General features: G+C 42.2%; 41 protein-coding genes and 2 pseudogenes (1 of these 43 cut by a window edge). 25 read left to right on the forward strand and 18 right to left on the reverse strand.

Annotation, left to right across the window (positions count from 1 at the left end):
- From mfd to OKC24_RS02635, 3 genes are all read left to right on the forward strand, one after another.
- Positions 1-3,126: the 3' portion of a transcription-repair coupling factor gene (gene mfd / locus OKC24_RS02625; protein ID WP_130144777.1), read on the forward strand. The gene continues 333 nt to the left of window position 1, outside the view; only the last 3,126 of its 3,459 coding nucleotides appear in the window; its start codon lies beyond the left edge, outside the window; the stop codon is at positions 3,124-3,126.
- A 230-nt stretch (positions 3,127-3,356) separates the two neighbouring features.
- The gene (locus OKC24_RS02630) at positions 3,357-3,791 is read left to right on the forward strand and encodes an HIT domain-containing protein (protein WP_018572632.1); all 435 of its coding nucleotides are present in this window, start codon (positions 3,357-3,359) and stop codon (positions 3,789-3,791) included.
- A gap of 55 nt (positions 3,792-3,846) precedes the next feature.
- Entirely contained in the window at positions 3,847-5,304 is a 1,458-nt protein-coding gene (locus OKC24_RS02635) for an adenylate/guanylate cyclase domain-containing protein (RefSeq protein ID WP_130144779.1), read from the forward strand.
- 154 nt (positions 5,305-5,458) lie between these two features.
- On the opposite strand, the gene fdx is transcribed toward OKC24_RS02635, so the two are convergent.
- The 8 genes from fdx to OKC24_RS02675 form a co-directional block, all read right to left on the reverse strand.
- Positions 5,459-5,797 (reverse strand): ISC system 2Fe-2S type ferredoxin, encoded by a 339-nt coding sequence (gene fdx, locus OKC24_RS02640; RefSeq protein WP_130144781.1) that lies wholly within the window; start codon positions 5,795-5,797, stop codon positions 5,459-5,461.
- A gap of 16 nt (positions 5,798-5,813) precedes the next feature.
- The gene (gene hscA, locus OKC24_RS02645; RefSeq protein WP_130144783.1) at positions 5,814-7,673 is read right to left on the reverse strand and encodes a Fe-S protein assembly chaperone HscA; all 1,860 of its coding nucleotides are present in this window, start codon (positions 7,671-7,673) and stop codon (positions 5,814-5,816) included.
- A 42-nt stretch (positions 7,674-7,715) separates the two neighbouring features.
- Entirely contained in the window at positions 7,716-8,231 is a 516-nt protein-coding gene (gene hscB, locus OKC24_RS02650) for a Fe-S protein assembly co-chaperone HscB (protein WP_130144785.1), read from the reverse strand.
- 100 nt (positions 8,232-8,331) lie between these two features.
- Entirely contained in the window at positions 8,332-8,652 is a 321-nt protein-coding gene (iscA, locus tag OKC24_RS02655; RefSeq protein WP_130144787.1) for an iron-sulfur cluster assembly protein IscA, read from the reverse strand.
- Between the two features lie 38 nt (positions 8,653-8,690).
- Positions 8,691-9,077 carry a Fe-S cluster assembly scaffold IscU gene (gene iscU / locus OKC24_RS02660; protein WP_130144789.1) on the reverse strand — a complete coding sequence of 129 codons (387 nt, stop codon included), beginning with the start codon at positions 9,075-9,077 and terminating at the stop codon, positions 8,691-8,693.
- Positions 9,078-9,181: 104 nt separating this feature from the next.
- The gene (locus tag OKC24_RS02665; RefSeq protein ID WP_130144791.1) at positions 9,182-10,399 is read right to left on the reverse strand and encodes an IscS subfamily cysteine desulfurase; all 1,218 of its coding nucleotides are present in this window, start codon (positions 10,397-10,399) and stop codon (positions 9,182-9,184) included.
- A gap of 1 nt (position 10,400) precedes the next feature.
- A complete protein-coding gene (locus OKC24_RS02670) occupies positions 10,401-10,874 on the reverse strand; it encodes an Rrf2 family transcriptional regulator (protein ID WP_005010231.1) in 474 nt (157 codons plus the stop codon).
- A gap of 113 nt (positions 10,875-10,987) precedes the next feature.
- Positions 10,988-11,635, reverse strand: a complete 648-nt coding sequence (locus tag OKC24_RS02675) for a hypothetical protein (RefSeq protein WP_131275852.1) — start codon at positions 11,633-11,635, stop codon at positions 10,988-10,990.
- A gap of 200 nt (positions 11,636-11,835) precedes the next feature.
- Between OKC24_RS02675 and OKC24_RS02680 the strand changes: the two genes are divergently transcribed.
- The 5 genes and pseudogenes from OKC24_RS02680 to OKC24_RS02700 all read left to right on the forward strand — a co-directional run bounded on the left by OKC24_RS02680 (position 11,836) and on the right by OKC24_RS02700 (position 17,880).
- Positions 11,836-12,309, forward strand: coding sequence for a phasin family protein (locus OKC24_RS02680; protein WP_130144795.1), 474 nt, complete (start codon positions 11,836-11,838; stop codon positions 12,307-12,309).
- Between the two features lie 168 nt (positions 12,310-12,477).
- Positions 12,478-12,750 carry a non-specific DNA-binding protein Hbs gene (gene hbs / locus OKC24_RS02685; RefSeq protein ID WP_130144797.1) on the forward strand — a complete coding sequence of 91 codons (273 nt, stop codon included), beginning with the start codon at positions 12,478-12,480 and terminating at the stop codon, positions 12,748-12,750.
- Between the two features lie 129 nt (positions 12,751-12,879).
- A complete protein-coding gene (locus tag OKC24_RS02690) occupies positions 12,880-14,745 on the forward strand; it encodes a SurA N-terminal domain-containing protein (RefSeq protein WP_130144799.1) in 1,866 nt (621 codons plus the stop codon).
- Between the two features lie 222 nt (positions 14,746-14,967).
- Complete coding sequence (locus tag OKC24_RS02695; RefSeq protein WP_130144801.1) at positions 14,968-16,773, forward strand: Ig-like domain-containing protein; 1,806 nt, start codon at positions 14,968-14,970, stop codon at positions 16,771-16,773.
- A 139-nt stretch (positions 16,774-16,912) separates the two neighbouring features.
- Positions 16,913-17,880: pseudogene (locus OKC24_RS02700) on the forward strand (alpha/beta fold hydrolase).
- A gap of 76 nt (positions 17,881-17,956) precedes the next feature.
- Here OKC24_RS02700 and OKC24_RS02705 read toward each other — a convergent pair.
- Positions 17,957-18,829 (reverse strand): DUF2797 domain-containing protein, encoded by an 873-nt coding sequence (locus tag OKC24_RS02705; protein ID WP_130144805.1) that lies wholly within the window; start codon positions 18,827-18,829, stop codon positions 17,957-17,959.
- A gap of 32 nt (positions 18,830-18,861) precedes the next feature.
- Here OKC24_RS02705 and OKC24_RS02710 point away from each other — a divergent pair, with 32 nt between their 5' ends.
- Positions 18,862-19,332, forward strand: a complete 471-nt coding sequence (locus tag OKC24_RS02710; protein ID WP_130144807.1) for a DUF6231 family protein — start codon at positions 18,862-18,864, stop codon at positions 19,330-19,332.
- 74 nt (positions 19,333-19,406) lie between these two features.
- Positions 19,407-19,750 (forward strand): annotated as a pseudogene (locus tag OKC24_RS02715) (YidB family protein); the annotation flags it as partial.
- A gap of 101 nt (positions 19,751-19,851) precedes the next feature.
- Here the strand turns inward: OKC24_RS02715 and OKC24_RS02720 are convergent.
- From OKC24_RS02720 to OKC24_RS02730, 3 genes are read right to left on the reverse strand one after another with little or no spacing between them, the layout of a single operon-like run.
- Complete coding sequence (locus OKC24_RS02720; RefSeq protein ID WP_005010213.1) at positions 19,852-20,469, reverse strand: OB-fold-containig protein; 618 nt, start codon at positions 20,467-20,469, stop codon at positions 19,852-19,854.
- A gap of 18 nt (positions 20,470-20,487) precedes the next feature.
- Positions 20,488-20,799 (reverse strand): Rieske (2Fe-2S) protein, encoded by a 312-nt coding sequence (locus OKC24_RS02725; RefSeq protein ID WP_171457715.1) that lies wholly within the window; start codon positions 20,797-20,799, stop codon positions 20,488-20,490.
- Positions 20,800-20,813: 14 nt separating this feature from the next.
- Entirely contained in the window at positions 20,814-21,818 is a 1,005-nt protein-coding gene (locus OKC24_RS02730; protein ID WP_130144811.1) for an adenosine kinase, read from the reverse strand.
- Positions 21,819-22,099: 281 nt separating this feature from the next.
- Here OKC24_RS02730 and OKC24_RS02735 point away from each other — a divergent pair, with 281 nt between their 5' ends.
- The 4 genes from OKC24_RS02735 to OKC24_RS02750 all read left to right on the forward strand — a co-directional run bounded on the left by OKC24_RS02735 (position 22,100) and on the right by OKC24_RS02750 (position 27,920).
- Positions 22,100-22,552: a GNAT family N-acetyltransferase gene (locus tag OKC24_RS02735; protein ID WP_265464726.1), complete on the forward strand. Its 453-nt coding sequence runs from the start codon at positions 22,100-22,102 to the stop codon at positions 22,550-22,552.
- A gap of 174 nt (positions 22,553-22,726) precedes the next feature.
- On the forward strand, positions 22,727-23,512 hold the full coding sequence (locus OKC24_RS02740) for a COG4705 family protein (RefSeq protein ID WP_130144815.1): 786 nt from the start codon (positions 22,727-22,729) through the stop codon (positions 23,510-23,512).
- A gap of 265 nt (positions 23,513-23,777) precedes the next feature.
- The gene (locus OKC24_RS02745) at positions 23,778-26,717 is read left to right on the forward strand and encodes an insulinase family protein (protein WP_265464727.1); all 2,940 of its coding nucleotides are present in this window, start codon (positions 23,778-23,780) and stop codon (positions 26,715-26,717) included.
- A 48-nt stretch (positions 26,718-26,765) separates the two neighbouring features.
- Positions 26,766-27,920: a phospholipase A gene (locus OKC24_RS02750; RefSeq protein ID WP_130144819.1), complete on the forward strand. Its 1,155-nt coding sequence runs from the start codon at positions 26,766-26,768 to the stop codon at positions 27,918-27,920.
- Positions 27,921-28,010: 90 nt separating this feature from the next.
- On the opposite strand, the gene OKC24_RS02755 is transcribed toward OKC24_RS02750, so the two are convergent.
- Positions 28,011-29,351, reverse strand: coding sequence for a TrkH family potassium uptake protein (locus OKC24_RS02755; RefSeq protein ID WP_131275848.1), 1,341 nt, complete (start codon positions 29,349-29,351; stop codon positions 28,011-28,013).
- Entirely contained in the window at positions 29,348-30,004 is a 657-nt protein-coding gene (locus tag OKC24_RS02760) for a potassium channel family protein (RefSeq protein ID WP_130144823.1), read from the reverse strand. Before OKC24_RS02760 ends, OKC24_RS02755 begins: the two co-directional genes overlap by 4 nt.
- Before the next feature lie 184 nt (positions 30,005-30,188).
- Between OKC24_RS02760 and OKC24_RS02765 the strand changes: the two genes are divergently transcribed.
- The 3 genes from OKC24_RS02765 to OKC24_RS02775 all read left to right on the forward strand — a co-directional run bounded on the left by OKC24_RS02765 (position 30,189) and on the right by OKC24_RS02775 (position 31,404).
- On the forward strand, positions 30,189-30,377 hold the full coding sequence (locus tag OKC24_RS02765; protein ID WP_265464729.1) for a hypothetical protein: 189 nt from the start codon (positions 30,189-30,191) through the stop codon (positions 30,375-30,377).
- A 45-nt stretch (positions 30,378-30,422) separates the two neighbouring features.
- Positions 30,423-30,689 (forward strand): hypothetical protein, encoded by a 267-nt coding sequence (locus tag OKC24_RS02770; RefSeq protein WP_265464731.1) that lies wholly within the window; start codon positions 30,423-30,425, stop codon positions 30,687-30,689.
- Positions 30,690-30,858: 169 nt separating this feature from the next.
- Complete coding sequence (locus tag OKC24_RS02775) at positions 30,859-31,404, forward strand: hypothetical protein (RefSeq protein ID WP_131275846.1); 546 nt, start codon at positions 30,859-30,861, stop codon at positions 31,402-31,404.
- A 571-nt stretch (positions 31,405-31,975) separates the two neighbouring features.
- Here OKC24_RS02775 and ilvA read toward each other — a convergent pair.
- Complete coding sequence (ilvA, locus tag OKC24_RS02780) at positions 31,976-33,514, reverse strand: threonine ammonia-lyase, biosynthetic (protein ID WP_005010180.1); 1,539 nt, start codon at positions 33,512-33,514, stop codon at positions 31,976-31,978.
- Positions 33,515-33,621: 107 nt separating this feature from the next.
- On the opposite strand from ilvA, the gene rpiA reads away from it, so the two are divergent.
- The 8 genes from rpiA (at position 33,622) to OKC24_RS02820 (ending at position 41,227) form a co-directional block, all read left to right on the forward strand.
- Positions 33,622-34,293, forward strand: coding sequence for a ribose-5-phosphate isomerase RpiA (rpiA, locus tag OKC24_RS02785; RefSeq protein WP_130144829.1), 672 nt, complete (start codon positions 33,622-33,624; stop codon positions 34,291-34,293).
- A 131-nt stretch (positions 34,294-34,424) separates the two neighbouring features.
- Positions 34,425-35,099, forward strand: coding sequence for a YgjP family zinc-dependent metalloprotease (locus OKC24_RS02790; RefSeq protein WP_131275845.1), 675 nt, complete (start codon positions 34,425-34,427; stop codon positions 35,097-35,099).
- 155 nt (positions 35,100-35,254) lie between these two features.
- Positions 35,255-35,980 (forward strand): PDZ domain-containing protein, encoded by a 726-nt coding sequence (locus OKC24_RS02795; RefSeq protein WP_130144833.1) that lies wholly within the window; start codon positions 35,255-35,257, stop codon positions 35,978-35,980.
- 186 nt (positions 35,981-36,166) lie between these two features.
- A complete protein-coding gene (gene argC, locus OKC24_RS02800; protein WP_165499117.1) occupies positions 36,167-37,219 on the forward strand; it encodes an N-acetyl-gamma-glutamyl-phosphate reductase in 1,053 nt (350 codons plus the stop codon).
- Positions 37,220-37,297: 78 nt separating this feature from the next.
- A complete protein-coding gene (locus OKC24_RS02805; RefSeq protein WP_130144835.1) occupies positions 37,298-38,050 on the forward strand; it encodes a hypothetical protein in 753 nt (250 codons plus the stop codon).
- 19 nt (positions 38,051-38,069) lie between these two features.
- A complete protein-coding gene (gene clpS / locus OKC24_RS02810; RefSeq protein ID WP_130144837.1) occupies positions 38,070-38,483 on the forward strand; it encodes an ATP-dependent Clp protease adapter ClpS in 414 nt (137 codons plus the stop codon).
- Between the two features lie 9 nt (positions 38,484-38,492).
- Entirely contained in the window at positions 38,493-40,769 is a 2,277-nt protein-coding gene (clpA, locus tag OKC24_RS02815) for an ATP-dependent Clp protease ATP-binding subunit ClpA (protein WP_130144839.1), read from the forward strand.
- Between the two features lie 104 nt (positions 40,770-40,873).
- Positions 40,874-41,227: a YnfA family protein gene (locus tag OKC24_RS02820; protein ID WP_130144841.1), complete on the forward strand. Its 354-nt coding sequence runs from the start codon at positions 40,874-40,876 to the stop codon at positions 41,225-41,227.
- A 93-nt stretch (positions 41,228-41,320) separates the two neighbouring features.
- Here the strand turns inward: OKC24_RS02820 and OKC24_RS02825 are convergent, their stop codons facing one another.
- The 3 genes from OKC24_RS02825 to OKC24_RS02835 form a co-directional block, all read right to left on the reverse strand.
- Entirely contained in the window at positions 41,321-41,794 is a 474-nt protein-coding gene (locus tag OKC24_RS02825) for a hypothetical protein (RefSeq protein ID WP_130144843.1), read from the reverse strand.
- Between the two features lie 89 nt (positions 41,795-41,883).
- Positions 41,884-42,804, reverse strand: a complete 921-nt coding sequence (gene argF / locus OKC24_RS02830; protein WP_005010159.1) for an ornithine carbamoyltransferase — start codon at positions 42,802-42,804, stop codon at positions 41,884-41,886.
- A gap of 114 nt (positions 42,805-42,918) precedes the next feature.
- A complete protein-coding gene (locus OKC24_RS02835; protein ID WP_130144859.1) occupies positions 42,919-43,569 on the reverse strand; it encodes a TetR/AcrR family transcriptional regulator in 651 nt (216 codons plus the stop codon).
- Between the last annotated feature and the right edge of the window lie 269 nt (positions 43,570-43,838).

Consider the following 43,838-nt stretch of genomic DNA (forward strand, 5'->3'; position numbering starts at 1 on the left):
ACTTTAGCGCAGCGCATTGCGCCGGTTTCATGGGTGCTCGGTGAGCATTTTGATATTAAAGTTGGACAGAAATTTGATTTAGAACAGCAAAAACTCAAACTGATTCAAGCGGGCTACCATCTGGTTGATACGGTGTATGATCATGGAGAATTTGCGGTACGCGGCAGCATCATGGATATTTATGCTTCAGGTCAATCTGCGCCTATACGCATAGACTTGTTTGATGATGAAATTGAAACCCTGAAATTTTTTGATCCTGAAACGCAGCGCACTTCAGAAACACTGCAAAATTTTACTGTGCTCCCAGCTAAAGAATTTCCATTAAAGGAAGGCAGAGCTGTATTTCGCGACCGCTATGCGGATATGTTTCCAGCAGCCAATCCAAAGAAAAATCCAATCTATCAGGATGTTTTAGAAGGCATCGCATCTCCTGGGCTGGAGTTTTATCTGCCTTTATTTTTCAGTGCTGAAGCAATGCAAAGCCAAAGTACGCTGATGGCGTACTTGCCAAAGAATGGCATTGTCATTACAGATAAAGACGTTGATGATGGCTTGACCCAGTTTTGGAAAGAAGCAGTACGCCGTCATGAAGAGCGCCGGCATAATGTTGATCATCCTATTTTAGCGCCAGAACATCTGTTTATGCAGCCGAGTCAAGTGCTGGAGCAGTTGAATCTTTTTGGCCGGGTGATTGCATCAAGTGAATGCTTTGAAGAAAAACTGGGTGTGCTGAATATTGAGTCGGAATTGCCGCCTAGGCTGCCTGTGGATCCAAAGCGGGAAAAGCCATTTGCCGAAGTTAAAAATTATATAGACCGCAGCGGCCACCCAGTGCTGCTGGTTGCAGAAAGCGCCGGCCGGCGTGAAACATTGAAAGATGCTTTGCGTCCGTCTTTAGGTGATATTCCGTACGTCTCAAATTTTAATGATTTTATCGAATCACTGCATGCCGTTGCCATTACCAATGCGCCTTTAGAGCGCGGTTTATTGCTGCCCGGCAAGATTACCGTCATTTCAGAAAATCAGCTGTATGAACACCGTGTAGTGCAGCGCCGCCGCAAACGTCAGCAGGATGTTTCCGAAGAGTTTTTAATCCGCAGTTTAACCGAGCTGAGTCTAGGTGCTCCGGTAGTGCATATCGATTATGGTGTAGGCCGTTATGCAGGGTTAGTCACCTTAAGTATTGATGATCAGGATCATGAGTTTTTACAGCTGGATTATGCAGATGCTGCCAAGGTTTATGTGCCTGTAACCAACTTGCATCTGATCAGCCGTTACAGCGGCGGTGATCCTGATTTAGCGCCTTTGCATAAGCTGGGTACAGATGCCTGGAATAAAGCAAAACGTAAGGCCTTAGAGCAGATCCATGATGTGGCTGCAGAGCTTTTGCATATTCAGGCGCGCCGCCAGTCTAAACCGGGCTTTGGGTTTGAGCTGGATCAGAGCCTATATATGCAGTTTTCCAGCGGTTTTGCATATGAAGAAACATTGGATCAGGCCAATGCGATTGAAGCCACGCTGCATGACATGCAGTTAGCCAAACCGATGGACCGTTTAGTATGCGGTGATGTCGGTTTCGGCAAAACTGAAGTGGCGATGCGGGCGGCCTTTGTTGCAGTGCAAAATAACAAGCAGGTTGCCGTTCTGGTGCCAACAACGTTATTGGCGCAGCAGCATTACGAATCATTTAAAGACCGTTTTGCCGATTGGCCGGTACGGATCGAGGTGTTATCGCGTTTTGGCACATCAAAGTCACATACTAAAACGATTGAAGATTTAGCTGAAGGCAAAGTGGATATTGTGATTGGCACACATAAGATCCTGCAGGAAAATGTGCAGTTCAAAAATCTGGGACTGATGATTGTTGATGAAGAGCACCGCTTTGGCGTGCGTGACAAAGAGCGGATCAAAGCCCTGCGCGCAGATGTGGATATGCTGACTTTGACCGCAACACCAATTCCGAGAACGCTGAATATGGCTTTCAGCGGTATGCGGGATTTATCGATTATTGCGACGCCGCCCGCCCGCCGTTTAGCCGTAAAAACTTTTGTGCAGGAACATACAGCTGAATCTATTAAAGAGGCGATTCTTCGTGAATTGCTCCGCGGCGGTCAGGTGTATTTCCTGCACAATGAAGTGGATACCATTGAGCGCACAGCCGAGAATATTCGAGACTTAGTGCCGGAAGCACGTGTAGCCGTAGCGCATGGCCAGATGCGCGAGCGTGAGCTGGAGCAGGTCATGCAGCAGTTTTACCACAAAGAATACAATGTGCTGGTGTGTTCAACCATCATTGAGACAGGCATTGATGTACCAAATGCCAATACCATATTGATTGAACGGGCGGATAAACTGGGTTTGGCGCAGCTGCATCAATTGCGCGGACGGGTTGGCCGGTCTCATCATCAAGCCTATGCCTACTTGCTTGTACCGTCGATCAAAGGCTTAAAAGGCGATGCGGAGAAACGCCTTGACGCGATCAGCCGTGCATCAAACCTAGGTGCGGGCTTCATGCTGGCGACAGAAGATTTGGAAATCCGCGGCGCAGGTGAGCTGCTGGGTGAACAGCAAAGCGGCTCGATGCAGGCCATCGGATACAGCCTGTATATGGAGATGCTTGAAAAAGCCACAAAGGCCATTCAAAAGGGCAAAGCCCCAAATTTCGATGCGCCATTGTCATTGACTGCAGAAATTACTTTGCATATGCCCGCTTTAATTCCAGATGAATATTTGGGTGATGTGCATCAGCGCCTGCTGTTCTATAAACGTATCAGCAATACAGACAGCACAGACAAATTGGATAATATCCGGATGGAGCTGATCGACCGTTTTGGTGTGCCGCCGCAGCCGGTCAAGCAGCTGTTCGCTGTGCATCAAATCCGCCTCAAAGCAGAACAGCTGGGCATTACTAAAATTGATATCAGCAGTCATGGCGGGCACTTAGAATTCTCACCGGATACTCCTGTGCAGGCTATAAGCATTATTCAAATGATGCAGAAACATCCGACCTTTTTTAGAATGGAAGGCGGGCAGCGCTTAAAAGTCATGGTGATGCTGGAAGATTATGAAAAGCGCATACAGTTTTTGAATGATCTGCTGGATAATTTAATGAAAGAATTGCATTGAATGTAAAGTTTTTTTACTGAATGGCGGTATGTGCAGCAGCATTTCTGCACGTATTTTATTCTTTTTAAGAAATCTTTGATTTTTTTCATAAATTTATTAAAGTTTTATGTGTGATTTAATTCAGCTAAATGCAATGATATTTATACTGAAAACATAAAGCTGAGAATATTCACGTCCATAAGGATGTGATAGTATTGGCTATCATTCTAATTTGCATCATTTATAAAGATATGTTTAGTTTACATCCACAACTTGCTCAAGATACGTTTTATGTAGGCGATTTTCCACTGTCAACATGTCGTTTAATGAATGATATGCAATTTCCGTGGCTCATTTTGATCCCTCGCGTACCAGGCGTTACAGAACTTTATGAACTGAGCCAGGCTGATCAGGAGCAATTCCTGCGTGAATCGAGCTGGCTGTCAAGCCAATTGGCCCGTGTATTCCGTGCCGACAAAATGAATGTTGCTGCTCTGGGCAACATGGTGCCGCAGCTGCATTTTCATCATGTCGTACGCTATCAAAACGATGTGGCTTGGCCAAAACCAGTATGGGGCACGCCAGCAGTTCCATACAGCAACGATGTACTGGCGCATATGCGTCAAACTTTAATGCTTGCACTTCGCGGTCAAGGCGACATGCCATTTGACTGGCGCATGGATTGATCAGAAAGCGGTCTATAACGGGGTATGACTGTGATTGTCTGTTAGGAGTGAGTGTGTGCCATTAGACGATTGGATCAATAAAGAACCAAAACAGTTTGAATATTTTCATCGATTGATGGGGTATATCATGCTGTCTTTGGTTGTAGTCGTTTATTACTACACTCAGCCAGATACAGAATATCAAGTCTATATCCCAATTTTTTTGCTGCTCATCTTGCTGATCACGCCAAAACTCTCGCATTGGCTGATCTATCGATACAATAATAAAGTTAAACGCACAGTATTGTTTTTTATTGATATTGTTGTGATCTCGGTCATGCTGTCGGCAGTGCATCTGAATTTGGTGCTGACTTTTCTTGGCCTGTTTGCGCTGCTGTATACAATCATCAGCAATAAGATATCCTTTTTGATGGCGTCATTAGCCAGTCTCACCGGAATAGTCGTTTTTTATTTCTGCACGATTTTTATTTTCGGCTTTCATGAATATTTTGAACCGACCAATAGTGAATTAACCATTTTAGGCTTTATCTGTTTAATTTCTTATTTTGGTGTAGGAAGTTTTTATCAGAGTGGCCAAACTTACTATCTCGCAAAGAAAAAAGATCATTACTTTGATCAAATGAACCGCTATATGGAATTTGCCAATCAGCTGAGCCGCTATGCGCCAGTGCAGTTGTGGCAATCCATTATGAAAGGTGAATCAGAAGCAAAAATTGAATATAAGCGTAAAAAGCTCACAGTTTTCTTTTCTGATATTCAAGGTTTTACTGAGCTTTCTGAAACATTGATTCCGGATGACTTGGCCTTCCTGCTGAATGATTATCTTAGCCACATGACCGAGATCGCCAAGCAGTATGAAGCAACTGTCGATAAATTCATGGGTGATGCGATTCTGATTTTCTTTGGCGATCCGCATAGCCAAGGTGTCGAGCAGGATGCTAAAGTCTGTCTGGAAATGGCGATGGTCATGCGCCAGCAAATGAAGCTGCTGCGTGAGCGCTGGGTTAAAATGGGCTATCCGCCCTTGCATATCCGCATGGGGATTTCAACGGGCTATTGTCACGTTGGGAACTATGGCGCGGCGCACCGCATGGCTTATACCATTGTGGGCCGAGATGCCAACTTGGCTGCACGCCTGCAAAGCGCGGCTGAAGTAGATGAAATTTTAATTTCTGATGATACGCATCAGCTGGTGAAAAACGATTACCTTTGTGCGCCGAAAGCGCCAATTTATTTGAAAGGCATTAAAGGGCCTGTCCGGACTTGGCAAGTCATGGAAAAATATTCTTCGAAGAAGACAGATTATCAGCGCTGGTTTGATTACGAGTACAAAGGTTTTCATTTGTTGCTGAACTTGGATGAAGTTCAGAACTTTGAATATCCGGAATTGATTCTGGTGCTGGAAAAGATGATTAAACGCTTGCAGACCCAGCAAAGAATGACCAACTCAGAAGGTATTGTGAAGCTGAATCTGGAAGATGAAGTGATTGTGGAAGAAACACATCATCATTAATGATTTGGACAGCCAAACAAGGCTAAGCATTATCAATCAGGTTTTTAAAAAGTTGGTGTTTGATCCAGTATTTATTTCTTGAATATTTAATGAATTTTCTACATTTTGAGATATAAAAAAAACCGCTGATTTCAGCGGTTTTTTATTTTAACAATTAGTGATTTTCAGAAGCATGATTGATGGTGTATTTAGGAATTTCAACTTCTAAATCATCATTTTCAATTTTAACTTGGCAAGACAAACGAGAATCAGGCTCTAAGCCCCAAGCGCGGTCTAGAAGGTCGGCTTCAACATCATCCATTTCGTCTAAGCCATCGAAACCTTTGCGTACAATTACGTGGCAAGTGGTGCATGCTTTAGACATGTCACAAGCATGTTCAATTTTAATGCCGTTATCAAGCAGGCTTTGGCAAAGATTGGTGTTTTGCTCAACTTCAAACTCAGCGCCATTTGGGCAAATTGTTGCGTGAGGCAATACTTTAATACGTGGCATAGTGTTTACCTATAAATTAGTTTGAGTTTGACCAGTCGTCGAGCTTAGTGCCTTTCAGCGCAGCATCAATATGCTGATTCATACGTGCAGCGGCAAAAGCATCACTATGAATTTTAAGCTGTTCTACAGTATCTTCAATGGCTTTAATATCATCGTTTGCAAGTGTAGCTTCAAGCTGTGTTTTTGCATTATTTAAAGCTGATAATTCTGATGCAGATAAGAGCTGCGCATCGGCTTTTAAAGCCTGCTCTAAAGCTTCAAGCTCGCGTTTTGCTTCAACTTTAGTTTCTTGAAGATGGCGCAGGGCCTTATCTTCTTCTGCAAACTTGAAGCCATCAAGCAATAAGCGTTCTGTATCAGAGTCTGATAAGCCATAAGATGGTTTAATATCAATATGCGCCTGTACGCCTGAGGTTGTTTCTTTTGCGGATACTGTAAGCAAGCCATCAGCATCAACCTGATAAGTCACTTCGATACGTGCTTGACCGGCAGTCATTGGCGGAATGCCACGCAATACAAAACGGCCAAGGCTGCGACAATGTTCTACTAAATCGCGTTCGCCTTGTATCACATGAATCAGCATCGCTGTCTGACCATCTTGATAAGTCGTAAACTCTTGACGGCGCGCTACAGGAATAGCTGTATTGCGTGAAATTAACCGTTCAACCAGTCCGCCCATAGTCTCAATGCCTAAAGACAGCGGCGTTACGTCTAATAACAACGAACCATCTGTAGAGTTGCCGATCAGCTGATTTGCAGTAATAGATGCGCCAATAGCAACGACTTCATCTGGGTTGATGGTGCATAGCGGTTCTTGATTAAATACTTCGCGTACCGCTTTCTGTACGGCATAAGAGCGGGTAGAGCCGCCAACCAAAACAACATTTTGAATATCAGATAGCTCAAGTTTTGCATCGCGCATTACACGTTTGCAAACACTGATTGTTTTATCTAGCGCAATTTTAATAATTTCTTCAAATGTTGGGCGGTCTAGCGTTAAAGCATAGTCTAAAACTTTAATATCAGCAGTTTCAGCGTCGGACAGTGCTTCTTTGGCTTTGCGCGCAGCAACAATAAAGTGAGCATATTCTGCATCATCTAGAGTTTCAATGTTGAGCTGCTTTTTCGCCCATTTTACAATGAGACGGTCAAGGTCATCACCGCCAAGTGCTGTATGGCCGCCAGTTGCTAGTACTTCAAACACGCCTTGCGAAAAACGCAAAATTGAAACGTCAAAAGTACCGCCGCCTAAATCATAAATGACATAGTTGTGGTCTTGAGCGAGATTGCTGTCTTGATCTAAACCATACGCTACTGCAGCTGCAGTAGGTTCGTTAAGCAAACGCAGTACATTTAAGCCGGCCAATTGAGCAGCATCACGTGTTGCTTGGCGCTGCGCTTCATCAAAATAAGCAGGAACAGTAATAACTGCACCATTGATAGGATTTTTTAAGCTATCTTCTGCGCGGTCTTTTAATTGCTTTAAAATTTCAGCAGAAATTTCAACAGGAGTTTTACGGCCTTGCGCAGTTTCAAAAGCAGGCATTTGATTGTCTTCACCAGACAATTCATAGGGATGCTGAAACTTGATGTCGGCCTTAGAACGACCCATAAAGCGCTTTACTGAGACAATCGTATTTTTAGGATCTGCTGTAATAAATGTTTTTGCATCATCGCCATACACTGTCTTATCTGCAGCATAATGTACGATTGATGGAAGTAACACACGGCCTTGCTGGTCATTAAGCACTTTGGCTTTACCTGAAAGAACAGTGGCAACCAAAGAGTGGGTGGTGCCTAAATCAATACCAATCGCGATGCGATGTTCATGCGGTGCACTTGATTGACCTGGTTCTGCAATCTGCAAGAGAGCCATTATGTTACATCCTTAGAACTTAAATGTTTGTATACGGGTAAATTAAAAATCATCATCTAGATCAAAGCTATCGTCATCCAAGAAACGATCTTCTGCTTTGTCGATGTCAGCCATGACTTTTACAAAGAAACGTAATTTGCGCACAGTGTCACGCGCTTCAGCCCAATCTTCATCTGCGTAATCAATTTTAAATTCACGAACGAGACCATCAATCCATTGCTGTACTTCAACTTTTAGTGATTGAAGATCTTCAGCAGCACTGGCTTCGTCAAGCTGTTCGCGAATTTCGAGCGCATCTTGAAGAAACTCAAAATCACTGATGGATTGATCAAGATGATAATCTTGCTTTTTCAAGCTGAGCAAATAGGCAGCGCGGCTATCCACATTAGATAGAGCCTTATAAGCTTGATTGATCTCGCTGGATTTAATCAGCGCTTGATCTTTATCTTCGGCTTTATCTGGGTGATATTGCTGCTGCAGCTTAAGAAATGCGTCTTTTAGCGCTGCTAAATCAATATCGAGTGCTTCAGGGAGGTTGAATAGCTCAAAATGATTCATGGGAGAAGTGGTCCGCGGTTAATATGCAAAATGTATGCTTTAAATACAATTAAAACAGTGCAATGTACACTGTTTTAATGGATTTCTAGGGAATATGGCATTATACAGTGAAAGATTCACCGCAGCCGCATTCACCCTTTTTATTTGGGTTGTTGAATTCGAAGCCTTCATTTAAGCCGTTTTTAACGTAGTCCATCTCCATACCTTCAAGATAAACCAAGCTTTTAGGGTCTACGAATACCTTAACGCCAAACTGTTCAAAAGTTTGATCATGTGTATCGATTTCATCTACGAACTCAAGCACATAAGCCAAACCCGAACAGCCTGAAGTTTTCACGCCAACGCGAATACCTTCACCCTTACCGCGATTTTTTAAATAATTGCTGATATGAGCTGCAGCATTTTCAGTTAAGTGGATCATGAAAACTCCGTAATACTTACTACAAAAACTTGAAACAATTAAGCTTTAGTTTTTTTGCTGCGATAATCTTCTACAGCAGCTTTAATGGCATCTTCTGCAAGTACTGAACAATGTACTTTTACAGGAGGAAGGGCAAGTTCAGTTGCAATATCAATGTTCTTGATTGATTGAGCTTCATCAAGTGTTTTGCCTTTTAGCCATTCTGTTACCAATGAGCTAGAAGCAATTGCTGAACCGCAGCCATAAGTTTTAAAGCGCGCTTCTTCAATTACGCCGTTGTCATCCACTTGGATTTGAAGGCGCATTACATCGCCACAAGCTGGTGCACCGACCATACCTGTACCAACATTTTCTGCATTTTTGTCTAAAACGCCAACATTACGAGGGTTTTCGTAATGGTCGATTACTTTTTCGCTATAAGCCATGATGCTTCTCCAAACCTCGGGGTCAGCCTAATATTAAATATGGGGGTGAAATTACAGTTTTCAATGAGATAGCACTATTTTTAATGCTATCTCAGCGGGATGAATTAGTGTTCAGCCCATTCAACAGTAGAAAGGTCGATACCTTCTTTGTACATGTCCCAAAGCGGAGAAAGGTCACGCAATTTCTCAACAGCAGCTTTAGTAATCTCAAGAACGTGGTCGATATCTTCTTCAGTCGTGTATTTGCCAAAACTGAAGCGGATAGAGCTGTGCGCAAGCTCATCAGTCAAGCCAAGCGCGCGGAGCACATAAGATGGCTCAAGTGTTGCAGATGTACATGCTGAACCGGAAGATACCGCAGCATCTTTCAAGGCCATCATCAATGATTCGCCTTCAACAAAGTTGAAGCTTACATTTAAATAGTTTGCAACATTGAGTGTTGGATGGCCATTTAGGAAAACTTGTTCGAGGCCTTGCAGGCCATTCCAAAGCTTGTCACGCAATACACGAATGCGGGCCTGTTCAGATGCTAGGTTTTTACCTGCAAGTTCAAAAGCTTCACCCATACCCACAATTTGGTGAGTTGCAAGTGTGCCTGAACGCATGCCGCGCTCATGACCGCCGCCATGCATTTGCGCTTTAACGCGAACACGCGGTGAGCGGCGGACAAATAGAGCGCCAATGCCTTTAGGGCCATAAATTTTGTGTGCAGAGAAGCTCATCAAATCAACTTTCATTGTAGAAAGGTCAATCTCAACTTTACCTGCAGCTTGTGCCGCATCAACATGGAAGAAGATTTTTTTAGCGCGGGTAATTTCACCAATGGCAGCAACATCAGTGACGCTGCCGATTTCATTGTTCACCATCATCAGGGAAACAAGAATGGTGTCTGGGCGGATTGCCGCTTCAACCATTTCAGCTGTAATTAAGCCGGTTTTTTCTTCCGGCTCAATATAAGTAATTTCAAAGCCTTCTTCTTCTAATTCACGGCAAGTATCTAAAATTGCTTTATGTTCAATTTTAGACGTAATGATATGCTTGCCTTTTGATGCGTAAAACTGAGCTACACCTTTTAGTGCAAGGTTGTCAGATTCAGTTGCACCCGAAGTCCATACGATTTCACGCGGATCAGCTTTAATTAAGTTTGCGACTTGTTCACGTGCATATTCTACTTTTTCTTCTGCCTGCCAGCCATAAGCGTGCGAACGCGATGCGGCATTGCCAAAAGTACCGTCAAACGTTAGGCACTCCATCATACGTTCTGCAACTTGAGGATCTACAGGAGTAGTTGCTGCATAATCAAGATAAATAGGACGCTTCATGTCAAATACCTGTAACCGATAGAAGGGCTGAATCAAATGCTGAAGAGTTTTGGCGGATGGCAACGGTTTGTACATTGTCACGCGCTACTAAGTCAGCAAGTGTGATTTTAGCGAGATAATCGGCAATATGATGGGAGAGTTCTTGCCATAAATCATGAGTTAAGCACATCGCGCCATTTTGGCAATTGCCTTTATGGTCACAGCGGGTGGCGTCAACTGTTTCATTTACAGCTTCAATAATTTCTAAAACAGTGATCTCTTCAGCGCTTCGTGCTAAATGGTAGCCGCCGTTTGCACCACGGATACTGGAAACTAAGCCGTGGCGTTTTAATTTCGCAAATAGCTGCTCTAGATAGGCTACTGAAATTGTTTGACGAGTCGCAATTTCTGCAAGAGTAATCGTTTGTTCAGTAGGCTGCAAAGCTAGATCAAGTAGAGCAGTCACTGCGTAACGACCGCGAGTTGTTAAGCGCATGATTCAATACACATGATTAGACTAGATGTGCTGATTTTAAGAATCCTGACTAAAATAGTCAAGTTTTTTTGAGGTTGATTATTAAATTTGCATTTTTTATAAAAAATTTATATTTATCTAAGCCATAAATTATACACTAATAACGCGATTAAAAGCACTGTAATAATTGTAAATATAACGTTTATCCGCTTTTGGCGGCGTTCAATACGCTTAATGCGGTTTTTGTATTGGATGACTTCAACTTGCAGTGTATTTATTCTAGAGCGCTGCTGATCAATTTTTTCCAATAGCGGCGCAATGCGCTTTTTGGATGCAATCACATCCTGGTCATCTGCCGGTTCTGTCAGCCACTGTTTCCAGTCAGCGAGTACTTTAGGCAGGCTGAACAGTGACAGCAAATCACGGAATTCATCCTTTAAAATGGTATTGCCGTCAATGCGCATGCCTTTGATGCTGCGGCGGTTGCCGAAAATAAAGATTTTGATTAAATCCATTAATGTGGTGCGTACATCTAAATCGACCGCTTTTTCAGGCGCTTTATCATCAAATAGAATGCCATTTTCAGTGAATTGCACATAGAAGTCGAAATAAGGGATATAGCTGTTTATTTTGATGGCTATTTTTTCATCTACGAATTTTTTTGCCTGCAGCGCGACAACACGGTCATGTTTCAAGATAAACGTGAAAATTGTTTCTAAAACAATTAAGGTCATTGTGAGCAACAAATGCGGCTGATTTTGTCTTTGTTGCGTGTCGCTCATAAAAATCCAATCCTTTCCTGAAATAAAAAAACAAGCATCCTGCCTGTGGGTGATTTCAGGTTAAAACTAAAAACACTTGAATTAAATTGCTTTGTAGAACAGTTTTGCAAATCTATCAAGCCTTAAGTTTGCTATTATAGTGTTAATTTGCAGATTGACATATAAATTTGCACATGAAATCACTAGGAGCGGTGCTTTGTATGGATAAAACAAATACAACTGAGTCAGACACACCTGAGCAGAATCTTTCAGAAAAGCATAATAAGGCGAAGTCCCGGCATCCGCATGACCGCAAATCCGTATTGGATTTTCGTAAATATACTAAACAAATTTGGCTTGCTGGATTAGGTGCCTTCTCACGTGCTGAAGAAGAAGGAAATAAGCTTTTTGATTCACTGGTGAAAGTGGGTGAAGAGCTGGAATCGAAGAGCACAGATATCGCAGATCAAACTGTAGAGAAAGTGTCTGAAAAAGCCAAAGAATCCGTTATTGATACCAAAGATAAAGTTGAAAAAATTTTAGATAGCAGTGTAAACCACTCTTTAAACCGCTTGGGTTTGGTGGCAGCCAAAGATTTGCAGCATCTTGAGAAAATGATTTTGCAGCTTCACGCTAAAATTGACCGTTTGGCGGAAGAGCAGCGCAAAATTCAAGAGAAATTGGCTAAAAAATAGAGTTTTGTGAACAATTATTCATTTTTCAAGGTTTTTTTCGTCAAAATTTTGCAAAAAAAGAGGTTGAGGAGTATTGCGTTTCCCCCTAAAGCATTGCTATAAAGGCGCTAGGGCAAATTAAACAACTTCTGAACCTTAAATAAACGATATTAAGAGGACGTAATTTTCATGAATAAATCAGAATTAATTGATGCTATTGCAGAGAAAGGGGGATTATCTAAGGCTGACGCAGGTAAAGCTTTGGATGCAACGATTGCTGCTGTCACTGACGCGCTTAAAGCGGGTGATACAGTAACTTTAGTTGGCTTCGGTACCTTCAGCGTTAAAGAACGTGCTGCTCGTACTGGCCGCAATCCTCAAACTGGTGCAACTTTAGAAATCAAAGCAAGCAAAGTTCCAAGCTTTAAAGCTGGTAAAGGCTTGAAAGATTCTGTAGCTTAATATTATTGAGCTTCGAAACGCGCCATCATGGCGCGTTTTTTATTGATAAATATGATTTAGCGCTTTAACGCATTCATTCATTGCTGGTTTTCAGTTAAAATCCTTCGCAAATAAAATATTGGATTACTTATGGAATCTTTTCGTAAAGTCATTAAGGGCTGGCTGGGCAAGGCTTTGCTCATTTTGTTTTTAACCCCTTTAGCGCTTGTCGGTATAGAAGGATATTTTAGCAGTGGGTCAAAAGATACCGTAAAGTCAGTCAATGGTACTGAAATCTCTAAAAAGGATTTAGAACAGCTGACGAACTCGCTAAAAGAACAATATTTGACATATGCGAAGGGCGATGAAACTTTACTGAATCAGAATTTCATTAGTAATAAAGCATTAGAAACTTTAATTGCGCGCCAGCTTTTACTTCAGCAAGCTGACAAGCTTGGCATTAGCTTAAGCGACTCGCAATTGGTGCATATGATTCAGCAGCAGCCAAGCTTCCAAAAAGATGGTCAATTTTCAGAAGAATTATTTGCAAACTATTTAAAGTCGATTGGCATGACCAATGTGGCATTTATCCAAAGTTTGCGTAAAGACCATGCGTTGAAAATGTTGACATCTACTTTTATGGATTACGCTTTGGTGAGCAAGCTTGACATCATGCAGATTGCAAACTTGCAGACAGAGCAGCGTACGCTTGAATTGGCTAGTGTTAAATTAGACGACTATAAAAAAGCCGTTAAAGTCACTGATGCTGAATTGAACGCATATTTTAAAAAGCATGAATCTTCATTTAAACAGCCAACGAGCGTGGATGTAGATTATGTCGTTATTTCGCCATCTAATGTGAAAGGTGCTTCTACGGAAGTAACGGATGCTGAATTGTTGCAGGCTTACAATGCATTTGCAGAAAAGCAAAAGCAATCTGCTGAGCCATCTGTTAAACACATTCTGATTACTGCTGATGGCCGTACAGATGCTGAAGCGAAAAAGCTGGCAGATGAAGTAGCTGCCAAAATTAAAGCAGGTACAGCTTTTGCTGCCGCTGCTGCGCAGTACTCAGAAGATCCGTCTTCAAAAGCCAATGGCGGCACGATTGCAGTTTACCAAAAAGGTATTTTTGGTGATGCATTTGACCAAACTGTTGCTTCTTTAAAAGCAGGCCAAGTTTCTGCACCAGTGAAAACTGATTATGGTTATCACCTGATTGAAACTGCTGCGCCAGCTGTTCAAGTGCCTTCGTTTGAAGCTGAAAAAGAGCGTTTGCGTGCTGAGGTGTTAAAAACCAAAAATGCGAACGTATTCTCTGACACTGTAAATAGCCTGAATGATGCAGTTGTAAGCAATGATGCTTTGGATGTGGTTACACAGGAAATTAAAGGCACTCAGGTTCAATCTGTAAAAGGATTCATGCTTTCTTCTTCACATCCGATATTAAGTGATGCCAACGTTAAAGTTAAATTATTTAATGATGATGTGAAAAATGGCGACCGTAACGTTTCAAGCAGCATTCAATTGGCAAATGGCGATGCAGTTTGGGTTAAAGTCCGCAATTATCGTGCCGCTGGCGTTCAGACTTTTGCTGAAGCGAAAGAACAAGTCAAAGCGAAGTTGATTGAGCAGAAAGCTTATGAAGCTGCTAAAGCTAAAATTCAAGCTGCTTTAACCGAGTTTAAGACTAAACCTGCAGCTGAGGTCAATAAGGCTGACATTAACTTTGTGAGCGCCGGAACATTTACACGTGCAGACGGTATGCTTAAGCGTGATATTCAACGTGCTGCATTTAGCTTGCCTGCACCAAAAGCTGGTTTCTGGTCAGTATCTACTGCGAAATTGCCGAATGAGTTGGTTGTTGTTGCTGTGACGAACGTGAATAAAACTTCATCGAATGCTTTGACTGATGAGCAATTGGGTGAGTTAACTCAGCTTTATCAGCAATTGCGCGGCCAACAAGAGTTAGATGATTACACTCGCTATTTGAAAGAGCATGCGAAAATTAAATAAACTCCATTTTACTTAACAGTAAAATGAAAAATAGAAACCAGCCTTAGGGCTGGTTTTTTTATGATTATTTTTTTATGTGAATATACATTTAATGGCAGAGTTGTGATGTAACGCAATTTTATGATGAAAATAATATTGGCTGGGAGTGCTTAAATCGTTTAAATTTTAATTTTAGTGCTTTTTAATTATTTAAAATCATATAAATAACAAAATTGAGGCGTTATGAAACAGCATAATAGTATTGGGTTTGTTAAACCCTTTTTAGGGCCAAATCATCAGCATCAGAGCTATAGACATGATCATCAAGCGGTGCCATCAGTTCCTAGTGTGACTGAATTTTCTACAGTATTGGCTGGCACAGCCGATGCACGAAGCTGGGTGGTTATTAGCACTGCTGATGAGAGTATTCGAGTGAAAGTAGATGCCCAAGGTCATTGGAGTATAGATAATCCAATTCAAGCCGGTGGGGTTGCGACGATCTATTCGATTAATTCGCATGGTGTTCGTTCTGAAGATATTCAAATTGATAAAGTGGTTTTAGCTCCTAATACGCCAGAAATTATAGAGCAGAATGAGTACTTGTCTGGAACAGCGGATCCTGGCAATACGGTGATTGCAACATATAATGGCCAAGAATATACGGCGATTGTGGATGAGAACGGTTATTGGAGTATGTTAAATCCATTAATTTCAACGGGTTCTATGGCAATTGTTGCAGTGAATGAGGCTGGTATGCGTTCGGATGAGCTTGTGATTGCTAAAATTGTTATGCTGCAAGCACCTGTTATTCAAGAAAATGATGAAGTATTGTCGGGTACTGCAGACCCGCACTCTATCATAGTCATCAAAGCCAATGATCTTGAATATCGCGTAATTGCAGATGAAACTGGACATTGGAGTATAGATAATCCAATCGCTAATGGTGGTACAGCTGAACTATATGCAATGGATCAATATGGCAGTAAATCAGGCACCATCGGAATTGCTAAGTTGGTGGAACAGCCTATCCTGCCAAGTGTGCCAGAGATTACTGAAAGCGATGCGGTATTAGCTGGCACAGCCGATCCGCATTCCATCATAGTCATTAAAGCCAATAATCTTGAATATCGCGTAATTGCAGATGAGACTGGACATTGGAGTATAGATAATCCAATCGCCAATGGTGGTACAGCTGAACTATATGCGTTGAATCAGCAAGGAAGCACATCAGAAACGATTGCAATCGCTAAATTAGTGGAATTGCCTCTGCCAAGCACGCCGATAGTTACAGAAAGTGGCGTACTATTGGTGGGCACAGCAGAACCGTATTCCATTATTATTATTAAAGCCAATGATCTTGAATATCGGGTGATTGCGGATGAAACTGGGCATTGGAGTATAGATAATCCAATCGCCAATGGTGGCGTACTTTCAATTGTTGCTCAAAACCAAACGGGCCAGCAATCGCTTGAAATTATGCTGGCTATTCCACTTGCTCCAGTAGAGCCTGAGGCGCCAGAATATGCGATTTCTCCACCTACTATTCTAGTGAATGATGAAATGCTTGAAGGGCAGTCATCGCCTAATTTAAAGATTGTGATTAAGGCGAATGATCAGGTGTATGAGACAATCTCAAATGCAGATGGTCATTGGCAAATAGACAATCCGATTAAAAATGGTGGTTTTGCTGTGATTTATGCAGAAAATAGCGCTGGTAAACAGACTGAAGAAATTTCTATTGCTAAAATTGCAGTCATGCCGCTTGCAACAGACAATGATCTATCTGATGTTTTGACTGCTTATGCAGATGTGCAAACTATGCCAGAACATCAAAATCAGGCGGGAGATGCTCAGTTACCGATAGATGTTGATTCATTGCTCAGCGCTGATTCATTGAATAATGCACAAAATGTATGGCTTGATCCAAATGTAGCTCAGGAAGCAAATGCATTGTTGTTTCAGCAGCCGACGCAGGATTTATCCATGAGCTTTAATTATCATATGATTGAGTTGGATGCAGTTCAGTCAGCTACTCAATGGCTTGCATAAAAAGCAGAACTGACAGTATGTCATGATGAACTAGCCTTCGGGCTGGTTTTTTTAATGGCTGTATTTTGTCGAACTGGCATATTTAGGCGAATGTATTTTATAGAACACTGCGCTAAAAATAATGAAAACAAAAAATGGAATGCATATCAGGATGAATGCGCGGAGATTTAGAAATATTAGGTCCTTTATATTGTGTATTTTTTTGCTCATACCAGTATGGGTAAATGCTGCTGAAATTAATTTTCAAAGTGTATTCCAGCAGGAACGGGCATGGGCGGGGCTAAATACCAAGACAATAAAGTCCGAAGATATTGAGTGGGTCTATAGCGAAGGCGGTAATCCTCAAAATCCGACGATTATGCTGCTGCATGGCTTGTCAGGCACACGCGACAATTGGAACCGTGTAGCGCGGTATTTAACGCCAAATTATCATGTGATTATTCCAGACTTGCCTGCTCATGGTGAAACTAAAGTTCCCGCTGGATTCGATTTATCAATAGCCAATTTAGCTGAGAAACTTAGACGCTTTGCGGATGCTGCTAAAATTGATCCAAATCTGCATATTGCAGGACATTCAATGGGCGGTGCTATTGCAATGCTGTACAGCGCTCATATCCATTAGAAGTTCAATCTGTGCTTCTGGTCGATCCTGCTGGGGTATTTAAAAGCGCAAATACGGTGTATTTGAAAGATCCTGAGCAATTAAAGCGGCTGATTGTTGCAAAACAAGGGGATTTTGATCAGTTAATGAAGATTGCTATGCAATCGCCGCCGTTTATTCCGCAGGAACTGAAGGCTTCGCAGGAAAAGCTGATGATTGCGCAATCTAAAAACACTGAGCAAATGGTATTTAAATTAGTGGAAATGTCTAAGCTTTATACACCTGATTCTTTTGCTTTGATGGCCAGATCAATTGATGCGCCTGCGCTGATTATATGGGGGAAGCAAGATCAAATTATTAATGTTGAAGCGGCGCAAGAGTTGAAAGGATTGCTGAAAAATGCTGATCAGCCGGTAATTTTAGATGGTGTAGGGCATATGCCTATTTTAGAGGCGGAGCAGTTAACAATGCAGCCATATTTGAATTTTTTTAAAGAAAATCCGTAAATAATCATTATTTTAAAATGGATAATTATGGGGTAAAAAAAGCTAGCGGGAGCTGAGTTCCGCTAGCTTTACTTAATTATTCGGTACGGATTTTAATTTCGTAGCCTGTATATTTACGGATGTTGATAACGCCTGTATCTAAAATAAGATATTGACCTTTAATCCCTTGCAACTTCCCGCGGATCACTGGGGTTTTATCTAGATTGTGCGATTTAATCTTTTCAGGATACTGGTCGACAGGGTAGACAAATTCACGCGGCAATTCATCTTCAAGCAATTCTACTGTTTCGTTGAATTCTAAATTTTGACTGAACTCATCACGAATGCTTTGAATTTTGGGTGCAAATTCTTGAATCAGCTGTTCACGCGTTTCAAGCAAGTTGAGAGGTTCAGCTTCACCTTTTAAAAGCTTGCGCCAGTCGGTTTTATCAGCTACTTGGGCGCCAAACATAATTTCAAGCTGACCAGAGAGGCGGCGTGAACCCACTTTCATAATTGGCAGGGCTTGTGTTGCACCTTGATCTAGCCAGCGGGTCGGCATTTGGCCGATGCGGGTAATGCCGACTTTCAATGCGCTGGAATTGGCCAAATAAACAATATGTGGCTGAAAGCAAACTTCATGTGCAAAATCATCTTCACGGCAAGTACCGAGATGATAATGGCAGGTTTCGGGCTTCATGATGCACATGTCGCAAGCTGCTTTGGTTTTAAAGCATTTAAAACAATGACCTTGAGAATACGACTTTGGCGTCTTACTGCCGCACGACACGCAAGTGATCTTGCCAGTCCATTCGATTTCAATTTCTTGACCCAAGCTGAACGGAAGATCAATTTCTGAACGGTCTAGAATGAATTTATATTCAACATTTGCCTTGTGAGTCTGTTGATCAGTTAAACTAAGGTCAGTAAGACCTGCATGCATTTTATGGCAAATGCCCTGTAGTTCCATGAAATACTCTCTTCAATAATAAGGATGCAGTTATGGCTGGGCAAAATGTCATCACTTCAATGCTAGACGATTTATCAAATGAACAGCCAATTTCAACTGCATTATGTATTGGACAAAACCTTGAACAATACGGCAATAATCAATCAATTCAATGGCAATATTTTAACGTATCTGCGTTTTTAAATCTGCCTTTTAGTCAGCGCTATGATTTGGGGTTTGTATTGTTTGATACGCCTGAAATGGCGGATATTTCCAAACAGGATAAATCTCGGCTGCTGGTGAAACTGCGTGATTTGATGGCGAAGCGCATTGTTGTCGTAAGCAAATTGCAAGATGAGCAGCTGTTGCGGGCGCTGGGCTTTACGCAACTGATTGATAAAACTGCACATGACAGCGATTTTGCATTGTGGCAGTTTAATATTTTAACCTATAAGCACGTACCGGATTGGTTTAACTCGAAATTTTGGGCAAACCCAGAGAACTGGAATAAATTCCGTTGGTAATCAGATTTATTGAGGTAATAGCAGATGCAAAATTTAACAATCTGATTGTGGCGAGATTAAATTTTCTAAATATGCTGGTTCTTGCCTGGCTTCAAAAGCGGGGCGGTTTGCAAGGGGCTTGGGATAGGCTGCGCGGACAGGGTTTCAGCAGTCAGGTGGATGATTGGGTGTCAACCGCTCCCGGCGATAATGCCGAGGTGCAGCCTTAACAGGTACAGAGCCTATTTGATGATGCTGAAATTGCAAAAATAGCGCAGGAAACATAGGCGCCTAAGCAGGATATTTAAATGCGATTTCATCGGTATTGCCGCAAATCATTGATTCCTTAACGCCGCAAAGCGAACAAACTGGTAAAACAGAAGCCAATGCGGACATTCATCAAGTGATGTCGCTGGTTTTCAGGTTCCTGAAGCGTTAATTTATCTAGAGATGGTCAATTAAGAAGCTTGGTGACTGGCATTTGAGAATTAGTACAGATGGAATTCAGCCTGAATTTGTGATGTTTTGTGGCTATAAAGCTTATGTACCTAAATCTAGATTGAATAAACGGTTGGAAGGGCAAATCCGTTTAGCGATGTAATGCGATTTTTTTGGGCGGATAAGGATAACCTGAGACTGGAATTCCAATTCGCCAAATTCAGGCTCGACTTGAACATAATGCAGCTGTCCGTATTCATCACGCACCCGTGCTTGAGCTGAAAAACCGGGACGCGCATTGCCGCTGGATATTGTGGCTAAACGCCCAAGCAAATTCACCTGCTGCTTAATGCGTTTGGTTGGAATCACTTGATCTAAGCAATGAATCATGAATACGGTGAAGAAAATTGCAATGATGAGTGCAGGAAGCATTAAATAATAGGCAGGAAAAAAAGTCATTTCGCGCGCATAAATGCAAAATTGCAAAAAATAGCCCGCGAAGCTGAAATTCATCAATAGAAAAAAGATAATCAGTGTTTTTGAAAATTTGACGTTCAGCAGGGGTAAATCATCCAAATGCTTGGGTGAAAGTTTTTTGAACAGTGTTGTTGGGCGCAGATTTATATAGTAGCCGATAGTTTCTGCCATGCCGAGCAATACAACAGCAATTAGACTTAAATGAAAAGGCATTAAGTTGTAGTTTGTAAGAAACTCAGGCATAGCAGTATCCTGCAAATTTTATTCGTCTAAAAGATAGATTCCGCCATCAGAATGCACGTTAATCTCTACTTTTTCAAGTGATTGCCCTTGGCATGGGCCAGAAATGCATTCACCGGTTTCAACCAAAAATAATGCGCCATGCGTAGAGCACTCAATGTATTCCTGATCGCGGTCTAAAAATTGGTTTTCTAAAAATTCTAGTTCAATTTGCAAATGCGGGCACAAATTCTGATAGGCAAAAAAAGAACCGTCACGCTGAGTCACAAAAATGGTATCGCCATTTGGCGTCTCATAAGAGCGCGCTTCGCGCTCAGGCACATCTTCAGTCATGCAAATTTTATGCATTATGCACATTCCTTTAGAAAATTTTGCAGTAAAAGCGCGTATTCATGATTAGCTAAACGCGGGCCAAACTTTGACACCACTTCACTTGAAATTAAAATAGCAAGCTCCGCTGCAGTTTTATAGCCTAAACCTGCATTCAGCGCATATAAAAATGCGCCTGCAAAAGCATCGCCAGCGCCATTGGCATCAACAGCGGTAACTTTGCGGCCCGGCACCATAAATGTCTGCTCATTATTGTGAATCAAAGCACCTTTCGCGCTTTGTGTAATGACAATATGTTTGCTCAGTAATTTCAATTTTGCTAAAGCGGCTTCAACTGTATCCGTTTCTGTATACATCATGGCTTCATGTTCATTGCAGAACAGTAAATCTACACCATCGTCGAGAAGTTCATCTAAGCCTTGGCGCGCGTATTGAACCATTGCAGGATCTGACAGTGTTAAAGCAACTTGCACGCCATTGGCTTTCGCGATGTTCCGCGCTTCTTTAACTGCAGCCCGAGCAGAATCACTCGTTGACAGGTAGCCTTCGATATAAAGCCATTTTGCCGAATTGAGCGGGCCGAAATCAATCTGGCTGTCAGAAAGTTCTGCCGTGATGCCTAAAAAGGTATGCATGGTGCGTTCAGAATCCTGACTGACCAAAACCATGCACGTTCCAGTAACGCCGTCACTGATAGACTGAGCTGCGGTTTGGATGCCGGCATCATTTAAGCCATCGAGATAGATTTTGCCTAAGTCATCATTGCCGACACGGCATGCATAGAATGCTGAACCGCCTAATGCGCTGAATGCAACTGTAGTGTTGGCTGCTGAACCGCCAGAAGCTTGACCTTTATACACTTGGCTGGCTTGCAGGCTGCTGTAAAGCGCGGCTTGAGTTTCACCGTCAGTCAGCTGCATTGTGCCTTTCTGCAAATTTTGCTGAGTAAGAAAATCATCAGAAACTTTAAATTCCTGGTCAATTAATGCATTGCCAATTGCAAAAAGATCAACGGTCGCCATGTCTTTCAGTCACATCAAAAATGAAAGCACCAAGTTTACACGAATGCTCAGGATTGCTGTAGTTTGTTGAATAAAATTCATGATCTGCTGCGGGCGCCGTTTATTTAGACAGATCTGGTGAATTTAGGTTTTTTTTGGCATTATTCGTACATTTGTATCTCTTTGCTATTGAACATCGGCCATTTTTTTATTTACATAGGCCACTACAGTTCTTTTGCAGTTTCGTTTTTGAAACTGCTGAAAAAAGATAAATTGAGTATTAGATTAAAAAGCGTGGGTATATGGAAATAAGTATTCGTCAGGCCGAGCAATTGCCAAAGCAGATCGATAATTTAGCTGCATTGGCAAATCAAGAAGGCTATGCATTTATTCAGCGTTTAATCGAAGAATTTCAAAGCGGTAAAAATCGTTTTGATCAAAAAGGCGAGAGTTTGCTTCTCGCATTTGATGGTGACACATTGGTGGGATGCGGCGGTTTAAATCAGCAATGGGGCGATGCGGGAGTTGAAGAACGGATTGGGCGTGTCCGCCGTTTTTATGTGCATCCGCAATACCGTCAGCATGGTGTGGGGAAAAAACTGCTTCTAGAATTGGAAAAATCAGCAAAGCCTTATTATTCTGCGCTTTGCTTAAATACAGATCAAAAGGGTGCGGCGCATTTCTATCAAAAGCATAATTATGTCTTTGTTGAAAGCCATCCAAATTATAATTATTTTAAATATCTGATCAGTTGAGTGGGCTGCGGCAATCACCCATCTATAAGAAGCGCTGCAGGCACTATTGTAGCGCTTCAATTTTTAAAACAATAAATTCTGTATTGCGCATTGTGCAAATTTTCTTATTTTTTAATCTGTATTTAAGCTGGTATGCAAACAATAGAGTGAAGTTTCCTTGTTTGGGGGTCACACATGATAACTGCAGCTGCGCCTGATGATAGTTCACGCCAAATGCTGGCCAAAGTGCCGCAAATTACAGCACTTTTCTGGGTCACGAAGATTTTTGCAACGACCTTTGGTGAAACCGCAGGCGATGCATTATCGATGTCGCTGAATTTGGGATATTTGCTCAGCACCTTTATTTTTGCCGGCATTTTTGTTTTAGCTGTCTATTTTCAAATTAAGTCTAAGGTCTTTCATCCATTTTTGTATTGGTTTGCCATTATTGCAAGCACAACAGTCGGGACAACACTTGCAGACTATGTCGACCGTTCGCTCGGAATAGGCTATGTCGGCGGCAGTACAATTCTATTGTCTCTGGTGTGTTTGTCATTATGGTTTTGGCATAAAGTTGAAGGCACAATTACTCCGCATGTTGTTCATCAGCCGCGGACTGAACTGTTTTACTGGCTGACAATTACCTTTTCGCAAACTTTAGGTACGGCGCTGGGAGACTGGTCAGCCGATACCGCCGGTTTAGGCTATACAGGCGGTATATTGCTGTTTAGTGGATTGATTATACTTATTTTTTTACTTTTTAAATTCACCTCTGTCTCGCGTGTGCTGCTGTTTTGGGCCGCCTTTGTGCTGACCCGTCCATTAGGGGCTGTGGTTGGAGATTTTCTGGATAAGCCGATCGGTTCCGGCGGTTTGGATTTAAGCCGTTTTGCCGCGTCTGCTGTGCTTTTGGCTGCAATTTCACTCTGTGTTTATTGGTCACAGCGCATGGATGCAAAAGGCGGCAGGCCTCTTTTTTAGATGCGCTTTGATTTCTGCTGATTGAATAAGGATAGAGCCGGCGTCTTGAGTGAAGTGCGATGCTGAATGATCAATGCTTTGGTTCTGTCAAGAAAAAATGGAGCAGGTTCGGGCAGCCGCTTCATTATTTCTTTTGAAGCAGACTGATGAAATGTAGAGTTTTAAAGGTGACTAAATAACTCGGAAAATTGTCTTTGATTGAATCCTCATCAGGTTTTTAAGGTATACTCAAACGTCTTAAAAATGCATTAGATTAGGAGATCACATGACTGTAGATGTCACTGAAACCATTTCACAAACTGTTCATCCCGCGTTTCAGTTGGTACGTCAACACCATGTTGAAGCCTTAGACATTGCCGTGTCTGAATATAAGCATAAAGTCACAGGCGCGGTGCATTACCACTTGGCGTCAAAGCATGATGAAAATGTATTTTTGGTGGCTTTCCGCACGCAGCCGATGGACTCCAAAGGTGAAGCGCATATTTTAGAACACACAGCTTTATGCGGCTCTGAAAAGTTCCCTGTGCGCGACCCGTTTTTCCTGATGATCCGCCGTTCATTGAATACGTTCATGAACGCGTTTACAGCAGCGGATTGGACAGCGTATCCATTTGCGACACAGAATAAAAAAGATTTCCAAAACTTGCTTGAAGTGTATATGGATGCCGCTTTTTCCGCGAACCTAAATCCGCTGGATTTTGCGCAGGAAGGCATCCGCATTGAACTTGAAAATGGCGAGCCGGTGTATAAGGGCGTAGTTTTCAATGAAATGAAAGGCGCGATGAGCTCGCCATCCGATCAGCTGTATCATCAATTGGCGCATCATTTATTTCCGGAAACCACCTACCATTATAATTCCGGCGGTGATCCCAAAGACATTCCTGACTTGACTTACGAAGAGCTTGTAAATTTCTATAAGTCACATTATCACCCAAGCAATGCCGTGTTTATGACTTTTGGCAATGAGCCCGCTTATAAGCTGCAAGAGCAGTTTGAAACTTTGGCACTGTCTAAGTTCAAGCAGGGTGAAACGCTGTATTCAAAACCTGAGCGCCGCTTGACGCAGCCGGTTGCGGTTACAGAAACGTATGCGGTTGATGCGGAAGATCTGAAAGATAAAACGTATCACATTATTTCTTGGCTTTTGCCTGAGTCCAGCGATATCAAGCTCCGTTTAGGCATGCGTTTGGTAGAAGGCGTACTGCTGGAAGATTCGGCATCGCCATTGCGCCATTACTTAGAAACTTGCGGTTATGCGCAATCTACAGGCCCGATTATGGGTGTAGATGATTCTAATTTTGAAATGACTTTCTTCTGCGGCGTGCAAGGTTCTAACCCTGAACATGCAGAAGAATTTAAAAATGGCGTGTTTAAAACTTTAGAAGATGTTTCATCCAAGCCGGTAGACAGCGTTTTAGTGGACGCAATTCTGCATCAAATTGAATTGCATCAGCGCGAAATCAACGGTGACGGCATGCCTTACGGTTTAAGCCTGATTTTAAATGGTTTAGGTAGTGCGATTCATCATTCAGATCCTATACATGTCTGGGATGTGGATAGCGCGATGGAGCAGGTAAAAGAAGAATTAAAAGACCCGATGTGGCTGTCTAATTTAATCAAAGCGCATTTGATTGATAATCCGCACCGCGTACAAATGACTTTAATTCCAGATGCGCAAAAGTCTGCAAAAGAAGCCGAAGCTGAAAAAGCCCGCCTTGCTGAAATTGGCGCAAAACTGACAGAGCAAGAAAAAGCGGAAATCATTGCGCAGACCGAAGCGCTGAATATCCGCCAAGATACGCCAGATGATTTAAACCTGCTGCCTAAAGTCGGTTTGGAAGATGTGCCTGCGGAAATGCAAATTGTACAAGGCCAGCTGCGTGAAATTATTTCCAATAATATGGATATGCCGCTGAATCTGTACCATGCAGGCACCAACGGCATTTACTATCAGCAGGTGCTGATTCAAATTCCAAATGACATTGTGAAATCTCCGTATTTTAACTTGCTGTCGATTTTGCTGGGTGAAGTCGGGGCTGGACAGTATGGCTACCTTGAGCTGCAGCAGTTGCAGACCGCTGTCAGCGGCGGTTTAGGCATGGGCGCATCACTGCGTTCAAAAGTTGATGATAAAAACCAGATCAGCGCTTGGATGACCTTAACCACTAAATCTTTAGTGAATAGTTTAGAAGCGGTTAAACTGCTGAAGCTGGCCTTTGAACAGCTGCGCTTTGACGAAAAAGACCGCATTATCGAACTGCTGCAGCAGAGAAAGACTCGCTGGCAGTCACGTGTTTCAGGTGCAGGCCATAGCTATGCGATGCAAATTGCCAGCCGCAACCACAGCGCTTTAGCATTGCGTGATTATGACAATACAGGGCTTGGCGCTTTAAATTGGTTAAGTGATTTAACCGTTAAAATCGAAAATGACGAAGCGGCTTACAATGCGTTGATTGATGAACTGAAACTGATTCATAATCGCTTGCTGAAAGCGCCGAAACAATTCTTGGTGGTATGTGAAGAGCATCAGTCTGAGCGCTTAGTCGAAGAAGTTCAAACGGTCTGGGATAAGGTTTCAATTGATCATATAGACCATGAATTAACCCAAGTTCAGCCTGAACATAGCGAAAAAGATGAAGCGTGGCTGATTCAAGCCAATGTTCAATTCTGCGCTTTGGCTTATCCTGCTGTGGAAGTGTCTCATCCTGATGCAGCGCCATTAATGGTTTTGGCTGCGTATTTGCGCAACGGCTTTTTGCATAGCGCGATCCGTGAAAAAGGCGGCGCATATGGCGGCGGTGCAAGCTATGACGGCAATGCCTGTTCATTCCGCTTTTACAGTTACCGTGATCCGCGTTTAGCAGAAACATTTAAAGATTTTGAAGCGAGTGTGCAGTGGCTGTTTAATGCAGAGCAGCTGGATCATCAGCTTGAAGAGGCGGTTTTAGGCTTAATTGCCGGCATGGACAAACCGGGTTCACCGGCAGGCGAAGCGATTACGGCATGTTATTCTTTGCTGCATAAGCGTACGCCGTCTTTTCGTAAAGTGCTGCGTGAGCGCCTGCTGAAAGTAAGTCTGGATGATTTAAAGCGCGTTGCTCAGATTTATCTTCAGAATCAAAAACCAGTGAAAGCCGTCGTTGCTCCAGTGGCTAAGCGAGAAGCTTTAATTGAATTAGGCTTTGATATTAAACAAGTTAATTAATAGGCATTGATTTCACAATAAGCAATTTTCAAAGAATAAGGGGTGAATATGGCGTTCAATTCATTTGAGCGTACACCATTGCAGCTGGGCATTCTGCTCAGCACAATGGTGTCGGCAGGGGCGTATGCGCAAAATGCAGAAGTGGCTGCGAAACCTGCAACACCGGCGGCTTGTGTTGCGCTGTTATCAAATGCTGAGCGTTTGGCTTGCTATGATGCGCTGTTTAAAATTCCTGACAGCGTTAAACCTGTATTGGTTTCAGAGCGTCAAGCCGCGCAAGATCTTGAACCAGCGCCTACTGAAAAACTAACACTGAAAGAAAAAGTCAGCCACGCATTTTCAGACCGTCTATTTGCAGTGGAAGCGCCGCAGCTGAATCCAAACTTATCTTTATTGGACAGCCGCTGGGAGCTTTCGCAAGACAGTAAATTGGGAACATGGAATATCCGCGGCTATCAGCCGGTGTATTTGATGCCGGGTTACTGGACGTCTGATAAAAATGAACGTCCCTCTAGCCCAAACCCGAACAATACGGTAACTGCTGATCAAGAGCAGAATCTGAAATCGATGGAAGCAAAATTCCAGCTGTCGCTGAAAACCAAAGCAGTTGAGAACTTGTTTGGCGATAATGGAGATGTTTGGTTAGGCTATACGCAGTCTTCGCGCTGGCAGGTGTATAACGCCGACGAATCCCGCCCATTTCGTGAAACCAATTATGAGCCCGAAGCCAGTTTGGTTTTTAGGACGAATTATGAATTGCTGGGCATTAACTGGCGGATGTTAGGCTTGACGCTGAATCATCAATCGAACGGCCGCTCTGATCCATTGTCGCGCAGCTGGAACCGTGTGATCTTGAATTTGGGTTTTGAAAAAGATAATTTTGCTTTAATGCTGCGCCCTTGGTACCGCATTGAAGAAAATGCCAAAGATGATAATAACCCTGATATCAAAGACTATATGGGGCGCGGCGATTTAACGGCATTTTACCGCTATAAAGAGCATGACTTCAGCTTAATGCTGCGCCATTCATTAAAAGGCGGAGATGATTCGCATGGCGCCGTACAGTTTGATTGGACTTTCCCAATTAGCGGTAAGCTGCGAGGCCAGTTCCAATTATTTGATGGCTATGGTGAAAGCTTAATTGATTATAACCATCGCGCAACATATGTCGGTGTTGGTGTTTCACTCATGAATTGGTTCTAGTCTGCTATAGGATAAACTAGAATAATAAAAAACCGTGCATCAGCACGGTTTTTTATTATTCAATACGCTGTAAACGGTTCAGCTGGATTTCTATCCAATTTGAATTTCCGTCGGCGGATGTTTTAAACGGCTCTTTTTCGGCGTGGCAATTAAGTAAGCCAGTGTTAATGGGCCTAAACGCCCGGCATACATCAGCATCATTAATATGACCAAGCTCGCAGGCTGCAGCTCTTCTGTAATACCGCGTGACAAGCCGACAGTGCAGGCTGCTGAAACCGCTTCAAACAATAAGTCTTGAAAACGCTGATTCGGCTCCATCAGCAACAGGCTGAAAAAGCCCATAAATATCAGTGTAAACGTGATAAAAATAACAGCAAGGGCTTTAAATGTGGTTTTTTCAGGCACGGAATGATTAAAAACACGCACTTCATCTTCACGGCGCAAAAAGCTGATGACGCTGAGCACAACGATAATAAATGTTCCCACTTTAATGCCGCCGGCTGTGCTGAGCGAACCGCCGCCAATAATCATCAGCATCATTGTAATTAAAGAAGATGCATCTGTAAGCTGATCCATTGGCAGGCTGTTAAAGCCTGAAGACCGGGGAACAGTCGCATGGAACCAGGCATTGACGGCCTGATCACCTAAGTTCATCGGCGCCAGAGTCAGCGGATTGCTGGCTTCTAAACACCAGATGGCAATGAATGCAAAAATGTTCAGGCCTGCAATGGCGGATAAGATTAATTTGCTGTTTGGGCTCAGTTTTTTCCAGCTTTTATGCTGCTTAATGTCCATCAGCACTAAAAAGCCAATGCCGCCGATGATATAGAGCATGCTGATGGTGAAGGTGATGATATATTGATCTGAAAAGCTCATCAGGCTGTTCGGGAACAGTGAAAATCCGCCATTATTGAACGCGGAAATGCTGTAAAAAGCGGCATAGAAAAAAGCTTTTGAAAAATCATAATCTTGCAGCCATGCAATGGTGAGGATGACTGTGCCGACGGCTTCAAAGAATAGTGAATAGAGAAAGACGCCTTTTATGGTAAAAGTGACCTTTTTCAGGCTGGTTTGGCCAATGGTTTCCTGCGCCATAATTTGCTGTTTTAACCCCAGCTGAGGGGAAAGGCTCATGACAGCTAAAATAGCAAAGCTCATAAAGCCTAAACCGCCGCATTGCAGCAGGAACATAATCACCAGTTTGCCAAAAACAGTATAGGCCTCGCCGACATTTACCACAGAAAGACCTGTAATGGTAACGGCGGATGTAGAGGTGAAAACAGCATTCAGCCAAGAGAGCTCGCCATGATGGGCGAAAGGCAGCTTCAGCAGCAGGGTGCCTAAAATAATCAGGGCTAGGAAACCTAAGGCCAGCAGGCTAGGCGGGCTGAGATTGACGGTGCCATTTTTGGTGTTGTGCAGTTTTTTCATACAGTTTTAAAGTGTTTAGAGAGACGGCGCAAAGGTTCTAATAAGCCTTCAATGACTAAAATATCACCTTTTTGCAAGATCATATTTGGATCAATGCTAAAGACGACTTCTTTGCCGCGTTTATGCATCAGCGTTTTGACTTCCGGTGCATGCTCCATGAGCTGATTGAACCGCAACCCTTGCTGTGCCTCTTTCAGTTCAACCTTGACAATAAAATGATTATCATCCAGAGCCATATAGCGGCTGACCATTGGATAACTCAGTGACTGCGCAATACGCACTCCCATATCTTCCTCTGGATGAATGATTTTGTTGACCCCTAAATGGGTTAAAATCATATGGTGCGCTTTGGATTTGGCTTTGACCCAAATTTTATCAATGCCTAAGTTTTTGAGATGCAGCACGCAAAGAATGCTGGCTTCAATATCTTCGCCAATTGCCACCACCACCGCTTCACATTTTTGAATATTCAATTCACTTAAAACGTGTTCATCCGTTGCATCGGCAATGACGGCATGCGTCAGCTGATCAGAAATGCTTTCTACGAATTTTTTGCTGCTGTCGATGCCGATGACATCATGTTTGAGGCTCACTAATTCTGTTGCAACGGTTGCGCCGAAACTCCCAAGTCCAATGACTGCAAACTGCGCCATATAATCAGGCCCTTATATTCATGTTGTATTTGTTAACGATTATTGGCTATAAAGTGCTCAATTATTCGTCTATGCTGGTTTTGAGCTATTTTATCGGTTTATTCCAGCTCCAGCTATCAAGCTTACAAAATTATATATTACAAAAGCTTATTGACTTGGAGGGATTCTCGTTGGGAGTGTGAGTATGCATAAGACACTGTATCAGGCATTGCAGGTGGCTTTTCCAGAATTAAAAGACGCCCCATTGCCTGAAGAGCAGGATAATTTTGAGAGTTTGATGCTATGGCTGAATCAGCATTATTCAAACCTGCAGCAGCTGCAGATGATGGATTACCGTCAAAACGGCATTGCTGAATGCCACCGTTTGCAGTAGCTGCGTATAGATCTGGATGAATTAAGCAATCAGATTGATGCTGAAATGCGTGCTTTTTTTGACATGTATGAAGAAAGTGATCAGAAAATTGATCCGGAACCAGCGCATGCTTATGATTTTGAATTCACCTATAGTGTTGTATTCAATAATATAAAAGTGTTTATTGAACCTTATGATTTAGCGCTGCTGGTCATCGAGCAGGAAAATCCGTATTGGCTGCTGGTGCCAAGTAATGAGGAGCTGATTGACCGGATCATCACAACATTTAATGAAGCCTTTGGCAATGAAGAGCCTATGGTTTTAATTGAATAGGCATGTGGCCAATTATCTGATGCCGCCGTTTTAAATCCGGTTCTGTGTTTTAAATGCTGTCATATTTTGTTCAAATCAATTTGCTAGATTGTTTAAACGCGCTGTGCAAATGATAGCCAAGTCGCAGGGTGTTGGGTGTTTTAAGCAATAACGGCAGAAAAATTAAAAGATGAATGATAAAAAAATATATCAATGGCTGCAGGCATGGTATCCAGAACTGCAAACCCGAAAAATCCCAAAAGCTAAAAACCGCAGCAGTTTTGAGCAGTTTAGCTTGTGGCTGCTGTCAGAAAAGAAAGCGCAGCATGAACGCTCATTTATAATGAGCATTGACTCGCTGAATTTTACCGAAGCAGATCTGGCAAAAAGTGCTGTATTGCAAGATTTGCAGGTCAATATTGCGCAAATGCATCAAGACATAGCCAAGCAACTTCAGCCGATTTATATGCACTATGAAAAATCTAAGCAGCTTTTGGGCAAATATTACAATGTGCAGGAACAGCTTGCAGAAATTATTTTGAACGCGCTATGTCAAGAATTAAGCCAGTATAACTATGAACTGCTGTTGATCTGTTCGGAACAATATTATTGGCTGGCAGTACATCAGGATGCAGAAAAAATTCACAAATTCTGTAAAAAATTTGAAAAGCAATTCAAAGATGAAGAACTGAAAATTGAAATCTATTCATTGCCGAATTGTTTGCAGTCTATATAGTAGAGTTTGAGTGCCCTATAACTTTACTATAAATAGCCTAAGCAAATCGTTTTAATTTCATTTGTGAATCTTAAATAAATCATGTTTCAGTATTTTCTTGTTTTAAATCCTCTGGATCATTCAATATCCGGTAAATTATCATGGCAATCATTGTCATAATAAGAAAACTAGCTATCCCTTTAGGCCGATAGGGCTGCTGATTAGCATAATTGCTCATAAAAATGAGCAGCTGCGTCAAGCAGATAATAAAGAACATATAAGCTGCGGTTGCTTTATATGCATGTTTTGGCGCGAGTTTAAGCATACTGTAGGGAATACGCGCTACGAGTATGCATAGTAATATCAATAAGGGAAAGGCGGCTATAAATTCCTGTACAAAGTGTTTAAGAATGTTGATTAGTACGCTGACGCATAATAACTGCAGAAAAGGAAAGAGAAAAAATCTTTCCCAAGATCGGATATGCAATTTAAAAATCATTTTTGTGCTTACTGAGTTTTTTTATCTTTTTGAATATACAAAAAATAGCCTGCAAACATACAGGCTATTTTAAAAACATTTTAAATGCAGTGCTTATTTTAAGAAGCGTTGATAGCCCAAGTTGTTGGTAATTTCCGCATATGGATAAGTAATGCTTTCCAATGTTTCAATTAAACCGTCTGGGTTTTGCTTGGCGTCAGTCGCCTCCATGCCCACTAATACACGGCCTTCAGCAGCGCCGTGATTGCGGTAATGGAATAACGTGATGTTGTGTGTAGGGCCTAGGCGTTCTAAGAATGTCAGCAAAGCGCCTGGGCGCTCGGGGAATTCTACACGGAACAAGCGTTCATTTTCGATATCTGCATGACCGCCAATCAAGTAGCGGATATGCAGTTTAGCCACTTCATCATCCGATAAATCGTCCACGTCATATTGGAACTTTAATGTTTCAAAAATATCCTGACGTTCTTTATCACCGCCTTTCAGGCTAATGCCGACAAAGACTTGGGCCGCGCTGGAATTGCTGGCGCGGTAGTTGAATTCAGTAATGTTGCGGCCTTGCAATGCACGGCAGAATTTTAAGAATGAGCCTTTTTCTTCTGGAATGGTCACAGCAAAAATGGCTTCTTTGCGCTCACCCAATTCTGTACGTTCTGCAATATAGCGCAGGCGGTCAAAATTCATGTTGGCGCCGCACACAATCGACACCATATTTTTATTTTCTATGCCATGCGCTTCTACGTACTTTTTAATACCAGCCAAAGCCATTGCGCCTGACGGTTCGACAATGCTGCGGCATTCATCATAGGTATCTTTAATGGCGGTACAGATTTCATCAGTATTGACGAGGACAACCTCACGCTCAACAATTGGGCCTGAATTATCGGATTTTTGCAGCTGAATGACTTCAAACGGTTTTTCACCGATTTGTGCAACCGCTGTTCCATCTGCAAATAAGCCGACAGATGGAAGAATGACACGCTCACCAGCCTCAAAAGCGGCTTTTAAGCAGGCAGATTCATCATATTCCACAGGAATGACTTTGACATGCGGAGCAACATCACCTAAATAAGCTGCAACACCGCCAATTAAGCCGCCGCCGCCGACAGCAACAAAGACATATTCAACATCACGCCATTGACGCAAAATTTCATTGGCGATGGTGCCTTGGCCAGCCATAACCAGTTCATCATCATAAGGCGGAATGAAGGTCATGCCTTCATCTTGAGCGCATTGAATGGCGTATTTATTGGCAACATCAAATGAATCGCCATGCAGAACCACTTCACCGCCTAAGCGTTTAACGGCCTGAACTTTGATATCCGGTGTGGTTTTAGGCATAACAATAATGGCGCGAATACCCAGTTTTTTACCGGATAGGGCCACGCCTTGCGCATGGTTGCCTGCAGAAGCGGTAATAACGCCGCGTTCCAGCTGAGATTTTGGCAATTGGCTGATGCGGTTGTAGGCACCGCGCAATTTAAAAGAAAAGACAGGCTGTAAATCTTCGCGTTTGAAGCGAATGTTATTCTTGAGCTTTTCACTAATTCGTGGCGCTGCTTCGAGTGGAGTTTCGATTGCAACGTCATACACCGTTGCCTGTAATATTTGTCGAACCAAACGAGACAGCATGTTAATTTTCCATCTAACAGTTTAAAATAAGCATTCATTGTAACAAACCCCCGTACATTTGGGCTGTAAAATCAGCATCAAATGTCAAAAAATAGTTGAGCCAAGTTATGAGTCTGTATGCGACCCAAGATGAAAAGAAACAAGCAGTTGCGAAAGCTGCTTTAAAACACTTGCCGAAAGGCGGTATTTTGGGTGTTGGTACAGGAAGTACAGTAAACTTCCTCATTGAATTATTGCCAGAATTGCAATTGGAAGCAGCTGTAGCCAGTTCTGAAGCAACTGCACAGCGCCTGAAGAAGTTAGGCATTGAAGTGGTTGATATGAACAGCGTTGGCGGTTTAGACGCTTATGTTGATGGCGCAGATGAAATTGACCGCCATATGCACATGATTAAAGGCGGCGGCGCTGCGTTAACACGTGAAAAAATTGTCGCGTCTATTGCAAAGAAATTTGTGTGTATTGTTGATGATTCTAAATGGGTAGAGCAGTTAGGTCATGATTTCCCATTGCCTGTAGAAGTGATTCCAATGGCGCGTTCTGCTGTAGCGCGTAAAATTGTTGCGCTTGGCGGTGACCCGGTTTACCGTGAAGGCATTGTTACAGATAACGGCAATGTGATTTTAGATGTACACAATTTCAATATTTTAAATGCATTGGAACTTGAGAAAACCCTGAACAATATTCCAGGTGTGGTGTGTAACGGTATTTTTGCTTTAAATAAAGCGGATATTGCTATTGTTGCCACTGACAATGGTATTGAAGAACGCACTGCGGTTTAATCTATTTGTAATCTCCCCCAAACCCCTCTTTTTCTAAGAGGGGCTTTTGCTCCGTTCATTGAATTGCAATGGAGCTTCCCCCTTTATTAAAGGGGGATCGAGGGGGATTTAAATTCAAAAACTAATAAAAAATGACCCCAAACCTCCCAGAAATTCAAATCACTCGAAAATTACGTGCTACACGCTTAAGGCTGCGTGTAGAGCCTACGCAAATTAAATTAACTGTGCCGCAGTTTTGCTCACAGCGCCAAGTACAAGAGTTTCTAAAACAATCCGAACAATGGATGATTGATACGTGGCAGAAGCAGCAGGAAAAAGCAGGGCAGATTGATAAAAGCTTACCTAATGAATTAAAACTTTTTAATTTAGAACAGCCTTTAAAGGTTATTTATAAAACGCAAAAAAACTCATTTATCTTGGATGAGCAGAACCATCAACTTTTCATTAGTGACCGCCAGTCTGAAAGCTACTTAAAGGCTTTTGTAATTGCTTATGCAAAAGCGCATTTACCTGTGTATTTAGAGCAGTTGAGTCAAGAAATTGGCCTAGCTTATGGGGAATGTTCAATCCGTCAGCCCAAAACTCGCTGGGGCAGCTGTTCTGCCAAACACGACATTATGCTGAATAGTGGGTTGGTTCTTTTCCCGCAGGAAATCACACGCTATGTAGCTGTACATGAGTTGGCGCATACCAAGCATTTTGATCATAGTTTGAATTTTTGGGTAGAGGTGGAAAAGCATGATTCAAACTGTAGAAATCATCGGAAAACTTTAAAAAGTGCTGTGATGCCGTGGTGGTGGAATTAGGGAAGGGGAAACTTTAAAAGTTTATCCGATGTTTTAACTTTGCTTAAAATATAAAAAGTGTACATCCATCTAATATTGATTGAATATATTAAGAATTTTAATTTATATATTTTACCTTAAGCGCAAAATTAAACCATAAGAATGAGAATACGAAGATGATTAAGCTGTTAAGGATATGTGGTGTTTTGCTGTTAGTTTGCAACGGTAATGCGGCTATTGGGCAGGACGTACGAAGATTAAATCCGCAAATTATTAAAGTGGACGATTTAGATGAAAAGAAACTTGAGATGTTTCAAGGTGGGTATGTGCCTATATCTAAAGAAAAGTTCATTAATGATTCATATAGTAGAAGTATGAGAGACATTCGGGAAAAAGCATTGCTTCATGGTTCACCAATTGCGGTTTTTAGCAATGAATCTCAAGGAAGCAAGGTAATTTATGATACTAGGATGCGTGAGCCTGAAGTTGCAAGAATATCCGGTGATAATAGAAATAAAAATGATGTGAATAATTTAAATAATATACCTGTAGGAACGCTTGAAAGTAAGCCTGTTAGATATGTTTCATTAGATGATCAGTTTACCGTGATTTATTTCCATAAATTTGATTCAATAACAGGTATTTATCCTGATGAATTATCAGATAGGGATAAAATTTACAATGGAATTCAAGCTGGTGTTGTAGCAAAGTTGATTCGACAAGGCTCGCCCGCGCAAAGCGTAGTATTGCCTCAGGATATTATTTTGAAAATGAATAATGAAAATATTAATGATGTTGGTGCATTTGTTGAAAGTTCAAGCTATCTAAGAGGAAACACAGTAAAGTTTGAAATTCTGAGAAAAGGACAGACAATACCTGTAGAAATCAGTATGAAACACTAATATTGGACTGGAGAACAGGACAATTGCACCTTTCATCCAACGTAAGTTTGGTGCTTTCTGAAAATATGTTTTCTCTTAAATTGATAAAAAGATCCGAATTGCAATAAACCCAAGCAAAACAGTTTAGAAAACCGCAACTTCCTGTCATACTACGCAGTCATCAAATGAATACTTTGAATTGAGGTAATGAGCGTGATTTCAGTTGGTATTGTCGGCGGTACGGGTTATACAGGCGTTGAATTGCTGCGTATTTTGCTGCGTCATCCAAATGCGGAAGTAAAGGTTTTAACTTCACGTACTGAAAATGGGCGCCGTGTCGACGACATGTTCCCAAGCTTGCGCGGTCATACCGACCTTCAATATTCAGACCTCAATCTTGATGAACTGAAAAAATGCGATGTGGTGTTCTTTGCGACTCCGCATGGCGTAGCAATGAAGCATGCAGAAGAATTGGTCGCTGCAAATACAAAAGTGATCGATTTGGCAGCAGACTTCCGATTGCAAGACTTAGCACAGTTTGAAAAATGGTATGGTTTAGATCATGCTTGCCCAGATTTATTAAAAGATTCGGTTTACGGTTTGTCTGAATTAAACCGGGACAAAATTAAACAAGCTAACGTGATTGGCAATCCTGGCTGCTATCCGACTACCGTACAGCTGGGTTTGGCACCCGTGTTAAAAGCTGACGCATTAGTGAAACCTGAAAGCATTATTATTGATGCAAAATCTGGTGTTTCTGGTGCAGGCCGTAAAGCCAGCCTTGGCATGATCTATTCAGAAAATGCAGATAACTTTAAAGCCTATGGTGTAGCGGGCCATCGCCATCATCCTGAAATTGTCGAAGCGCTGGAAAATATCTCAGGCCAAAAAGGCGTATTTAATGAGATCTTGTTTGTGCCGCATTTGGTGCCAATGATTCGCGGCATGCTCAGCACGATTTATATCGACTTAACGGATGCCGGTGCAGAAGCTGATTTGCAGGCGCTTTATGAGCAGTTCTATGCTAATGAACAGTTTGTTGATGTAATGCCAGCAGGCAGTTCACCTGAAACCCGTTCAGTGCGCGGAGCAAACCAATTGCGTATTGCACTGTATAAGCCGCAGCCGAAAAAACTGGTGATTCTTGCAGCTCAAGATAACTTAGTGAAAGGCGCAGCAGGACAGGCTGTACAAAATATGAACTTGATGTTTAGCTTTGCTGAAGAAGCAGGCTTGCAAGGCATCGGTTTATTACCATAAGAAACGTTTAAATGCTTCACACACATTTAGATTTTGATTTAAATGTGTGTTTTGAATAAATCAAAATAAGAGATGATGATGCAAAATTCAGACTCACATACTGCGCCACAGCACAATGCCAGCGATAAAAAACCGTTTATGCAAACCAATTTGCCTTTGGCAGTTGGCGCGGCTGTTTTAATTTTGAGCAGCGGCTTGCTGGGTTATACGGTTGGGCATCGCCAAGGCCTGACAGTTGTGGGTTATGATGCTGATGCCGAGCAGCTGGTTGAAGTGGTGAAAAAGCAAAAATCTGAGCTTGCTGTATTGAATAAAAGTTTAAATACCGCAATTCAGGAACGTGATGTGGCCGTCAGCAACTCGAATGATTTATATCTAGAAATGAATAAGGCCCGGGATGCGCAGGCTCAAGCCGAAAATATCGGAGTACTTTACCGTGAAGTATTGCGCCAGCGCGGCGGCATTGCTTTAGCTGTGCAGCATGTAGCGATTAAACCGCTGCCAGATAATGCATTTGAATATCAGCTGGATTTAATGCAAGTGAGCCCTGGAAAAACCAATGCTTCGGGCAGTGCTGAAATCCGCTTGATTCAAGGAACTGAAGTTTTAACCGTGCCGATGGAAGATAAAAACTTCAACTTTGAAAACAATGAGCGTCTAACAGGCCGCTGGACAATGCCGAAAGGCTTTACGCCAAACTTTATCGAAATTCGTTTAAACAGTGCAGGCAAACAGGTTGTACGCCGTTTCAGCTGGTCTAAAGGGCCAGCAGTAGAGAATCAATCTTCGTTTCTCTCAGAAATTCCTCAAACTGAAGCAAATTCAAACTGAAGTGTGAATCAAGAATCATATGCGAAGCAATAAGCGTCAAATTAGTTTATCTGACATGAAAGACTCATTCTATCAAACTGGAATAGTGGACTGGCACATCAGCCCGCGCTTGAGCAATGAAACGCATGAAGATGGGGATGCCGACACCACAGTCATGACTGCACGTCCAGAATTAAAACGTCCGCCGATGTACGCTGTTGTTTTAATGAACGATGATTACACCCCAATGGACTTTGTTATTGAAATTTTACAACAATACTTTGCTTTGAATCTTGACCAAGCCACTCAAGTAATGCTAACTGTACATTATGAAGGAAAAGGTGTTGCAGGGGTTTATCCGCGAGACATTGCGGAGACGAAAGCAAATCAAGTCAATAATTACGCTCGGTCACAAGGTCATCCTTTGCTTTGTCAGATAGAGCCCAAAGATTAAGGGGGTTGCATGCTCAGTCGTCAATTAGAAGTATCATTACGTTTGGCTGTCAGCATGGCTCGTCAAAAGAGACATGAGTTTTTGACGGTAGAACATTTATTATTGGCTTTACTGGATAATGACTCTGCTGTGAATGCATTAAAAGCATGCGGCGCAGACATTATCCTGCTTCGAAAAGAGCTTGAAGAATACGTAGAACAGCATACTCCTAAACTTGGTGAAAACAGCGATCAGGCACCGCACCCTACAGAAAGCTTTGACCGCATATTGCAGCGCGCAATTTTTCATGTGCAGTCCAGCGGCAGTGACCGGACTGTAGAAGGTGCGGATATTTTGGTTGCAATGTATTCAGAGCGTGATTCTTTTGCAGTGTACTTGCTGAAGCGTCACCAAATTAACCGACTGACTTTAACCCAATACCTTTCTCATGGCACACGCAAAGACGAAGCGCCACAGGAAGAAGAAATAGAAGAGCTGGATGGTGAAACCGCATCTTCGGCCAATGCTGGCCCGCTTGAGCTGTATACCACCAATTTAAATGCAGAAGCTCAAAAGGGTAAAACTGACCCATTGATTGGCCGTGAAAAAGAGATTGAGCGCGCTGCGCAAATTCTCTGCCGCCGCCGTAAAAATAATCCGCTGCTGGTGGGTGATCCGGGTGTAGGCAAAACATCAATTGCTGAAGGCTTGGCATGGCTGATTGTAAACGGCAAAGCGCCGAAACCTCTAGAAAATGCAGAAGTCTACAGCTTGGATATTGGCGCACTGGTGGCGGGTACCAAATATCGGGGCGATTTTGAGAAACGCTTAAAACAATTGCTGAATGCTTTGAAGAAAAAGCCGGAAGCGATACTGTTTATTGATGAAATTCATATGATTATTGGTGCTGGCTCAAGCATGGGCAGCACCATGGATGCCTCAAATCTGATTAAACCTGCTTTGGCAAATGGAACATTGCGCTGCATTGGTTCGACGACATTTCAAGAATATCGTCAAGTCTTTGAAAAAGATCATGCTTTATCACGCCGATTCCAAAAAATTGATGTGAATGAACCTTCTATTTCAGAAACTATTGATATTTTGCGCGGTTTGAAAACCAAATTTGAAGATTTTCATCACGTGAAATATGATGATTTAGCCTTGGTTTCAGCAGTTGAGCTGTCTGCAAAATTTATTAATGACCGCTTCTTGCCTGATAAGGCCATCGACGTGATTGACGAAGCGGGTGCGCAGCGCCGATTAAAAGCAGAGCAGGATGATACGCTGATTACGGTAGAAAATATTGAGGATATCGTCTCAAAAATTGCCCGTATTCCGCCAAAGACTGTGTCTAAAGATGACAAGACTGTTTTAGAAAATCTGGAACGCGATTTGAAACGTGTCGTGTTTGGTCAAGATGAAGCAATTGAAGCGCTGGGTTCTGCGATTAAACTGTCACGTGCAGGCTTGAAATCTCCTGATAAACCTGTCGGCAGTTTTGTGTTTGCCGGCCCAACAGGTGTTGGTAAAACAGAAGTAACCAAGCAACTGGCAAAATTGCTGGGTGTTGAACTTGTGCGTTTTGATATGTCTGAATATATGGAGCGTCATGCTGTATCACGCCTAATCGGTGCGCCTCCAGGCTATGTTGGCTTCGATCAAGGCGGTTTGTTGACAGATGCGATTCATAAAAATCCGCACTGCGTATTGCTGTTGGATGAAATTGAAAAAGCACATCCAGATGTCTTTAATTTACTGCTGCAGATTATGGATCACGGCTCATTGACCGATAATAATGGCCGAAAATCTGATTTCCGCAATGTAGTTTTAGTTCTAACCACCAATATTGGCGCAGAAAGCATTTCCCGTATCAGCATTGGCTTTAAAGAACAAGACAACAGTAAAGACAATCAGGATGCAATGAAAAAAGCATTCTCACCAGAGTTCCGCAACCGTCTAGACAGCGTGATTCAGTTTAAAGCCTTGCCAACAACGGTCATTGAAAATGTGGTAGATAAGTTCTTAACAGAGCTGCAAGCGCAACTAGATGATAAAAAAGTCATTCTGGAAGTTGATCAATCTGCGCGTGAATGGATGGCCGAGAACGGTTATGACCGTTTAATGGGCGCGCGTCCAATGCAGCGTTTAATTCAAGAGCATTTGAAAAAGCCGCTTGCAGAAATGATCTTGTTTGGTGAGTTGGCAGAGCATGGCGGCAATGTTGCTGTTTCAGTGAAAAAAGAGAATGGCAAAGCAGTGGGTTTAAAACTTGAAGTGTTTGAAGATCAAACTGCTGAGCCTGCCTAAAATAACGGCTTTTTGAAAATAACCCGTGTTCGCCACGGGTTATTTTTTGCATCTACATCTTATAAGTTTTGGCTGAAATGCCGTTGGGTCGCTAAGTGCTGGTTATGGATATTCAAATTTCGAAAGTCATCACAACCTTCCTGTTGTTTGCTGTCACAGCTGTGATGGAAATTCTGGGCTGCTATTTTCCCTATTTAATTCTGAATCAAGGGCGAAGCCAGTGGCTGTGGCTGCCAACAGTATTGGCGCTGGCCGTATTTGTTTGGTTGTTGACATTGCATCCTGCCGCATCGGGGCGGATTTATGCAGCTTATGGCGGGATTTATATTTTTTCCGCATTAATGTGGCTGCGCTTTGTGGATCAAATAAGCTTGACTCGATGGGACTTGATTGGCGGCGCTGTAGTATTGATTGGCGCTGCGGTCATTATTTTACAGCCACAAGGCTTGATTCGGTAATATTGAAGCAAACTGGTCGAGCTTGAGCTGAAAGCTATAAAGCCTTAGTTGCTGAAATAACCGAGGCTTTATTTTGGGCATGGATAGCATTTTTTAAAAGTTGCATTCACTATTTTTGATGGAATATCGATATACATGCTTCTCAGAAGAAAGCGTCATGTTGGCTAAATAGGGATTTTTACGCTGAAACTCATGCTCGAACAGCAAATGGCAATTTTGCAGGGTATTCTTTTTCAGCATGCTTTGAATGTCTTTAATGCCTATGCTTTTTTCAAATTGTGTAAAATCTGATGTTGTAATAATGCCTTCTACCTGCATTTGATCTGCACTGATCTGATATTTTTCCATCAGCATATTTTGGTCAATTTGAAAGGGAAGTGTGCGTGAATCTTCATCACTGATTGCATCTAAAATTTCATTTAATGCCGCGGCATTTCTAATCATGTAACTGCTGTCTAAAATCTGTTTGTTTACTAAGTATTGATCAAGTTCGGTTGGCGCTGCCATAACAGTGGCAGGTATTAAAACCAAAGCACTCAAGCCAAGCCGTAAAGTTTTTGAACCCATTTTGAAATCACTTATAAAAGTTATGGTTTTATTAAAGCATGTAAAAACAAAAAAAGCACCCGAAGGTGCTTTTTTAATATGAGTGAAACTTAGTCTTTTTTTAGATTTTCGTTAATCAAGAATTCAACCAATGCTTTTTGAGCATGTAAACGGTTTTCAGCTTCATCCCAAACCACAGCATTTTTGTGATCTAACATGTTTTCTGAAATTTCTTCGCCGCGGTGAGCAGGCAGGCAATGCATAAATAAGCAATTTGAATGCGCTAAATCCATTAAGCGTTCATTGACTTGATACTCTGCAAAAGCTTTTTCACGGATTTTCTGCTCTTCTTCTTGGCCCATGCTTGCCCATACGTCAGTGACGATCAAATCCGCATTGACCGCAGCATCTTCAGCTGAGTTGACGAGTTCTACGCAATGCGCAAATTCGGATAGGAACTGCTCTTTAGGCTCATAGCCTTTAGGCGAAGCGATTTTTAATTTAAAGCCCCACATATGAGCAGCTTCAATATATGAGTTGCACATATTGTTGCCGTCACCAATCCAAGCCACTGTTTTTCCTTCGATTGAGCCGCGGTGTTCAACAAAAGTCTGAATGTCTGCCAATAATTGGCAAGGATGGTGGTCATCAGTCAAAGCATTGATCACAGGAACTGTAGAATATGATGCAAAGCGCTCAACAATATCGTGGCCAAAAGTACGGATCATCACAATATCAAGCATGCTTGAAATCACGCGTGCAGAATCTTCAATCGGTTCGCCGCGGCCCAGCTGAGTGTCGCGTGATGATAGAAAGATTGCGCTGCCGCCAAACTGGCTCATGCCTGCTTCAAACGATACACGGGTACGGGTGCTTGACTTTTCAAAAATCATGCCCATTACTTTACCAACGAAAGGCTGGAATACTTCATTGTTGTGCTGTTTGCGCTTCAGTTCTATACCGCGCTGCACAATTTGGTTAAGTTCTAAAGTCGATAAATCGCGTAAAGTAAGAAAGTGACGCAGAGCCATGATTACTCCACAATAATTGCTGAATCAAAAATAAACAACAATTAGTTGTTGGTTGGTTAAAAGAAAAGGAGAATCGAATACTCTATACCAAATATATGTAAAATTGCAAAAAAACTAAGGCTTTTGATGACCGTCGAGGAATCGATCTACGCAATACTCGATGTGATTGATCGCTTCTTGCTCATTTATGACCAGGTCAACACCTAAAATAATGCGCCATTCATAGTCGCGAAGAATTCCAAAGTACAGCATTGCTGAATTATTGGGGTGCGGACAGTTTAAATCACCGTCTTCATGCGCTTTAGCCAAAACTTTTGCAATTGTCATTTGGATCATTTTTGCACCATTTTCATGAATGTATAGTGCAAGGGTTGAATCCTTTTGAGTTTGATTCAGGACAAGGCGAATGAAGGCAATGTTTTTTGGCTGAATAATATGTTTTAAAAAATTGCTTAGAATTCGAATTAAATAACTGCGTAATTCTTCGGGTTCAGACATGCACGCCAAACTGATGTCTTTATAAAATTGTTCACGCCGATAATCACAAATGGCTTTAAATAAGCCTTCTTTGTTGCCAAAATATTTGTAGATAGAGGCTTTGGAGCCACCGGCATGGTTGACGATGTCATCTAAAGACACTGCTTCATAACCATTTTTTACGAATAGCTCATTTGCACTTAATAAGAGTGCAAAACAACGTTCATGACCACGTTTGGTTTGCGGTAAATCACGTGCGATAGGTTCGAGTTGAGCTAAATCGTGCATATGGGGAATAAGGTTATCTGCCTGTAAAAACTGCTTCAATTATAGCAAAGCTTTGAATAAGTTTCTGTAATTGCAGGTATGCACCAGATGATTATGCTGTAACGAAATAATATTATATATTTCATAAATATTTGACTAAAGTTTTAGAGTAATAATTCTAATGGGTCATAGCGGGCGAAATAATTATGGTTATACTCAAGCCTCAATAAATAAAGTGACCACTGTGGAAAGGAATATGACACAACAAACGTCTGCAGGCTTAAGATTTA

The organism is Acinetobacter entericus, assembly GCF_026168575.1.
GTDB classification, from domain to species: Bacteria; Pseudomonadota; Gammaproteobacteria; order Pseudomonadales; family Moraxellaceae; genus Acinetobacter; species Acinetobacter bouvetii.

What these genes read in the sequence shown, in the direction of transcription:
- OKC24_RS02630 (WP_018572632.1), top strand. Translation starts at nt 3,357, where the DNA reads ATGTTTAGTTTACATCCACAACTTGCTCAAGATACGTTTTATGTAGGC.
- fdx (WP_130144781.1), bottom strand. Translation starts at nt 5,797, where the DNA reads ATGCCACGTATTAAAGTATTGCCTCACGCAACAATTTGCCCAAATGGC.
- hscA (WP_130144783.1), bottom strand. Translation starts at nt 7,673, where the DNA reads ATGGCTCTCTTGCAGATTGCAGAACCAGGTCAATCAAGTGCACCGCAT.
- hscB (WP_130144785.1), bottom strand. Translation starts at nt 8,231, where the DNA reads ATGAATCATTTTGAGCTATTCAACCTCCCTGAAGCACTCGATATTGAT.
- iscA (WP_130144787.1), bottom strand. Translation starts at nt 8,652, where the DNA reads ATGATCCACTTAACTGAAAATGCTGCAGCTCATATCAGCAATTATTTA.
- iscU (WP_130144789.1), bottom strand. Translation starts at nt 9,077, where the DNA reads ATGGCTTATAGCGAAAAAGTAATCGACCATTACGAAAACCCTCGTAAT.
- OKC24_RS02665 (WP_130144791.1), bottom strand. Translation starts at nt 10,399, where the DNA reads ATGAAGCGTCCTATTTATCTTGATTATGCAGCAACTACTCCTGTAGAT.
- OKC24_RS02670 (WP_005010231.1), bottom strand. Translation starts at nt 10,874, where the DNA reads ATGCGCTTAACAACTCGCGGTCGTTACGCAGTGACTGCTCTACTTGAT.
- OKC24_RS02675 (WP_131275852.1), bottom strand. Translation starts at nt 11,635, where the DNA reads ATGAGCGACACGCAACAAAGACAAAATCAGCCGCATTTGTTGCTCACA.
- OKC24_RS02680 (WP_130144795.1), top strand. Translation starts at nt 11,836, where the DNA reads ATGGATAAAACAAATACAACTGAGTCAGACACACCTGAGCAGAATCTT.
- hbs (WP_130144797.1), top strand. Translation starts at nt 12,478, where the DNA reads ATGAATAAATCAGAATTAATTGATGCTATTGCAGAGAAAGGGGGATTA.
- OKC24_RS02690 (WP_130144799.1), top strand. Translation starts at nt 12,880, where the DNA reads ATGGAATCTTTTCGTAAAGTCATTAAGGGCTGGCTGGGCAAGGCTTTG.
- OKC24_RS02695 (WP_130144801.1), top strand. Translation starts at nt 14,968, where the DNA reads ATGAAACAGCATAATAGTATTGGGTTTGTTAAACCCTTTTTAGGGCCA.
- OKC24_RS02705 (WP_130144805.1), bottom strand. Translation starts at nt 18,829, where the DNA reads ATGGAACTACAGGGCATTTGCCATAAAATGCATGCAGGTCTTACTGAC.
- OKC24_RS02710 (WP_130144807.1), top strand. Translation starts at nt 18,862, where the DNA reads ATGGCTGGGCAAAATGTCATCACTTCAATGCTAGACGATTTATCAAAT.
- OKC24_RS02720 (WP_005010213.1), bottom strand. Translation starts at nt 20,469, where the DNA reads ATGCCTGAGTTTCTTACAAACTACAACTTAATGCCTTTTCATTTAAGT.
- OKC24_RS02725 (WP_171457715.1), bottom strand. Translation starts at nt 20,799, where the DNA reads ATGACTGAAGATGTGCCTGAGCGCGAAGCGCGCTCTTATGAGACGCCA.
- OKC24_RS02730 (WP_130144811.1), bottom strand. Translation starts at nt 21,818, where the DNA reads ATGGCGACCGTTGATCTTTTTGCAATTGGCAATGCATTAATTGACCAG.
- OKC24_RS02735 (WP_265464726.1), top strand. Translation starts at nt 22,100, where the DNA reads ATGGAAATAAGTATTCGTCAGGCCGAGCAATTGCCAAAGCAGATCGAT.
- OKC24_RS02740 (WP_130144815.1), top strand. Translation starts at nt 22,727, where the DNA reads ATGATAACTGCAGCTGCGCCTGATGATAGTTCACGCCAAATGCTGGCC.
- OKC24_RS02745 (WP_265464727.1), top strand. Translation starts at nt 23,778, where the DNA reads ATGACTGTAGATGTCACTGAAACCATTTCACAAACTGTTCATCCCGCG.
- OKC24_RS02750 (WP_130144819.1), top strand. Translation starts at nt 26,766, where the DNA reads ATGGCGTTCAATTCATTTGAGCGTACACCATTGCAGCTGGGCATTCTG.
- OKC24_RS02755 (WP_131275848.1), bottom strand. Translation starts at nt 29,351, where the DNA reads ATGAAAAAACTGCACAACACCAAAAATGGCACCGTCAATCTCAGCCCG.
- OKC24_RS02760 (WP_130144823.1), bottom strand. Translation starts at nt 30,004, where the DNA reads ATGGCGCAGTTTGCAGTCATTGGACTTGGGAGTTTCGGCGCAACCGTT.
- OKC24_RS02765 (WP_265464729.1), top strand. Translation starts at nt 30,189, where the DNA reads ATGCATAAGACACTGTATCAGGCATTGCAGGTGGCTTTTCCAGAATTA.
- OKC24_RS02770 (WP_265464731.1), top strand. Translation starts at nt 30,423, where the DNA reads ATGCGTGCTTTTTTTGACATGTATGAAGAAAGTGATCAGAAAATTGAT.
- OKC24_RS02775 (WP_131275846.1), top strand. Translation starts at nt 30,859, where the DNA reads ATGAATGATAAAAAAATATATCAATGGCTGCAGGCATGGTATCCAGAA.
- ilvA (WP_005010180.1), bottom strand. Translation starts at nt 33,514, where the DNA reads ATGCTGTCTCGTTTGGTTCGACAAATATTACAGGCAACGGTGTATGAC.
- rpiA (WP_130144829.1), top strand. Translation starts at nt 33,622, where the DNA reads ATGAGTCTGTATGCGACCCAAGATGAAAAGAAACAAGCAGTTGCGAAA.
- OKC24_RS02790 (WP_131275845.1), top strand. Translation starts at nt 34,425, where the DNA reads ATGACCCCAAACCTCCCAGAAATTCAAATCACTCGAAAATTACGTGCT.
- OKC24_RS02795 (WP_130144833.1), top strand. Translation starts at nt 35,255, where the DNA reads ATGATTAAGCTGTTAAGGATATGTGGTGTTTTGCTGTTAGTTTGCAAC.
- argC (WP_165499117.1), top strand. Translation starts at nt 36,167, where the DNA reads ATGAGCGTGATTTCAGTTGGTATTGTCGGCGGTACGGGTTATACAGGC.
- OKC24_RS02805 (WP_130144835.1), top strand. Translation starts at nt 37,298, where the DNA reads ATGCAAAATTCAGACTCACATACTGCGCCACAGCACAATGCCAGCGAT.
- clpS (WP_130144837.1), top strand. Translation starts at nt 38,070, where the DNA reads ATGCGAAGCAATAAGCGTCAAATTAGTTTATCTGACATGAAAGACTCA.
- clpA (WP_130144839.1), top strand. Translation starts at nt 38,493, where the DNA reads ATGCTCAGTCGTCAATTAGAAGTATCATTACGTTTGGCTGTCAGCATG.
- OKC24_RS02820 (WP_130144841.1), top strand. Translation starts at nt 40,874, where the DNA reads ATGGATATTCAAATTTCGAAAGTCATCACAACCTTCCTGTTGTTTGCT.
- OKC24_RS02825 (WP_130144843.1), bottom strand. Translation starts at nt 41,794, where the DNA reads ATGGGTTCAAAAACTTTACGGCTTGGCTTGAGTGCTTTGGTTTTAATA.
- argF (WP_005010159.1), bottom strand. Translation starts at nt 42,804, where the DNA reads ATGGCTCTGCGTCACTTTCTTACTTTACGCGATTTATCGACTTTAGAA.
- OKC24_RS02835 (WP_130144859.1), bottom strand. Translation starts at nt 43,569, where the DNA reads ATGCACGATTTAGCTCAACTCGAACCTATCGCACGTGATTTACCGCAA.